At 61.6% G+C, this 53,835-nt stretch carries 48 protein-coding genes and 1 pseudogene; 24 read left to right on the plus strand and 25 right to left on the minus strand.

Features of this window, described 5'->3' with window-relative positions; all coding sequences use genetic code 11:
• Positions 1-308 precede the first annotated feature (308 nt).
• Both C7G61_RS35825 and C7G61_RS35830 read right to left on the minus strand, forming a co-directional pair.
• On the minus strand, positions 309-953 hold the full coding sequence (locus C7G61_RS35825) for a PEPxxWA-CTERM sorting domain-containing protein (RefSeq protein WP_145963747.1): 645 nt from the start codon (positions 951-953) through the stop codon (positions 309-311).
• Between the two features lie 391 nt (positions 954-1,344).
• Positions 1,345-2,541 (minus strand): acetylornithine transaminase, encoded by a 1,197-nt coding sequence (locus C7G61_RS35830; RefSeq protein ID WP_108522415.1) that lies wholly within the window; start codon positions 2,539-2,541, stop codon positions 1,345-1,347.
• 482 nt (positions 2,542-3,023) lie between these two features.
• Here C7G61_RS35830 and C7G61_RS44175 point away from each other — a divergent pair, with 482 nt between their 5' ends.
• Complete coding sequence (locus C7G61_RS44175) at positions 3,024-3,665, plus strand: hypothetical protein (RefSeq protein ID WP_145963748.1); 642 nt, start codon at positions 3,024-3,026, stop codon at positions 3,663-3,665.
• A gap of 66 nt (positions 3,666-3,731) precedes the next feature.
• On the opposite strand, the gene rimO is transcribed toward C7G61_RS44175, so the two are convergent.
• Complete coding sequence (gene rimO / locus C7G61_RS35835) at positions 3,732-5,057, minus strand: 30S ribosomal protein S12 methylthiotransferase RimO (protein WP_108522416.1); 1,326 nt, start codon at positions 5,055-5,057, stop codon at positions 3,732-3,734.
• 112 nt (positions 5,058-5,169) lie between these two features.
• On the opposite strand from rimO, the gene C7G61_RS35840 reads away from it, so the two are divergent.
• From C7G61_RS35840 to C7G61_RS35865, 6 genes are all read left to right on the plus strand, one after another.
• Positions 5,170-5,760: an ANTAR domain-containing response regulator gene (locus tag C7G61_RS35840; RefSeq protein WP_057852587.1), complete on the plus strand. Its 591-nt coding sequence runs from the start codon at positions 5,170-5,172 to the stop codon at positions 5,758-5,760.
• The gene (locus tag C7G61_RS35845) at positions 5,757-6,923 is read left to right on the plus strand and encodes a CmpA/NrtA family ABC transporter substrate-binding protein (protein ID WP_108522417.1); all 1,167 of its coding nucleotides are present in this window, start codon (positions 5,757-5,759) and stop codon (positions 6,921-6,923) included. The genes C7G61_RS35840 and C7G61_RS35845 overlap by 4 nt, the downstream gene beginning before the upstream one ends.
• Before the next feature lie 355 nt (positions 6,924-7,278).
• On the plus strand, positions 7,279-9,081 hold the full coding sequence (locus C7G61_RS35850; RefSeq protein ID WP_108522418.1) for a NirA family protein: 1,803 nt from the start codon (positions 7,279-7,281) through the stop codon (positions 9,079-9,081).
• Positions 9,078-10,676 carry a sulfite reductase subunit alpha gene (locus C7G61_RS35855; protein ID WP_108522419.1) on the plus strand — a complete coding sequence of 533 codons (1,599 nt, stop codon included), beginning with the start codon at positions 9,078-9,080 and terminating at the stop codon, positions 10,674-10,676. The genes C7G61_RS35850 and C7G61_RS35855 overlap by 4 nt, the downstream gene beginning before the upstream one ends.
• A gap of 366 nt (positions 10,677-11,042) precedes the next feature.
• Positions 11,043-12,083 carry a serine hydrolase gene (locus C7G61_RS35860; RefSeq protein WP_244608620.1) on the plus strand — a complete coding sequence of 347 codons (1,041 nt, stop codon included), beginning with the start codon at positions 11,043-11,045 and terminating at the stop codon, positions 12,081-12,083.
• Between the two features lie 179 nt (positions 12,084-12,262).
• Complete coding sequence (locus C7G61_RS35865; protein ID WP_190242127.1) at positions 12,263-12,412, plus strand: hypothetical protein; 150 nt, start codon at positions 12,263-12,265, stop codon at positions 12,410-12,412.
• A 3-nt stretch (positions 12,413-12,415) separates the two neighbouring features.
• Here the strand turns inward: C7G61_RS35865 and C7G61_RS35870 are convergent, their stop codons facing one another.
• Genes C7G61_RS35870 through pxpB form a run of 3 tightly spaced genes read right to left on the minus strand, consistent with a single transcriptional unit; the run spans position 12,416 to position 15,005 of the window.
• Positions 12,416-13,186, minus strand: coding sequence for a LamB/YcsF family protein (locus C7G61_RS35870; protein ID WP_108522421.1), 771 nt, complete (start codon positions 13,184-13,186; stop codon positions 12,416-12,418).
• 35 nt (positions 13,187-13,221) lie between these two features.
• A complete protein-coding gene (locus C7G61_RS35875) occupies positions 13,222-14,277 on the minus strand; it encodes a 5-oxoprolinase subunit C family protein (protein WP_108522422.1) in 1,056 nt (351 codons plus the stop codon).
• Entirely contained in the window at positions 14,274-15,005 is a 732-nt protein-coding gene (gene pxpB, locus C7G61_RS35880; protein ID WP_108522423.1) for a 5-oxoprolinase subunit PxpB, read from the minus strand. The genes C7G61_RS35875 and pxpB overlap by 4 nt, the downstream gene beginning before the upstream one ends.
• Before the next feature lie 227 nt (positions 15,006-15,232).
• On the opposite strand from pxpB, the gene C7G61_RS35885 reads away from it, so the two are divergent.
• The 5 genes from C7G61_RS35885 (at position 15,233) to C7G61_RS35905 (ending at position 22,275) form a co-directional block, all read left to right on the plus strand.
• Positions 15,233-15,931: a ribonuclease activity regulator RraA gene (locus C7G61_RS35885; protein WP_108522424.1), complete on the plus strand. Its 699-nt coding sequence runs from the start codon at positions 15,233-15,235 to the stop codon at positions 15,929-15,931.
• Between the two features lie 25 nt (positions 15,932-15,956).
• Positions 15,957-16,361 carry a (R)-mandelonitrile lyase gene (locus C7G61_RS35890; RefSeq protein WP_108522425.1) on the plus strand — a complete coding sequence of 135 codons (405 nt, stop codon included), beginning with the start codon at positions 15,957-15,959 and terminating at the stop codon, positions 16,359-16,361.
• Positions 16,362-16,977: 616 nt separating this feature from the next.
• Positions 16,978-18,696: an adenylate/guanylate cyclase domain-containing protein gene (locus tag C7G61_RS35895; RefSeq protein WP_202975814.1), complete on the plus strand. Its 1,719-nt coding sequence runs from the start codon at positions 16,978-16,980 to the stop codon at positions 18,694-18,696.
• Positions 18,697-18,765: 69 nt separating this feature from the next.
• Entirely contained in the window at positions 18,766-20,052 is a 1,287-nt protein-coding gene (locus tag C7G61_RS35900; protein WP_108522427.1) for a phosphatase PAP2 family protein, read from the plus strand.
• Between the two features lie 39 nt (positions 20,053-20,091).
• Positions 20,092-22,275, plus strand: coding sequence for a S8/S53 family peptidase (locus tag C7G61_RS35905; protein WP_145963749.1), 2,184 nt, complete (start codon positions 20,092-20,094; stop codon positions 22,273-22,275).
• Here the strand turns inward: C7G61_RS35905 and C7G61_RS35910 are convergent, their stop codons facing one another.
• The 3 genes from C7G61_RS35910 to C7G61_RS35920 all read right to left on the minus strand — a co-directional run bounded on the left by C7G61_RS35910 (position 22,276) and on the right by C7G61_RS35920 (position 24,593).
• Positions 22,276-22,629: a hypothetical protein gene (locus C7G61_RS35910; RefSeq protein WP_108522457.1), complete on the minus strand. Its 354-nt coding sequence runs from the start codon at positions 22,627-22,629 to the stop codon at positions 22,276-22,278.
• A gap of 141 nt (positions 22,630-22,770) precedes the next feature.
• Positions 22,771-23,604, minus strand: coding sequence for a DUF2147 domain-containing protein (locus tag C7G61_RS35915; protein WP_108522429.1), 834 nt, complete (start codon positions 23,602-23,604; stop codon positions 22,771-22,773).
• Positions 23,605-23,816: 212 nt separating this feature from the next.
• Entirely contained in the window at positions 23,817-24,593 is a 777-nt protein-coding gene (locus C7G61_RS35920; protein WP_108522430.1) for a transporter substrate-binding domain-containing protein, read from the minus strand.
• Between the two features lie 95 nt (positions 24,594-24,688).
• Between C7G61_RS35920 and C7G61_RS35925 the strand changes: the two genes are divergently transcribed.
• On the plus strand, positions 24,689-25,201 hold the full coding sequence (locus tag C7G61_RS35925; RefSeq protein WP_244608621.1) for a DUF1993 domain-containing protein: 513 nt from the start codon (positions 24,689-24,691) through the stop codon (positions 25,199-25,201).
• A gap of 20 nt (positions 25,202-25,221) precedes the next feature.
• Here the strand turns inward: C7G61_RS35925 and C7G61_RS35930 are convergent, their stop codons facing one another.
• From C7G61_RS35930 to C7G61_RS35960, 7 genes are all read right to left on the minus strand, one after another.
• Positions 25,222-25,647, minus strand: coding sequence for a hypothetical protein (locus tag C7G61_RS35930; RefSeq protein WP_108522432.1), 426 nt, complete (start codon positions 25,645-25,647; stop codon positions 25,222-25,224).
• A gap of 121 nt (positions 25,648-25,768) precedes the next feature.
• Positions 25,769-27,193, minus strand: coding sequence for an amidase (locus C7G61_RS35935; protein ID WP_108522433.1), 1,425 nt, complete (start codon positions 27,191-27,193; stop codon positions 25,769-25,771).
• Between the two features lie 67 nt (positions 27,194-27,260).
• A complete protein-coding gene (locus C7G61_RS35940) occupies positions 27,261-28,250 on the minus strand; it encodes a hydroxyacid dehydrogenase (RefSeq protein WP_108522434.1) in 990 nt (329 codons plus the stop codon).
• Between the two features lie 30 nt (positions 28,251-28,280).
• Complete coding sequence (locus C7G61_RS35945; RefSeq protein WP_108522435.1) at positions 28,281-29,381, minus strand: ABC transporter ATP-binding protein; 1,101 nt, start codon at positions 29,379-29,381, stop codon at positions 28,281-28,283.
• 4 nt (positions 29,382-29,385) lie between these two features.
• The gene (locus tag C7G61_RS35950) at positions 29,386-30,297 is read right to left on the minus strand and encodes a carbohydrate ABC transporter permease (RefSeq protein WP_108522436.1); all 912 of its coding nucleotides are present in this window, start codon (positions 30,295-30,297) and stop codon (positions 29,386-29,388) included.
• Entirely contained in the window at positions 30,297-31,232 is a 936-nt protein-coding gene (locus C7G61_RS35955; RefSeq protein ID WP_108522437.1) for a carbohydrate ABC transporter permease, read from the minus strand. Before C7G61_RS35955 ends, C7G61_RS35950 begins: the two co-directional genes overlap by 1 nt.
• Positions 31,233-31,332: 100 nt before the next feature.
• Positions 31,333-32,673, minus strand: coding sequence for an ABC transporter substrate-binding protein (locus tag C7G61_RS35960; protein WP_108522438.1), 1,341 nt, complete (start codon positions 32,671-32,673; stop codon positions 31,333-31,335).
• Positions 32,674-33,161: 488 nt separating this feature from the next.
• Here C7G61_RS35960 and C7G61_RS35965 point away from each other — a divergent pair, with 488 nt between their 5' ends.
• Positions 33,162-33,959, plus strand: a complete 798-nt coding sequence (locus tag C7G61_RS35965; protein WP_108522458.1) for a Spy/CpxP family protein refolding chaperone — start codon at positions 33,162-33,164, stop codon at positions 33,957-33,959.
• A 321-nt stretch (positions 33,960-34,280) separates the two neighbouring features.
• Here C7G61_RS35965 and C7G61_RS35970 read toward each other — a convergent pair whose 3' ends face one another.
• Complete coding sequence (locus C7G61_RS35970) at positions 34,281-34,682, minus strand: VOC family protein (RefSeq protein ID WP_108522439.1); 402 nt, start codon at positions 34,680-34,682, stop codon at positions 34,281-34,283.
• Positions 34,683-34,691: 9 nt separating this feature from the next.
• Positions 34,692-35,888: an acyl-CoA dehydrogenase family protein gene (locus tag C7G61_RS35975; protein ID WP_190242128.1), complete on the minus strand. Its 1,197-nt coding sequence runs from the start codon at positions 35,886-35,888 to the stop codon at positions 34,692-34,694.
• 261 nt (positions 35,889-36,149) lie between these two features.
• On the opposite strand from C7G61_RS35975, the gene C7G61_RS35980 reads away from it, so the two are divergent.
• A complete protein-coding gene (locus tag C7G61_RS35980) occupies positions 36,150-36,428 on the plus strand; it encodes a PilZ domain-containing protein (protein ID WP_108522441.1) in 279 nt (92 codons plus the stop codon).
• A gap of 17 nt (positions 36,429-36,445) precedes the next feature.
• On the opposite strand, the gene C7G61_RS35985 is transcribed toward C7G61_RS35980, so the two are convergent.
• Both C7G61_RS35985 and C7G61_RS35990 read right to left on the minus strand, forming a co-directional pair.
• Positions 36,446-37,414: a Bug family tripartite tricarboxylate transporter substrate binding protein gene (locus tag C7G61_RS35985; protein ID WP_108522442.1), complete on the minus strand. Its 969-nt coding sequence runs from the start codon at positions 37,412-37,414 to the stop codon at positions 36,446-36,448.
• A gap of 84 nt (positions 37,415-37,498) precedes the next feature.
• The gene (locus C7G61_RS35990) at positions 37,499-38,134 is read right to left on the minus strand and encodes a DsbA family protein (protein WP_108522443.1); all 636 of its coding nucleotides are present in this window, start codon (positions 38,132-38,134) and stop codon (positions 37,499-37,501) included.
• A gap of 181 nt (positions 38,135-38,315) precedes the next feature.
• On the opposite strand from C7G61_RS35990, the pseudogene C7G61_RS35995 reads away from it, so the two are divergent.
• Positions 38,316-39,579: pseudogene (locus tag C7G61_RS35995) on the plus strand (aminotransferase class III-fold pyridoxal phosphate-dependent enzyme).
• A gap of 260 nt (positions 39,580-39,839) precedes the next feature.
• Here the strand turns inward: C7G61_RS35995 and C7G61_RS36000 are convergent.
• The 5 genes from C7G61_RS36000 to fixL all read right to left on the minus strand — a co-directional run bounded on the left by C7G61_RS36000 (position 39,840) and on the right by fixL (position 43,612).
• The gene (locus C7G61_RS36000) at positions 39,840-40,097 is read right to left on the minus strand and encodes a hypothetical protein (RefSeq protein WP_108522444.1); all 258 of its coding nucleotides are present in this window, start codon (positions 40,095-40,097) and stop codon (positions 39,840-39,842) included.
• A gap of 64 nt (positions 40,098-40,161) precedes the next feature.
• Positions 40,162-40,866 (minus strand): helix-turn-helix domain-containing protein, encoded by a 705-nt coding sequence (locus C7G61_RS36005; RefSeq protein WP_108522445.1) that lies wholly within the window; start codon positions 40,864-40,866, stop codon positions 40,162-40,164.
• A 122-nt stretch (positions 40,867-40,988) separates the two neighbouring features.
• Positions 40,989-41,426 carry a response regulator gene (locus C7G61_RS36010; protein WP_244608622.1) on the minus strand — a complete coding sequence of 146 codons (438 nt, stop codon included), beginning with the start codon at positions 41,424-41,426 and terminating at the stop codon, positions 40,989-40,991.
• A gap of 43 nt (positions 41,427-41,469) precedes the next feature.
• Positions 41,470-42,087: a response regulator FixJ gene (fixJ, locus tag C7G61_RS36015; RefSeq protein WP_108522446.1), complete on the minus strand. Its 618-nt coding sequence runs from the start codon at positions 42,085-42,087 to the stop codon at positions 41,470-41,472.
• Positions 42,071-43,612, minus strand: coding sequence for a sensor protein FixL (gene fixL / locus C7G61_RS36020; protein ID WP_108522447.1), 1,542 nt, complete (start codon positions 43,610-43,612; stop codon positions 42,071-42,073). The genes fixJ and fixL overlap by 17 nt, the downstream gene beginning before the upstream one ends.
• Before the next feature lie 421 nt (positions 43,613-44,033).
• Between fixL and C7G61_RS36025 the strand changes: the two genes are divergently transcribed.
• The 8 genes from C7G61_RS36025 (at position 44,034) to C7G61_RS36060 (ending at position 53,533) form a co-directional block, all read left to right on the plus strand.
• Positions 44,034-44,459 carry a CBS domain-containing protein gene (locus C7G61_RS36025; protein ID WP_108522448.1) on the plus strand — a complete coding sequence of 142 codons (426 nt, stop codon included), beginning with the start codon at positions 44,034-44,036 and terminating at the stop codon, positions 44,457-44,459.
• 204 nt (positions 44,460-44,663) lie between these two features.
• Positions 44,664-45,647, plus strand: coding sequence for a zinc-dependent alcohol dehydrogenase family protein (locus C7G61_RS36030; protein ID WP_108522449.1), 984 nt, complete (start codon positions 44,664-44,666; stop codon positions 45,645-45,647).
• Complete coding sequence (locus tag C7G61_RS36035) at positions 45,644-47,212, plus strand: bifunctional aminoglycoside phosphotransferase/ATP-binding protein (protein WP_108522450.1); 1,569 nt, start codon at positions 45,644-45,646, stop codon at positions 47,210-47,212. The genes C7G61_RS36030 and C7G61_RS36035 overlap by 4 nt, the downstream gene beginning before the upstream one ends.
• Before the next feature lie 2 nt (positions 47,213-47,214).
• Positions 47,215-48,117, plus strand: coding sequence for a CHAD domain-containing protein (locus C7G61_RS36040; protein WP_108522451.1), 903 nt, complete (start codon positions 47,215-47,217; stop codon positions 48,115-48,117).
• 140 nt (positions 48,118-48,257) lie between these two features.
• Positions 48,258-49,091 (plus strand): universal stress protein, encoded by an 834-nt coding sequence (locus tag C7G61_RS36045; RefSeq protein ID WP_108522452.1) that lies wholly within the window; start codon positions 48,258-48,260, stop codon positions 49,089-49,091.
• A gap of 149 nt (positions 49,092-49,240) precedes the next feature.
• On the plus strand, positions 49,241-49,609 hold the full coding sequence (locus tag C7G61_RS36050; RefSeq protein ID WP_108522453.1) for a hypothetical protein: 369 nt from the start codon (positions 49,241-49,243) through the stop codon (positions 49,607-49,609).
• Between the two features lie 127 nt (positions 49,610-49,736).
• On the plus strand, positions 49,737-52,424 hold the full coding sequence (locus C7G61_RS36055) for a bifunctional acetate--CoA ligase family protein/GNAT family N-acetyltransferase (RefSeq protein ID WP_108522454.1): 2,688 nt from the start codon (positions 49,737-49,739) through the stop codon (positions 52,422-52,424).
• Between the two features lie 581 nt (positions 52,425-53,005).
• A complete protein-coding gene (locus C7G61_RS36060; protein WP_108522455.1) occupies positions 53,006-53,533 on the plus strand; it encodes an ATP-binding protein in 528 nt (175 codons plus the stop codon).
• The last annotated feature ends 302 nt before the right edge of the window (positions 53,534-53,835 follow it).

Raw genomic sequence — 53,835 nt, forward strand, 5'->3', positions numbered from 1 at the left:
CGTGCGCGCTGATATCCATGATGGCCCGGAGCACCACACGCTCCAATCAGAGGCCGGATACATTGATGCAAGACCGCATCTGCCAGGTTGACGAAACCTCTTGCAACGCGCGGCCGGACCATACATTCGGGTCATTTTCGAAGTCCGCGCAAGTTAGGCCAAGGTCCGTTCTGACGCCGTGAACGGACATCGTTGCCCCAGCACCGGAGGTCCGAAAAGTGCCAAACTCGGACATGGCTTGCTGCAGCCTGACAAAGAAAAAAGCCGCCCGAGGGCGGCTCTCTGTGATGCGTCGTGAATTGGTTCAATCAGGCCGCGAGCGCGAGAGCTTGATCCCTACGCGATCGGCGATACGTCATGAAACCGACGCCTGCGAATCCGAGGATCATCATGGCCCATGTGGAAGGTTCGGGCACGGCGGCTACTCCTAAAACGAGATCGTCCATGAGCCAATTATGATCATTACCAGTAGAAGTTATCACGAAGCTGTCGACCGTCGTTCCGCCGAAGCTCAGGCTCGTCCAACTCCCAGGCGTCAGCACCGTGCTCCATGTGCCAACAAAGTTACCGTCCAGGAACCCGTCAACTATCACTGCGCGCGCAGTAAAGTATACGACTGAATCGAAATAGTCCCATCCGCGAAATTGCGCACTATTCAAAACGATGTCGGTCGCGGACGTGACCGATACGGTCAGTGCGCCGCCTGCATTGTGCGCGGCAATGTAGCCAGACGGAAAATTGGATGTGTTGTGATAGATCGTTGAAAAGTTTTCGCTGGTCGCAAGATACCAGTCAGCACTCCAATTCAATCCTCCGTAGTTTGTTGGCATGGCAACATGCGTAGCACCGTCGGATTGGCCGGTGCCCTCAAAAGTCAGAGTTACTGCAGAAGCTGATGTGGTGAATGCAAAGACAGCCAAAGCCGCCATTAGTGCTAATCGACGTAATTTCACTTAATGCCCCTGTTCGATTCAATCATCAGGCCAACCGACATGACAGAATCGCCACGGGTCAGCACCCCAAACATTGCATGCCGCCAGTTGGCTTGCGCCACCGACGCCACATCGACGTCGCGTGTCACCATCTGAGCCCGCAGCCGTCGTCGCAGCGTTAGTTTGGCGTTAAAGGGGCGTTACAAATGAGAAGAGTTCTGCCAAATTTGTGAGGTAACTGCTCTGGATCAAAGTGCGCGGAGCGGCGATCCTGCGGCTGTAAGGCCTCGCGGCCGTCATTGCCTGTGACAAGAGCGAAGCGTTTGCGCAAGGGAGCGAAGCGACGAAGCAATCCATCTATCCCCGCGTTGAGATATGGATTGCTTCGCTTCGCTCGCAATGACGGTTGAGACTACGCCACCCGCCTTGCCGCGCCCGCCTTCACCAAAATCGCATCAAGGCAATCGATCATCAGCGAGATCTCCTCGCGGGTGACGTTGAGCGCCGGCATGAAGCGCAGCGCATCGGGCTGCGGCGAGTTGATGAGCACGCCGTCCGCAAGCGCCTCGGCCACGATCGCTGCGCCGATCGGCAGTTTGAGATCGAGCGCGAGCAACAGACCCCGGCCGCGCACCTCGCCGAGACCATGCCGCGCCGACAGTTTCTGCAACTCGCTTTCCAGGAACAGGCCGGCGTCGGCCACCGCTTTCAGAAATTCCGGCTTTGAAACCTCGTCGAGCACGGCAAGCCCTGCGGCGCACATCAACGGATTGCCGTTGAACGTGCCGCCCTGGTCGCCGTGCTCGAAGCACGACGCATGCGCGGTCGCGAGCAGGGCGGCCAGCGGAACGCCGCCGCCGATGCCCTTGCCGAGCGTCATGATGTCGGGCTCGATGCCGGCATGCTCGTAGTGAAACAGCTTGCCGGTGCGGCCCATGCCGGTCTGGATCTCGTCGACGATCAGCAGCAGGCCGTGCTTTTTCGTCAGCGCGCGCAGCTCCTTCATGAACGGATCGGTCGCCGGCCAGACGCCGGCTTCGCCCTGGATCGGCTCCAGCATCACGGCGACCGTGTTGTCCGAGATCAGCGCCTTCACGGAATCGAGGTCGTTGAGTTTGGCTTTGCGGAAGCCCGATACTTTGGGCTCGAACAGCGGCTCGAACGCCTTCTTGCCCGATGCCGACATGGTGGCGAGCGTGCGGCCGTGAAATCCGCCTTCGAAGGTGATGATCTCGAACGCGCCGTTCTTGTATTTCGCGCCGTACTTCCGCGCGAGCTTGATGGCGCCCTCATTGGCCTCCGCGCCTGAATTGGCGAAGAAGACCTGATCGAAGCAACTGTTCTCGACCAGCGCTTTCGCAAGCTTCAGGCTGGGACCGTTGTAGAAGGCGGGGCTTGGCGTCAGCAGCAGTTTGGACTGCGCGGCGAGCGCTTCCGCAACGGCAGGCGGCGAATGGCCGAGCGCGTTGACGGCCCAGCCTTGCACGAAGTCGAGATAGCGCTTGCGGGAGTCGTCCCAGAGATAGGAGCCCGCACCGCGGACGAATACCACCGGCGGGCGAGCGGTAATCTCCATCAGCGCGTCGAACGGATGGGTAGCGTCAGTCATGTCGATCTCCTCTGGGGTTTTGGGGGAAAGGGCAGGCCGAAACGCAAGAAGGCCGCACTTTTGAGGGTGCGGCCTTCTCGAAAACGTTGCTGAACTAGTTGATCAGCGTAGTCGTCGGACACGGCGCAACCCATCGTCGCTGGAGCGACGACGCAGGCAGGCGCGACGGGTGGTCCGGTTCAGTTTCATGGCGAAGGGCCATACAGTGGGAGGGCAGGCCGTGTCAAGCGGGAAGTCTTCCAGCTATTCAAGGGTGGCGATGTCGACAAGTATTGCTACTTTGACGACGACAACGAAATTCGATCCCCACCGTTGTGGCGCGTGACGATGCCACGTCCGCTTTGCCGCTGTTGCGGCTGACGGCGCGCGGCGGCGCAATATGTCGCGAAGGGCCACGAGGAGACGTTGCCAACTGAGCCGCACGTGTGGTTTCTTGAGTGCCTAAGAGGTCCAATTGGACCCTTTGCGATTGAAGCAAAAACATGCCAGGACCATCAACAAGAAACTTGCTGCAGTTGCCTGGCGCCATCCCACTAAAGCGGCTGCTTCAATCTGTTGCGATGCTTGATGCAGTTATCTGCCCTGAGTGGGAGGACCGTTACTACTCTTTCAACGCAAATTGGGCCGCGGGAGAAATGATGGGCTCAATGCGAAATGGTCAAGGTGATGACTTTTTCGCATTGTTCAATTGTCATGGAGTCTTCATCAAAGGTTTTGACCATGAGTCGATGGTAGCATCGCTAAGGTTGCCAAGTGAGCATTTCTATCGCGATCTGCCTCACCAATTCTCAGCTTGTTGCACTGAACCGGCGTTTTCTCCGGAACTCGTCACATTTTGCATGTGGTGCCTTTCTGAGGAATCCGGATGGTCCCGCGCAAAAATTACGCTGCCTCCATCGGAAGATAGTGATGGCTCGGCACATCTGCTTGCAATACTTGATTGCTCGCCTGAAACCTATCTGCGTTGGGCGACGGAATACTATGAGAGCGAAGTGTCTGCGCAGGCCGTAATCGCCGTGTACGAGCATCGTGCGCTGACTGAAGAGATAGTTGCTGCTCTCAATCCAATGTGCAGTCTTACCTCACTCCGTGAGGATATTGCCGAGATCGGTTATCCAACTTGAGAAAAAAATTGGTGTGGCATCAGGCTTCTCTAGATGCGATCGTAGACAGGATGCTTGAGGACCACACTAAAACCCCGCGACGCTACCGTGCAGGTCATATTGATCCGCGCGTTCGATCTTCGCGGTGACGATCTCGCCGACCTTCAGCGGGCGGCGGCTGGAGAGATAGACCGCGCCGTCGATCTGCGGCGCGTCGGCCTTTGAACGGCCTTTTGCAACCGTCGGCCCGACTTCGTCGATGATGATCTGCTGCCGGGTGCCGACCTTGCGCTTGAGGCGACGGGCGGAGATTTTCTGCTGCCGCGCCATCAGCGCATTCCAGCGCTCCTGCTTGATTTCGTCGGGCACGGCGTTGCCGATGGCGTTGGAGGCGGCGCCCGCGACCGGCTCGTATTTGAAAGCGCCGAGACGGTCGATCTCGGCCTCTTCGAGCCAGTCGAGCAAATACGCAAAATCGGAATCGGTTTCGCCGGGGAAGCCGACGATGAAGGTCGAGCGCAGCGTCAAATCAGGACATTCCTCGCGCCACTTCTGGATCCGCGCCAGTGTCTTTTCCTGCGCGGCGGGACGCTTCATGGCCCGCAGCACGTCCGGGCTTGCGTGCTGAAAGGGTATGTCGAGATAGGGCAGAATCTTGCCCTCGGTCATCAGCCCGATGACTTCGTCGACATGCGGGTAGGGGTAGACATATTGCAGCCGCACCCAGGCGCCGAGGTCGCCGAGTTCCCTGGCGAGGTCGAAGAATTTGGCGCGGACCTGGCGGTCCTTCCAGGGGCTGTCGGCATATTTGATATCGACGCCGTAGGCCGAGGTGTCCTGCGAGATGACGAGCAGTTCCTTGACGCCGGCACTGACCAGCCTCTCCGCCTCGCGCAGCACGTCATTGGCCGGGCGCGACACCAGGTCGCCGCGCAGCTTTGGAATGATGCAGAAGCTGCAGCGGTTGTTGCAGCCCTCGGAAATCTTCAGATACGCGTAGTGCCGCGGCGTCAGCTTGACGCCTTGCGGCGGCACCAGATCGAGATGCGGGTTATGAACCGGCGGCAGGGCCCGGTGCACCGCCTCCAGCACGCTCTCATATTGCTGCGGACCCGTGATCGACAGCACGCCGGGATAGGCCGCCTCGATCTGCTCGGGTTCCGCGCCCATGCAGCCGGTGACGATGACCTTGCCGTTCTCGGCCATCGCCTCGCCGATGGCGCCAAGCGATTCCTGCTTGGCGCTGTCGAGGAAGCCGCAGGTGTTGACGATGACGATGTCGGCGCCGTCATGCTTGCGGGCCAGTTCATAGCCTTCGGCGCGCAGCCGGGTGATAATGCGCTCGGAATCCACCAGCGCCTTGGGGCACCCAAGCGAAACAAAGCTGACTTTGGGCGCGGCGGCCTGTTGCATTTTTAATCTGCCTGATTGATACGCACGAGCTAGTCCCAATTGCCCATAAATACAAGGCTTTGCGCGCGCTCGTTACGTGCTATGGATGCCCGGCCGGGTTAAGAGTTGACCGATGAGCGCTGAGTCGTCGCCGAAAATCGTCATTGTCGACGAAAGCCCTATCCGGGCCGCGATCCTGGAGGAGGGATTGCGGGAGGCGGGCTTTACCGGCGTCGTGCATATCAGCGAAATGCAGAGCCTGCTGGCGCGGATTTATGCGCTCGACCCCGACGTCATCCTGATCGACCTGGAAAACCCCAGCCGCGACGTCCTGGAACAGATGTTCCAGGTCAGCCGTGCGGTCCGGCGGCCTATCGCCATGTTCGTCGACCAGAGCGATGCGGCCTCGATTCAGGCCTCCGTCGATGCCGGCGTTTCCGCCTATATCGTCGATGGCCTGAAGAAGGAGCGGATCAAACCGATCCTCGACCTCTGCATCTCCCGCTTCAACGCCTTCTCGAAGCTGCAGGACGAGCTCGACCGCACCAAGTCCGCGCTTGAGGAACGCAAGGTGATCGACCGTGCCAAGGGAATCCTGATGAAGGTGAAGGGCCTCACTGAAGACGAGGCCTACGTACTCATGCGCTCCACGGCGATGCGCGAGAAAAAGAAAATCGGCGAGATCGCGCAGTCGATCCTGACCGCCTCGGAGCTGTTGAAATGACGACACCGCTGCATATCGGTTTCATTCCGCTGGTCGACGCCGCCGCGCTGATCATCGCCGTTGACAAGGGCTTTGCAGCCGCCGAAGGGCTCGACATCACGCTGGTGCGCGAAGTGTCGTGGTCGAATGTCCGCGACAAGCTCAATATCGGCCTGTTCGACGCGGCGCATTTGCTGGCGCCGGTAGCGATCGCGTCGAGTCTCGGGCTTGGACACGTCAAGGTGCCGATCGTGGCGCCATTCAATCTGGGCCTCAACGGCAATGCGATCACGGTATCGCCGGCGCTGCATGCGGCGATCATGGGCGAACTCGAGGGCGATGCCGTCGATCCCATGGCCACCGCGCTGGCGCTCGCGCGCGTCGTGGCCATCAGGCGCAAGAGCGGCGCGGAACCGCTGACCTTTGGCATGACGTTCCCGTTCTCCACCCACAATTACCAGCTTCGGTTCTGGATGGCGGCAGGTGGGGTCGATCCCGACGAGGATGTCCGCCTGGTGGTGCTGCCGCCGCCCTACATGGTGGACAGCCTCGCCAATGGCCATGTCGATGCGTTCTGCGTCGGCGCGCCCTGGAACTCGGTTGCGGTCGATCTCGGCGTCGGCCACATCTTGCATTTCGCCTCGGACATCCTGGTGAGCGCGGCAGAAAAGGTTCTCGCGGTCAGGCAAAGCTGGTCGGAAAAAAATGCGGACGTGCTGGCTGCCCTGGTCCGGGCGGCTTCCCACGCAGCCGAATATATCGAGGATCCCGGAAACCGCGCCGAGACCGCGCATGTCCTGTCGCGGCCCGATCGGCTCGGCGTCGGCGCCGAGGTGATCCAGCGCACCCTTGACGGCCGGCTGAAGATTTCACCCGACGGCCAGCGGCGCGAGAGCAGCCGCTATCTCCTGGTCGGGCGGGAAGGGGCGGCCCGGCCCGATCCCGCCCAGGCCGCCTGGCTCTACGCGCAGATGGTGCGCTGGGGGCAGACGGCGATGCGGCCGGAGGCGCTGCGAACCGCCATGGGCGTCTTCAGGCCGGACCTCTACGACGCCGCCAAGGGGCATCGGGGCAAGCCCCCTGGCGCTTCTGACGCGATCGGCGCCTTTGCCGGTCCGGCGTTCGACCCCGGCGACATCGCCGGCCATCTAGCCGCTTTCAAAATTGGGCATTGGAAACCTTGAGCCGGGCCTACTGAAGCAATATTAGGCAAAAGTCGTACCCGCTTAATTGTTGGGCAATTTGCACGCGACACGGCAATGAAGAAGACTTCATAGTTTCGAGGTCGTCCTCGGAACAGTTTGAAATACCAACATATTCTTTTTGAACCCGACTGGCACGCAACTTGTATGTTGCAGTGCGGTCGGCTCGTCGCTGAAGCCTGCTGACCTACGTCCAAGATGGATTTCCGCAGCAACGAAGCTGGTCGAACCGCATAGCAAAATCACAGCCCGGCGACGCGCCGGGCCGATTTTCCTGGCGGTCTATCCCCATTCGTTGATGCCACCCCTCGTGGCCGCAGGAGCTTCGTCGCGCACCATGAAGATCGAAACCCTCACAGTCGATTTTACCGACGAGCAGAAACGCTACCTGGAAGGTTTTACCACCGGGCTGCAGATCAGCCGGGTGGGGCGCGGCCTCGGCGGCGGCAACGCCGGCAAGGCGAATACTGAGCCGACCGGACCGGATGCCGCGCATATCAAGGCGCAGGACAAGGTCACAGCCGCCGGCAAGAAGCTCGCCGACCAGGAAAAATTCAAGCGCGAGGAGCATCCGTTCGATGCCTATCCGCGGCTGAAGCAGCAGGCGCTCGACAATGCGCCGCCGAACCCTGCGGATAATTTCCGCTGGCGCTATTACGGCCTGTTTTATGTGGCGCCGGCGCAGGATTCCTACATGTGCCGCTTACGGATCCCGAACGGCATCCTGAAGCACTGGCAGTTTTCGGGTCTTGCCGATCTCGCCGAAAAACTGTGCGGACCGTTTTGCCACGTCACCACGCGGGCCAATCTGCAGGTGCGCGAGATTCCGCCGAAGCACGCGGTGGCGTTGATCGAGGGCATTCAGGACCTCGGCCTGTGCTCGCGCGGCACCGGCGCCGACAACATCCGCAACGTCACGGGCACGCCGACGGCCGGGATCGATCCGCAGGAGCTATTGGATACCCGCGAATATGCCCGCGAGTGGCACTATCACATTCTCAACGATCGCTCGCTGTACGGGCTGCCACGCAAGTTCAACGTCGCCTTCGACGGCGCCGGCAAGATCGCGGTGCTGGAAGATACCAACGACATCGCGTTTTCCGCGGTCGAGGTGAAGGACGGTTTCGGTGTCGATCCCGGCGTCTGGTTTCGCCTGGGGCTTGGCGGCATCACCGGCCACAGGGATTTTGCCAAATATGGCGACATCATCGTCAAGCCGGCCGATGCGACCAAGGTATCGGATGCCATTGTGCGAATCTTCATCGATCTCGGCGACCGTACCAACCGCAACAAGGCCCGGTTGAAATATGTGCTCGACGACATGGGGCACGACAAGTTTCTCGCACTGGTCGAGGAGCGGCTCGGCAAACCCTTCACCCGCGTGCCGCCGGAGGCGCTCGCCCCGCGGCCGGCTTTCGACCGCATGGCGCATATCGGGGTGCACAGGCAGAAGCAGGAGGCATTGAACTGGATTGGCGTGTCGCTGCCGCTCGGCAAAGTCACCTGCGATCAGATGCGCGGGCTGGCCAAGATCGCGCAGGACCTCGGTGACGGCGATATCCGGCTGACGGTCTGGCAGAACCTGCTGATCCCGGGGGTGCGCGACGAGAACGTCGAGCTGGCGGTGGCCGCGATCAGGAAGATCGGGCTGGCGGTCGAAGCCTCGCAAATCCGCGCCGGCCTGATCGCCTGCACCGGCAATGCCGGATGCCGGTTTGCGGCATCGAATACCAAGCGCCATGCCGCCGAGATCGGTGACTGGTGCGAGCCGCGCGTCAACATCGACACGCCGCTCAACATCCACGTCACCGGCTGCCATCACTCCTGCGCGCAGCACTACATCAGCGATATCGGACTGATCGCCGCCAAGGTGGATGTCGGCGAGGATGTCGATCCGGTCGAGGGCTATCATTTGTTCACCGGCGGCGGCTTTGGTCCGGATGCCGATGTCGGGCAGGAGGTCTATCACGACCTCAAGGCCGAGGATGCGCCGAAGACGGTCGAGAGATTGCTGAAGGCCTATCTCGCACATCGTGTTTCGCCCGAAGAAACTTTCCTGACATTTGCACGCCGCCACGACGGCGAGACGCTGCGCAAGCTTGCTGACGCCCAAGTCACTGACGCTCAGGTGTCCTCATGAACCAGATCACGCCTCCACCGAAGATTGAGATCATCCCGTCCAGTGCGCCGTTCTCCGAAGCGCAGCGCTCGTGGCTGAACGGCTTCTTCGCCGGACTTCTGTCAGATGCGACGCCGTTGTCGGCCGAACAGGGCGCGGCCGTCATGGAAGGAGCCGCCGGCGACGGCGATGACGGCGAAGCGCCCTGGCACGACCAGACCATGCCGATGGCCGACCGCATGAAGCTTGCGGAAGGCCGCCCGCTGCGGCGGCGCATGATGGCGGCGATGGCGCAGCAGGATTGCGGGCAGTGCGGCTACGATTGTCATAACTATTCGGAAGCGATCGCGAGCAAGAGCGAGGCGCGCCTCAACCTTTGCGTCCCCGGCGGCAAGGAAACCGCGCGGATGCTGAAATCGCTCTATGAGGATATCGACAAGGTGCCGGCCGGGCCATCATCAGCGCCTGCCGCGGCACCGGCTGCGCCCGCGGTCGTGGCCGAGCCCGGACGCTCGCGTGACAATCCGATCGCGGCGACCTTCCTTTCGCGTCGCCTCCTCAACAAGAAGGGTTCGGAGAAGGAGACCTGGCACATCGAGTTCGATCTCTCCGGTTGCGGGCTCGATTATGTGGTCGGCGATTCCTTCGGCATTTTCGCGCGCAACGATGTCGGGCTGGTCGACCAGATCATCGCGCTGCTCGGCGCCTCCCACACCACCAAGGTCAATGGCAAGACGCTGCGGGAAGTCCTGATCGACGATGTCTCGCTGTCGCCGGCGCCGGACCAGCTGTTCGAGCTGATCTCCTTCATCACGGGTGGGACCACCCGCGAGAAGGCGAGGGCGCTGGCGCAGGGCGAGGATCCCGATGGTGACGCGGCGACGCTCGACGTGATGGCGGTGCTGCAGAAATTCTCTGGCGTGCGCCCGCACCCCGAGGCCTTTGTCGAGGCCCTCGATCCGCTGCAGCCGCGGCTCTATTCGATCTCATCGTCGCATAACGCGACGCCCGGAAAATTGTCGCTGACGGTCGACTGCGTGCGCTACGTGGTCAACAAGCGCAAACGGTTGGGGTTGGCTTCGACCTTCCTCGCCGAACGCATCAATCCCGGCGATGCGCTGAAGGTCTATGTGCAGAAGGCCCATGGTTTTGCGCTGCCGCAGGATCCCAAAACGCCGATCATCATGATCGGGCCCGGCACCGGCGTGGCGCCGTTCCGCGCCTTCCTGCTCGACCGCCGCGCCACCGGCGCGCCGGGCAAGAACTGGCTGTTCTTCGGCCATCAGCGCAGCGACTGCGATTTCTTCTATGCCGACGAACTCAACGCCTTGAAGACGTCGGGCGTGTTGACGCGGTTGTCGCTGGCGTGGTCGCGCGATGGCGACAAGAAATTCTATGTCCAGGATCGCATGCGCGAGGTCGGCCGCGAATTGTGGACCTGGCTTGCCGAGGGCGCCAACATCTATGTCTGCGGCGACGCCAAGCGGATGGCCAAGGACGTCGAGCGGGCCCTGGTCGATATCGTTGCGCAGTTCGGTGCCCGAACCACCGACGAGGCCGTCAGCTTTGTCGGGGAACTCAAGAAGCAGGGCCGGTTCCAGCAGGACGTTTACTAGGGCGTGCGGAGCAGAGCGTGGTTGACGCAAGCTGAACGAATGTGAGGCGTCAGCGCCTGGTTCCCAGAGTATCCGGATTGTGATTTCGGTTACCTCGCCAACGCTTATATTTGGTCTTGGCCGAGACCAAGCGGCGATGACTGCGATGTCGAAGGAACCTCACGATCAACGTGCTGTTGTTTGATGGCGCTTGTGTCAATCGCTGGCTCGCTCGACCGACCGCCGGCTATCTCGTGATCCCTGTCGGATTGCAATATGAGATCATGGTGTTCCTCGTTCACCGCGGGCTTGGCCCTTCTGTTCGTCCTCCTGCCCAGTCCGGCGCGCGTGGCCATGACAGACTTGGACTCACGGGTTCAGGACATTATGGCGGAAAATTTCGCCCCTGCGGTGACGGCCAATGATGCCGGCGGGCTCGCATCCGCCGTGTACGTCGCGGGCCACGTCCAGTTCTTCAACTACGGTCTCGCCGATCAAGCCGGCAAGCGGCCGATCACACCGGACACGCTGTTCAACATAGCGTCCGTGCGCAAGGTGTTTGAGGCTGCACTGGTTGCGCTCGGAACGCTGCGCGGCGAAATAAGCCTGGACGATCCGGTCAACAAGTACGTCACCGAATTGAACGGCGACTATATTCGTCGGGTCACGATTGGTGAGCTTGTGACCCATACTTCCGGCCTCTTGCTGGCGACGGATCACCCGCCATGGCCCAACGGGTCATACTCGTTGGGCCAATTTCTCGACATCCTCAACGCCTGGACGCCGCAGGCAGGCGAACAGCCGGGCAAACAACGCATCTACACGCATGCCGGTTACGTGCTGCTGCAGCTGGCGCTCGAGCGTCGGTATGGGGTTCCAATTGGTCAGCTCATCGAAAGTCGGATCCTGAGGCCGCTAGGGATGAGTTCGACGCTGCTTCCCGAACGTGGACCGGACAACCGTGCCGTCATGCGTCCTGAATTCATGCAGCGCGTCGTCCAGGGCTATTCCGATGACGGCATGCCAATCGGTCCGCCGGGCGACCAGCACAGCTATTATGATTTCCCTGGGAGCGGGCAGATGTTCTCGTCGGCGCGGGATCTCGCCATTTTTCTCGCCGCCTGCCTCGGCGGTGGAGCTGTGGATCCGCAGTTGCGCGAAGCGCTGCAGATGAGTCAGCGTGAAATGTTCCGTTTCAACGAGAAATTCGGACAAGCGATGGCGTGGGAGAATGTCGACGTGGACGGAGTAGGCGTCGTTGACAAACCGGGCGGGCTCAACAACGCGTCGGCCTATGTCGGACTTGTACCGGATCACAAGGTCGGCGTGATTCTGCTCGCGAACCGTGGCGACTTTGGGCATGAAATCGCCCGCCACCGTGTGCTTCCGGCACTGTCGCGATGGGAGCCGAACCTGCCAGCTCACTGATTTGGGTTCCGGCTAGCTCAAATCGGCCCGAATAAAATTCTCGCTCTGGTCGGGGAGAGGGGAATTTTCCCCTCGAAATGGAGCGCGCCGAAGCGCCCGCATCGCTATTTCTGCGGATATCTTGAATCCGGACGCAAACGATATTCCATATGCAGTCCATGCCGCGTTGGAGATCGATCATGCGCGAACTATCGGCGGAAGCCCGCCTGCACCTTTACGCACGCTCGGTGTCCCGCCGTTCCGGCGCCGGCTATACCGCCGCGCTCTACAGCGCGTTCGCGCTCATTGCCGCCATCGTGTTCGGCACGCTCTCGGTTCATCCGTTCTAGGAATTAAATTATCGTCTTGAACGGCGCGACCGCGATCCCTGCATCCTTCAACGCCTGACGCACCGCGCGCGCGATGTCGACCGCGCCGGCCGTATCGCCGTGAATGCACACGGTGTCGGTGCGCATCTTGATCACCTTGCCGGTGACTGACACCACCGCGCCGTCCTGCACCATCCGCACCACGCGGTCGGCGATCGCTTTCGCATCGTGCAATACCGCGCCGGGCTTCTTGCGCGACACCAGCGAGCCATTGTCTTCATAGGCGCGGTCGGCAAAGACCTCGTGCACCATCGGCAGGTTGGCGGCTTCGCCCGCCTGCACCAGTTTTGAATTGGCGAGCACCACGAAAATCAGATTGGGATCGACCGCCTTGATGCCGTTGGCGATGGCCTTGGCGGTCATGTCGTCCTCACAGGCGACGTTGGAGAGCGCGCCATGCGCTTTCACGTGGGTCACCTTGTGGCCGGCTGCGGTCGCAATCGCCTGCAACGCGCCGATCTGGTAGGCGATGAGGTTCTCGATCTCCGACGACTTCAGGCCGGGGATCGGCCGCCGGCCGAAGCCGTGCAGGTCGCGATATCCGGGGTGCGCGCCGACGCTCACGCCGCGCGCTTTCGCCAGTTCAACCGTGCGACGCATGATGTCGGCGTCGCCGGCATGAAAGCCGCAGGCGACGTTCACCGACGTCGCCAGCTCGATCATGGCGGCGTCGTTGCCCATTTCCCATGCGCCAAAACCTTCGCCGAGATCGCAATTGAGGTCGATGGTTGTCATGGTGTTGATCCGCTTCTCGTGAGTGGATTGGGTGATCAGTCCGGGCCGGATATCTCGGCCAGAGAGACGGCGTGCCAGGTTCCGGCATCGACGGCGCTGACGGCGTGGCCCGCGACATTGGCATCGTGCAGCGCATCGATGTTGAGATCAACGCTTTCGATCGCCCGCAGCCGCTCGGGCAGGGTGCGCAACAACTCGGCAAATTTTCGCGCTTCCGCCTGGGCTTCCGCCATGCTGACGGCCCGGAAGCGAAAGGCGCGCCCGGCTGGGATCTGCGCAAACCGTCCGAAGTCGGCCGAAATCACCGCCGCGATCTTGGGATAGCCGCCGCTGGTGCCGCGATCGCGCATCAGCACGATCGGCTGGCCGTTGCCGGGCACCTGCAGGCTGCCGTTGACGGTACCGTCGGAAACGATGTTGTGGCCGTGGAGATGCCTGAGTGCGGGGCCTTCGAGCCGGTAGCCCATGCGGTCGCTGGTCGCGGATATCTTCCATTCGCTGTCGAGAAACAGGTTTTTGGTCTCGTCGGCGAATTCGTCATCCTGTGGACCCCACACCACGCGGATCGGCGCGTCGGTTGCCGCGGGCAGCTCGATCCGCCGCTCTGGTGCACCGCTGGCCACCTTTGTCTGCAGTTCGTCGCCGGCTTGCAGGGGGCGCGGATAGGGGCTGCCGAGGCCCGCGCGCGCGTTGACGGCGAGGCTGCCGAACATCGGCTCGCCGGCAATGCCGCCTTCGATCGCGAGGTAGCTGAACGAACCGCCGCGGGCAAAGCCGAGCGTCAGCGTTTCGCCGTCGGCAAGGGTTGCGGAAGTCTCCGACGCCACGGCACGGCCGGCAATATCGGCATTGCGCGGGGCTCCCGCCAGGGCGATCCGCACCGCGCCGCCGCGTGCGGTGAATTTTGCCCCGAACGGACCGACCTCGACCGCCGCTGTGAACGGTTCATTGCCGGCCAGCGTGTTCGCGGCCGCCAGTGCCAGCCGATCCATCGCGCCGCTTGGCACCAGGCCGTAACGCTGGGCGCCGGGACGTCCGCCGTCCTGTACCGAACTTGCCGGGCCGATCGATGCAATGACGAGCTTGCTCATGAGGCGATCTGCTCGGCAATGAATTCTCCGGCTTCGGCGGCGCGATCCTGCTCCGCAAAAGTCTTGGCATCGACCGCCGTAAAGGTGACGTTGTCGCCCGGCTCCAGCAGGAAGATCGGATCGCGATGCAGTTGATAGGTGCGGACGGCCGTTTGTCCCAGCAGGTGCCAGCCGCTCGGGCCGGCGAGGCACTGCACGCCGGTCTGCACCCCGCCGATCGAGATGGTGCCGGCCGGCGTCAGCAAGCGCGGGTTCTGCCGCCGCGGCATGTGCAGGGAGTCCGTGAGCCCGCTGAGATAGGACCAGCCCGGCGTAAAGCCGATCATGGCGACCCGGTAGTCGCCGGCGACATGCCGCGCCACGATCTCGTCGGGCGTGGTGTTGAGGGTTTTTGCGACATCCTCGAGGTCGATGCCGTGCTCGCCACCATAGACCACCGGAATGCGCCAGCGCCGGCTTGCGGTCGCCGTCGGGACAGGACGTTGCGCCAGTGCGAGAATCTTCTCGCCGAGTTTTTCGAAATCGATCAACACTGGATCGTAATGGACCAGCAGCGAGCGATAGGTCGGCACGGTCTCGGTGACGCCCACGACCGGCTCGGCGGCCATGGCGCGGTCGAGCGCCAGCACCCGCCGGTTGGCGGCATCGTCGATGTTGCGGCTGAATTCCACCGTGATGGCGCTGTCGCCACTCGGCAAAAGGCGGGGCGGGGGAAGCGTCGCGGCCATGGCCTCTAAACTGTCTCGCAGCTTCTGTGCTGCGTCTCCACCTCTAGCGTGTTTTGGACGCGAGTGGAATTCGCTTCGTGCGAAATCAGCCAGTAAGTTCAATAAATTAATCTGCATGCCGACGATAAGATGTTATGATCGCGCTTCTTTCCGCGAGCCCTTGACGTGACATCCGCGCTTCGCAAGATGCGCTACCTTTCACCCATCCTCCGGAGCCTGCATTCCAGATGTCCCTGTCCCCCGAAGCCCTCGCAACCCTGTCCGGCGTATCCACCGCCACCATCACCACCGTGCTGCTCAAGAAGGGCCTGCGAAACGTCTGGATGCGCGGCACCAAGCCGCTGCGGCCCGGGCAGCCGCGGCTGGTCGGACCGGCCTTTACGCTGCGCTTCGTGCCCGCGCGCGAAGATCTGGCAACGCCCGAGTCGTGGTCGTCGCCGATTTCGACCCGCACTGCAATTGAAGCGATGCCGAAAGGCTGCATCACCGTGGTCGACGCCATGGGCGTCACCGACGCCGGCATCTTCGGCGACATTCTCTGTGCGCGCATGGTCAAGCGCGGCGTTGCCGCGCTGATCACCGATGGCGTGGTGCGCGACGTCGAAGGCGTGCTCGGTACCAATTTGCCCGTGTGGTGCGACGGCTTTGCGGCGCCGCCTTCGGTGGCCGGGTTGACCTTCGTCGGCTGGGGTGAGCCGATCGGCTGTGGCGGGGTCGCGGTATTCCCCAACGACATCGTCGTCGCCGACCAGGACGGCGCGGTCCTGATCCCGCAGGCGCTGCTCGATCATGTGCTGGCCGAAGGGCCGGAGCAGGAACGGATGGAAGCCTGGATCGTCAACGAGGTGAACAACGGCGCGGCATTGCCCGGCCTCTATCCGATGAACGCCGAGACCAAGGCGCGCTACGCGGCCAGCAAGAAATAACCTCAAGAAAAAGGGAGACAACTCCATGGATATCCATCTCGCGGGCTCCCGGCCGACGCGCCGGGCGCCGCCGGAATATTTCACCGGCACGGTGCTGCAGGATCCGATCATCCAGACCGAGGCGCCGGCACGGCTGGCCTCGACGCGCGTCTCCTTTGAGCCGGGCGCGCGCACGGCCTGGCACACGCATCCGCTGGGCCAGACGCTTTATGTCATCTCAGGGGTCGGACGGGTGCAGGCCAAAGGCGGACCGATCAGGGAAATTCGCCCCGGCGACGTCGTGTGGATTCCGCCCGGTGAAAAGCACTGGCATGGCGCTTCGCCGACCAACGCCATGACGCACATTGCGATGCAAGAAGCGGCCGACGGCAGCTACGTCACCTGGATGGAGCATGTGACCGACGCGGAGTATTCGGCGAAGCTCGGCTAAAGGTCGAGGAGAAGAAACCAGGGTATTATTCGGATGGCGCTGGGCTGTGCCGCGGCGACCCGCCATCAAAAAAATCATCCCTTCCGAAATGTGATCTCATTCACACTCGGCCTGGCAAATGCGATCTAACATCCAACTCAACTTGGGTAGAACTGAGCAAGGAATGTCAAATTGTCGGTCCGTAGGGTATGTCCGTTCTGCAGAAGGGGTTGTTAGTTCGGACTGACGAACGCCTCGCCGTGCATCAGTCGACGGATATAGGCGATATTCATTGTGAGGTTTCGATCCCGCTAGACACTTGCAGTCGATGTGGCGCGCGGTCCTGGAATGAAATGGCCGATGCCCTTATTGAGCAGGCAGTTCGGCAACGATACCAAAAGTTGTAGTGACCTATACAAGTGCTCCAGTGAGTCATCGAACGTAACTCAACGACGAGAATGCCGCTTGGTGATTCAACCTGGAGGCATATCATGCGTTCAAGATCCGCGATTTGTGCAGCACTTTATGTTGGGGCTTTCCTGTCATGAAATCGGAACCTGCGCCCCAATTGCCGATGTCGTCTGTCGTTGACCCGTCGCTCCGGCATGTTCAGCGGCGTCCGCGCGCGATTCTATTCGTGGACATGGTCGATTCGGTGCGTTTGATAGGGCAGGACGAAGAAGGCGTCGTCCGTCGCTGGCTGAACCTTGTCGATCGGGTGATGACGCAGGTGCTTCCTGGCTCTGGTGGCCGCCTCGTCAAGAGCGTCGGCGACGGGATGCTGCTCGAATTCGGCGACATCCGGTCCGCCGCCTCAGCGGCGACCGCAATCCAGCATGAAAGTGCGCAGGCAAGCCCCGGGTTGCCTGCGGATAAACAGATATTTCTGAGAATGGGGATCGAGTTCGGCGATGTGATTGTTGGTCATCACGATGTATATGGGTGTGGTGTCAATTTGGCAGCTCGATTGGCGACCCTCGCCGGACCAAACGAGATAGTCATCTCGGCCCAGGTTCGGGACCTGTTGACCCCAACGCTGGACGCGGAAATCGAAGACCTTGGCGAATGTCATGTCAAGCATATCCGACAACCCGTTCGAGCTTACCGGATCGGTCCAGCCGGCCCGAGGCCAGTAATCAAATGCGCACCGTTACTGGGCGTGTTACGGCCGTCGATTGCGATTATTCCCTTCGTACCTCGCCCTCAAACAATCAGCGAGGATCTTCTTGGCGAGGTGCTGGTCGAGGAAATCATCAGGGCGTTTTCGCGATCCCCGGACATTGCCGTGCTCTCGCGCCTCTCGACCACAGCATTTCGATGGCGTCAGTTTAGCCTGGAAGATATCCGTCAGCATCTCGGTGCGAACTATGCGCTATCGGGAACGTACCGTGCCGACGAAGATAGTCTGACACTAAATTTAGAATTGGCGGAGGTCAGGTCTCAACGAGTGGTATGGGCTGGCCAAGTGGCCGGCAACGTTCCAGATCTTCTGGGTGGGCAACAGGAGCTGATTAGCCAGATCTTCTCCAAGGTGACGAACGCAATTCAATCGTGCGAATTGCAGCGAGCGCGCGCCAACCCGCTCCCAACCTTGGAGAGTTACACGCTTCTGATGAGCGGCATTGCATTAATGCATCGAATGTCGGTTGCCGACTTTCTGGAAGCCCAACGCCTGCTGCAGGCAGTTATCGACCGCGCCCCGCGTCATCCAGTTCCCCAGTCCTGGATGGCTAACTGGTATGTCTTGCGGGTCCAGCAAGGATGGACCGAAGATTCGACCAAGGACCGGCGTTGTGCCCTCGATTGCACAAGGCGCGCGCTCGACGCGGATCCGGATAGCTCTCTTGCTCTCACAATTAATGGGTTGGTCCATACTCACATGACGAGGGAGCTTGACATCGCTGCCGAACGCTACGCGCTGGCGGTGCGCGCAAATTCAAATAACTCTCTTGCCTGGTTACTCAAGGGGACTCTGCATGCTTTCAGGGATCAAGGGGCTGATGCCGTCGCTGATACACAGCGGGCGATCAGCTTATCCCCTCTCGATCCCCATCGGTACTATTACGACACTCTGGCGGCTACCGCTTATCTGGCAGATCGCAAATATGAGCTTGCGATCAAATCTGCCCGCCGCTCACTCAAAGCCAATCGACGCCACACCTCGACACTGAGAGCTATGGCAATTGCACAGTGGCAGCTTGGACACGAACGGGACGCACGTGGCACCGTGGCCGAATTGATGAGATTGGAGCCCGGATTGACGATCACAGGATATCTCAGGCGGACCCCTAGCGCTGGGTACAGGACTGGTCAGGAATGGTCCAAGGCATTACGGCAGGCTGGTGTTCCACAATAACTCCTGTGGCAGGGGACAGCGCGTGACGGCATGCAGTGTGATCCTCCACCCTAAGCATAGGAGGCAAGTATGGCTAGTTTCAGTGGCGCGAGCGGAGCGAGTGGAGCAAGTGGCGCGAGCGGAGCAAGTGGCGCCAGCGGGGCGAGTGGCGCCAGCGGAGCGAGCGGCGCCAGCGGGGCGAGTGGCGCCAGCGGAGCCGCTGCGGGCGGCGCCATCGGCGGATTTGTATTCAGTGGTTCGGGATATAACCCGCCTTACATCGATGCGCTGATAACAAACCGCGATGGAATTGTGGGGAGATCGCAGCCTCCAGCGGAAGAGGAGGTGCCTGAGCCACTCCCACCCGAAAGCGAAGATGGCAACGACGAAGTAAAACTCGGACGACACGAAGTAAATCTCGGACGACTGGGGCCCGGCGAGCGGGCAAGCATTTTTGATTTCGAACTCATCTCCCGCATCTCATTTCGGGCGGATGGAGAGGGCAAGGCCATCCTGAACTGCGCCATCGACCCTCGAGGTGACGCTAAGTCCTCGCGTCCTTACACCCCCCTTGCAAGCTTCAGCCGTCCCACGCCGGCGATCTTTCTGGATCAATTGGCCCTCGTCGAATCCTACGCTGATCTGCGCCCCGATCGTGCCGCAGAGATTGTGTCACAAATGGGCGTGCCTCACGCTTTCTTCGGATCTATCACGTATTTGCACCCGGAGCGGACACGATGGACGATGGAGCTGATCTACGCTGCTCTGCGGTTCGCTTACACAGTGGAAATGCGCATCAAGCATGCGCTGGCCTGCCGCCGGCCACATGAATACTCGCCGCAAATACAGCCCATTATTGCATGTCCACTGCACGGTGCGTTGCCCAGCGGCCACGCAACGGAAGCCTTCATGTTTGCGCATCTCTTGGCGGTTCTCTCCACCGACAAAGGAAGTTTGCACGGCCAGGACGGAAAATTGCGAAGTGTTTGGGTGAATCAACTTATGCGGCAGGCAGCCCGCATCGCAATTAACCGCACGGTGGCCGGCGTGCACTTTCCGGTCGATAGCGTCGCCGGCACCCTCTTGGGCCTGACGCTGGCCGAATACCTGATCGACCTTTGCAGACCGGAAAAGGAACGAGAAGGCTGCCACTCTTGTGATTTTACTGGAGCTGCCTATCCGTCGCGCGAGCGCGGCATTAAGGACGGCATCAATACTGATTTCGATTGGCAGAACTTCTATAGCGTCAAGCACCGAAGGCTTGATTTGAAGAACGTTGATTATGCCACGGTTGAGGAGAAACGTCTCTCCGGAGCCTCGAAACCACTAGAATGGCTCTGGAAAAAAGCAAAGAGCGAGTGGTCCCCAGCCAGGTAGCAGCGAACAAACTTACATGGTCTGCCTCGGGAGGGAATGATGGTAGAGGAGACGGTATATAAGTGGCGAGAGGGGTCGTCGAAATTCGTCGACGCGTACATTGATTGGGTACGAGATACTGCCAAGCGGGTGCTGTATCCAAACGATGAACTACGGTCTGTTCCCATTCTCGTCAGTCTGCAGCCGGGCAAGACAAAAAGAGAATTTTTCGAGCGCTTGCAGCGAGCGTCCGGCAAGCTTGATGATATGGGCATCGGCTCTGATCTCAAGTACGAGCAATTTACGCTAAATATGCCTGACGAAGCTTTTGAGCGTCTTCAAGGCGATTCCTCAATTGACCAACTTATTCATCGGATCACAATTGCGCACAAGTTGCCTCGTCACGCCATGCGCGAAGACCGGCCTCTTCCCAAGCCACAACACAGCGTCGGGAAATATGAGCCGCGCAAAGGGAGTCCCGTCGTGATGGGGATTATTGACGAAGGCATTGCATTTGCGAATCAGCGCTTTCGGAGAGGTCCGGGCAGTTCTCGAGTGGAATACGCCTGGATTCAAGATGGTCGAGTCGAAGGCGACGTTCCCTATGGTCTGGAGCTGACGAAAGCCAAAATCGACAAATCACTTGGCGAGTGTTTGAACGCAGGGCAGGTGGACGAAGACCTGTTCTACAGTGCAACCGGCGTTGTCGATTTTGGCCAATCTGCGCATAAGGCCGCAGCAAGGCGTGCCGGGCATGGCACGCATGTGATGGATTTGGCGTGCGGTTATGATGAGGGTTCCTCGCCGACTGGTGAGGAAGGTAAGGACCAGCGCCCGATTGTTTGCGTGAAGTTGCCGACAGTTACGGTCGCGGACACATCGGGCCTCGGCCTGGAATACTATGTTCTTGATGGCATCGACTACATCCTGGGTAGAGCTCACGATATCGCACGAGAACGCGAGTGCGGTGAGCTGCCGGTGGTAATCAATTTCAGCTCCGGTATTTTGGCTGGCCCCCGCGATGGCACCCAGCCGATCGAGCTTGCAATCGACGCTCGGATCGAAGGCCGGGCGGCGCCAACCGATGTAGTGCTACCGTCAGGCAACAGTCGTCTTTCCCGCTTGCACGCGAAGATTTTACTTTCTCCAAGTGGCCAAAAAGACGACGAGCGAAAATTGCAGTTCTGTGTGTTGCCGGATGACAGAACTTGCAGCTATCTGGAAATCTGGTTGCCGGCTCGGGATGAGACCTGGCCTAAATACTGGATGGAGCTCTCGCTGACGCCCCCCGGCGGGCAGGAAAGTGAGCTGTCTCTAGTAGCTGGAACAGATAAGCGTGCGATGGAATGGGGCTCGAATGGCAATGTTCTTTGTAAGGTGTACTATGAATTTATCGGCCCCCCCACGAACAGGGGAAGGTACGTGATTGCCTTGCTGCCCACGGCGTTGCCCGATGCTGAGCAACAACTTGCGCCCTTCGGCACTTGGACGATTGGATTCAGGAATCGGCTGGATCAACAGATCAACGTGGAAGCTTCGATCCAATGGGATGATCGGCCGCTTGGCTATCCGCAGAACGGTAGGCAATCGTATTTCGTCGATGATCGCTACCAGCGATTTGAGGAGATTTCTGGCAGAGAAGTGGAAGTAGACAATGACAGCATGATCAAGCGCGATGGATCAATAAATGCCATTGCGACTGGTTCTCATACGATCGTTGCTGGTGGTTATTTGCGCAAGGAAAACAAAGTCGTAAAATATTCCTCCGGTGGCCCAATATCACCCGCCAGCTACGCCGCGCAGGTAGCTAATCGCCAGGGGCCAGTTGCCTTGGCACCGAAGGAGCCAGATGACTTGGAACGGACGGGGCCAGATGCCATGGCATGGAGCGACGAGTCGTACGTTCATCGAGGCATCCTCGCGGCGGGGACACGCAGCGGGTCGCGCGTCGTCATGAACGGCACCAGTGTTGCGGCGCCGCAGATCGCGCGTGTGATTGCGGAAAGACGAGCAATGGGGGACCTGCGTTCTGGGCGTAAAATTGTCCTGCGACCGCCTAAACTCGGTTCTCGAGCAATGACGGAACAGCCAAATCAAATTGGCGGCTCAGCGCAGACATCACGGGAACGCATTGGTTCGGGCCTCGTCGTCACGCCAGGGATTGAGCGCCAGGATCGGCTTGATGGACTAGACGAGAGAGCATTATCAAGTCCAGAGCAGGCTCTCGCTTGGAAAACGCCATAGCTACATCCGTTGCGCGGTCCAGGTACCGGAGCACAGGGCTGCGCGCCATGTGCCCGATCCCGACGTGGCCGTGAGAACGCCGGAGCCGACCGCGCGCTTCATGCCGCTCGCCAGGGTCACATGGATGGCGCCCGCTTCGGCCACGCGGCCGGACGCCGTTACAGTCGCGCTGTTGGAGGCGACCTGGCCGTTGTTGATTCCGATCGAGACCGACGCGCCGCTGTTGCAGGCGGCGTTCGACGAGGTGATCTGCACATTCCAGGCGCCGTCGAACGTCGCGGCCGCGGATGGTGTCGCAAAGCCCAGTGCAGCAATCAGCGAAGCGGCTACCAGAGATTTCCGAGACGTTACCATGACGTGCCCCTTTGGTTTGGACACGAGCATGGTCTCACAGCGGCTCCATGACGACTGTGACTGTCATCACGGGCTAGTTCTTAGTGAAAAGCCCCGCGTTGCGGCGGGGCTTCCAGTTGAATGCGCAGCGTTGGCTGCCGGTCAGTTGACGCGGGTCCAGGTCTGACCGCCACAGAACATGCCGCCAAAGGCGCAGCCCTGAACGCGGAGACTGTCGGTGCTCTTGAGGGCGATCGTCGAATCGTAGGTGCTGCCTGAATTCGGATCGAAAATCCGGCCGCTCCACTTATCCTTGCCGGGCTTCATGTTGATCAGGACCTGCTCGCCGTTCTGGTTCGACTTCTTGTCGACGGAATAGCCGCAGAGATTGGGGCCGCACTGTTCGATCCGCACTTTGCCTTCCTTCTCCTCCGTCAGCCACACGCCGAGCGGTGAGTTCGCAGACGAAGGCGCGGATGCTGCCGGGACGGCGGCCTGTTGTTGTTGCGGCGGCGGTGGCGCTGGCGCGGCAACGGGAGCCGGCGGCGCGGCCGGAGCGGCATTCTGTTGCACTGGAGGCGCGGGCGCTGCTGGCGCAGGCGCAGCCCTATCCGCCGGCGCTACGGCCGCCGTCGACGGCTCGCTCCTCGAAGTGGTGGCTGGAGCGGGCGGAGCAGGGGCGGCAGGCGCAGCCGCCGGAGCGGCGGCCTGTTCAGCCGGTGCAGGTGCAGCCGGGGTTGCTGCCTCGGGTGCGGCCTGCGGGACGGACTTCGCCTGCTGTGGCGCCTTCTTGCCCGGACGATCAAGGTCACCTTCCTCGCCACGCGACCGCTTGGCCTTCTTGCCGGTATTATCGTAGACGCCGGGAATCTGAACCGTGCCGCGATCAGGATCAATGGTGATGGTGCGGCCGCCATACTCAAACGAGTACTGGGCCTGCGCGGTGGTGAGGCTGCTCGCCAGCAAGAGCACGGCGATAGCGAGACACTTCTTCATTGTTGCGACCTCCTGAGCAGGGAACCCCATTCCCCCAAAGCTATTACGCAGCAATAGCTTCACCCAACGTGATCCAGATCACTTTCAAAGTATAAGTCGTGTACTAGCGGCTTTGGTTCAAATTCGACTTCGGTAGTCTAACCTGGAGCAGTCTAAATAGCGCCCCAAGGGACGGTCAATTTCCTGCGAAAACAGGCTTATCCGACCAGGAATCAATCGAACCAGGCCGCATAAATTTTCCTGAAGCTGCCGTCCTCAGTGGCGATGTGCAGCCACTGATCGACAAAGGCCTTCAGGGCTATGTCGCGCTGCAGCCAGTAGGCCTTCTCGGCGAAGTCGAACGGTTTTTCCGGATGCACCGCGCAGAGCACGCCCGGGTGCTGTTTCTGCTGGTAGCGGGTCTCGGAAGAGTCCGTCATCATCAGGTCGGCATTGCCCTTGGCGATTTCGTCGAAAATCGTGACGTTGTCATTCCACATCTTGATCTCGGCGTTCTTGATGTTCGCCTTGGCGAAGCGTTCATTGGTGCCGCCGGGATTGACGATGATGCGCGTGCCGGCCTTGTCGATATCGGCAATGGTCTCATACTTGTCCTTGTCGGCGCAGCGGGCGATCGGCGTCTTGCCCTCGCGCATGATCGGCGTCGAGAACATTCCCTTCTTCTGCCGGTCGAGCGTGATCGAGACGCCGCCCATCGCGATATCGAAATTGTCGGCTTCGAAATCCTTCATCAGCTGCGGCCACGCCGTCTGAACGAACTCGACCTTGACGCCGAGCGCCTTGCCAAGCGCTTCCGCCATGTCGACGTCGAAGCCGGTAAATTTCGAAGTCGTCTTGTCGAGATAGGTGAAGGGCCGATAGTCGCCGGTCATGCCGACCCGCAGCGTGCCGCGCTTGATGATGTCGTCGAGGCGGGAATTCGCCGGCTGAGCGTTGGCGACAACAGTCCACAGGACAGCCATTGCAAGACTAACGAACACTCGAAACATCAGGTCTTCTCCGCCGACAAATTCGATGACACTCTGGAGCGATGCGCCGATTTAAACCAGATATCGCGGTAGTGCTATCAGGAGAAATTGAAATCGTGACCATCTCGCTCTACGAAGCTTCCGTCGGCGTGTTCGTGCCGTATCTCGGCAATCTGTCGGTTCTTCTCGACCACGCCTCGGCCCATGCGAGAGCCCGAAACATTGATCCGGCCGTGCTCCTGAACATGCGGCTCTCGCCCACCATGTACAGCCTGAAGCAGCAGGTGGCAGAAGCCAACCGGCATGCGGTCGTTGCCGGCGCGCTGCTGGCCGGCCGTGACCCACACACATTTTCAGACAGCGAGCCCGACATCGCCGAGCTCAAGTCGGGGATTTCAGCGGCGATCGATTTCGTGAAGGGCTTGCCGCGCGCCGAGATCGACGCCGCAGCCGACAAGGAAGTCGCTTTCACGTTCAAGAACGGCACCCAGCGAAAATTCACCGGAAAATCGTTGCTGCTGACGTTCAGCGTTCCGCAGTTCTTCTTTCATGTCACGACGGCCTACGACATCCTGCGCCATGCGGGTGTCGATCTTGCCAAGAAGGATTTTCTGGGACCGCCGAGATAGCCGTCAGACAGCGCCGAAGGCTATGCCTCGCTGCTGTCCTTGCTGACCAGATTGGCGGCGGCGCCGCGTTCGGTCATCTCGCTCTTCAATTGCTCGAAGCGCCGGCGTGCGTCGCTTTCGCGATCGTCCACCATCTGGATCGCGGCTTCCCTCGACATCGGGCCGGAGACGATCGGAGCGGAATTCTCCCCGATGGTCTCGTCGACATAGTAGTCGCCATTCTCAAGGCGGACCGTCCACTTGAAACGGATCGAGGCCATCGGCCCCGGACCGTGCCTGGAGTAACCGTGAGCCTCGATCGGCGAAGGGGTCACTGGGATTGGTGGAGGGGCCACCGGCCCATGCTCCGCGACCACGGGTTTATCGGGCTCGCGGTGGCTCTCCGGTCGGTCGAGAATGCTGGCGATGGCCGCCAGCGCGTTGTCGGTCGGGTCGCTCTGAGTCACGATTCAGCCTCCGGATCGGGGCGTCGTAAGCAGAATCAATGTCCCCGTTGCCGCCCCGTGTCTTCCCTCGTTACCGAATAAGGCTGCGCCTTGTCCATCCGTGGCGCTTTTGGGGCGGAGTTTAAGCACACACCGGCGGTATTCTGTTCTTCCAGGGCCGCTCCTGTTCGAGCTGCCCCGCCAGCCGGAACAGGGTCGCCTCATCGCCGAACCGGGCCGAGAACATCATGCCGAGCGGCAATCCTGCCTTGTTCCACGCCAGCGGCACCGACATCGCCGGCTGTCCGGACATATTGAACATGGCGGTCCCCGGCATATAGCGGCGCAGGATCGGAGCAATATGCGACAGATCCTCCGACATGGTGTTGAGTTCGCCGATGCGCAGCGGCGGCGAGCACAATGTCGGGCTCAGGAAGACGTCGCAGCTCTCGAAGAAGGCGGCAAGCGAGCGCGAAATCTGGAAGGCTGCGAGCTGGGCGGCGACGTAATCGGTCGCGGCGGTCTTTTGCGCGTTGTGAGCGAACGCCAGCGTCAATATCTCGAAATCGTTTTCCGTTGCGGTGCGCCCGAGCCTCTGCTCGATCAGCCGTACCGTCAACGCGGTGTTGCCGCCGACGATGGTGGTCATGGCGGCGGCCGGATCAGCGGCAAGCACTGGCGCCCGTTCCTCGACGTGATGGCCGAGGCCCGCCAGAAGGCCCGCAATCCCGCGTACGGCCGCCGCGATTTCCGGATCGATAGCGTCGCCATACGGCGATTTGTCGGTGAAGGCGATGCGGAGCTTACCCGGATCGCGGCCGACTTCCTGCGAAAACGGCCGTTCCGGCGGCGGCGCCATGTAGGGGCTCGAAGGCTCGGGACCGTGGATCGCGTCCATCATGACAGCGCTGTCGCGTACGCTGATGCTCACGACGTGGCCGCAGGAGAAGCCACCCCAGCCTTCGCCGCGATCGGGGCCGAGTGGATTACGCGCCCGGGTCGGCTTCAAGCCGAACACGCCGGACGCGGAGGCGGGGATCCGGATCGAGCCGCCGCCATCGCTGGCATGCGCGACAGGGAGGATGCGGGCGGCAACGGCCGCTGCCGCGCCACCCGACGACCCACCGGAAGAATGCTCGAGATTCCAGGGATTGCGGGTCGGCCCGTGCAGGCGCGACTCCGTCGTCGGCATCAGGCCGAATTCGGGACTGGAGCTCTTGCCGAAGATCGAGACGCCAGTATCGAGAAAGCGCTGCGCCAGCGTGCCGCTGTGGTCGGCCACAAAGTCCTTCAGGACCGTGGCGCCGGAGGTCGTGCGCGTGCCCTCCAGGAGGTCGAGGTCCTTCAGGAAGAACGGTACGCCGGTAAAGGGGCCGTCGGGCAGCCCGCGCTCGATCTGGCGTTCGGCATAGTCGTAATGCTTTACCACGACCGCGTTGATCTGCGGATCGACCTTCGCGGTACGGGCGATGGCCTCGTCGAGCAATTCCCTGGCCGCGACTTCTTTCTTCCGAACCAGTTCGGCAAGGCCGACCGCGTCGTAATTGCCGTATTCCTTGAAGGCCATGCTGATACCTCGCTTGCCGACTGGTCGGTGGACCGGCCGCGCCCGGGGTCATTGACTTGCGGGCGATTTAGCCGAGCACATCCTGATTGATCACGTTCTGGCGCACGGGTTCGCCATCCAGCACGCTCAGAATGTTGCGGGCGGTCTGCTCGCTCATCCGGTCGACGGCTTCCACCGTGACGCCTGCGACATGCGGCGCCATGATGACGTTCGGCAGGGCGAGCAATGCCTGACCGGCCGGCGGGGGCTCCTGCGCGAAGACGTCGAGGCCCGCGCCGGCAAGCTTGCCGGAGACCAACGCGGCGTGCAGGGCGGCCTCGTCGACGATTCCGCCGCGCGCCGTGTTGATCAGATAGGCTGATGGCTTCAGCCGCTTCAACCTGTCAGCATTGAACATGCCGACCGTCTCCGGATTCTTCGGGCAATGGATGCTGACGAAGTCGGCACGCGGCAGCGCGGCGTTGAGGTCGGCGATCGGATCGCAACCGGCGGCCTTGATGTCGGCGGCAGGCTTGTAGGGGTCGAAAACCAGGACGCTCATTTCCATCGCAAGGCAGCGCTTGGCGGTGCGGGTGCCGATGCGGCCAAAGCCTATGATCAGAACCGTCTTGCCGAAGAGGTCATAGGGCAGCATTCCCAACCGGTCGGCCCACTTGTCGTCCCTGACAAGCGAATGCATTTCCGTCGCGCGCTTGGCGAGCGTCAGCATCATGAACAGGGCATGTTCGGCGACGGACGGCGAATTGGCGGTGCCCGCCACCATCAGCGGGACCTTGCGGCGGCTGAGCGCGGGAACGTCGACGGCGTCGAACCCGACGCCGATCCGGGTCACCACCAGCATGTCTTTCGAGGCTTCGAGCTCGGGCTCGCCGAAGCGGGTGCCGCCGAGGGCGACGCCATGAACCGGCGCATGCTCCTTCAGCTTGGCTTCGAAATCCTTCTGCGAAATCATGTTGGGGAATTCGACAAGTTCGATGTCGTCCCGCGCGTGAAGTAGCGCTCTTCCCGGTTGCGACATCGATTCCGTGATGAAGATTTTCTTCTTGTTGGTAGCCATTCCCTGCCCTTAGGTCTCGCTGCTGCGCCGTCAAAGGACGACGCCGGTCACCTCGTTTAGCAGGTGCATGTTGTTGAGGTCCACAGCCAATCGGAGCGGGGCGCCGTCGTGCGCATCGGCGTTGGGATTGACCCGCCCGCAGACCTGCGAGCCTTCCATCGTAAAGTAAATCAGCGTTTCCATTCCCATCGGCTCGGTGACATCGAGCACCGTGTCGAATGTCTCGACGCCCGGCTGGGGATGCGGCTTTGCCTCGGTGACATGCTCTGGCCGCAGCCCGAGCAGCAATTTTTCGGCGCGCGGAATGCTCTGGTAACGGACGGCGCGCGCCAGCGGTAGCGGGAAGGCGAGGCGATCGGTCAGCCGGACGTGCAACTTGCCCGCGATATCCTCCAGCCGGCAGGGAATGAAATTCATTGCTGGCGAGCCGATGAAGCTGGCGACGAATTTCGTCGCCGGCTTGTGATAAAGCTCGTTCGGCGTGCCGATCTGCTCGATCCGGCCATGGTTCATCACCACCACGCGGTCGGCCAGCGTCATCGCCTCTACCTGGTCGTGGGTCACGTAGACCGTCGTAGTGCGGACCTTCTGGTGCACTTTCTTGATCTCGATCCGCATCTGCACGCGCAGCTTGGCGTCGAGGTTGGACAGCGGCTCGTCGAACAGAAACACTTTTGGGTTACGCACGATGGCGCGGCCCATGGCGACGCGCTGGCGCTGACCGCCGGACAATTGCTTCGGCTTGCGGTCGACCAGCTCGACGATGTCGAGCATGCGCGCGGCCTCGTCGACGCGGCTCTTGATCTCGGCTTTGGGATAGCGCTTCAGCCGCAGCCCGAACGACATGTTCTCCGCCACCGTCATGTGCGGGTAGAGCGCGTAGTTCTGGAACACCATCGCGATATCGCGATCCTTTGGCGGCACGTCGTTGACGACGTCGCCGCCGATCATGATGTCGCCGTCGGAGATATCTTCCAGGCCGGCAATCATCCGCAGCGTGGTCGACTTGCCGCAGCCCGACGGCCCCACCAGCACGACAAACTCATGGTCGGCGATGTCGAGATCGATGCCGCGCACCGCCTCGACTTCGTCATAACGCTTCACTACCTTGCGCAACGTCACGTCAGCCATGAGATCAACCCTTTGTCGCACCGGCGGTCAGGCCGGCAATGTAATAGTCCATCAGGAAAGCGTAGATGATGAGCGGAGGCGCTGCGCCGAGCAGGGCGCCGGTCATGATCTGTCCCCAGTTGAAAACGTCGCCCTTGATCAACGTGGTGATGATGCCGACCGGCATCACGAGCTGGTCGGTCGAAGTCGTGAACACGAGGGGATAGAGGAACTGCGCCCATGACACCGTGAAGGCGAAGATCGTCGCGGCAATAATGCCGGGAAAGGCAACCGGAATGAAGATGCGAGTCAGGGTCTGAATCCATGACGCGCCATCGATGATGGCGGCCTCATCGAGTTCTTTCGGGATCGAAGCGAAGTAGCCGATCATGATCCAGGTGCAGAACGGCACCGTCAGGGTCGGATAGAGAATAAGCAGCACGTACCATTTGTTGATGAGCTGGATGCCGGTCCAATCGCCGATCACCGCGAACATCTTGAAGAGCGGGATGAAGAGCAGTGTCTCGGGAATGAGATAGGTCAGGAAGACGCCGGTGGCGAGAACCGTAGAACCCCAGAACCGCATCCGCGCCAGCGCGAATGCAGCCGGCACCGAGATCAGCATGGTGATCGTAACGACGAAGATCGAGACGATCGCTGAGTTCCAGAAGAAGCGCAGAAACTGGTTCGAGGTCAGCAGACCGACATAGTTATCGAGCGTTGGGTGGAACACCCACCACGGATTGGTCGCGGCCGAAATCTCCGCGCTGCTCTTCAATGACGTGATGAGCATGTAGATCGGCGGCGTCAGCGAGAAGATCGCGAAGATCACCAGGAAGAAATACGACCAGCGCAGTGCCCAGGTCCGGTCGCGGCTCATGCTGCCGTATTTGACCTTGCGGGTCGGCGCGGCCTTGTCGATTGTTACAGTTGTCATCAGGCTTCATTCCCGCGTTTGTTGACGTCGCGCAGGATGAAGATCGCCGCGACCGCCAGGATCGGCACCATGAAGAGGGATACGCTGGCGCCCAGCGGTATATCGCTGCCCTCGATTCCGATGCGGAACGCCCACGTCGCGAAGATATGGGTGTGGTCGAGCGGGCCGCCCGCGGTCAGGATGCGCACGATGTCAAAATTGGCGAACGTCACGATCAGTGAGAACAGCGTGGTAATCGCGATGATGTTTCGCATCATCGGCAGCGTGACGTACCAGATGCGCTGCCACCAATTGGCGCCGTCGATGGCGGCGGCCTCGTAGAGCTGTTCCGGTACGGATTTCAGCGCCGCCAGATACATGATCATGAAGAACGGTGCGCCGACCCAGATGTTGACGAGAATGACCGAGAAGCGCGCCCACATGGCATCGCCGGTCCAGGGGATCGGTCCGATGCCGAAGAATGAGAGCGTGTAGTTGAACGCGCTGTAGGAGGGGTCGAACAGCCACAGCCAGGCGAGCGTGCTCATCGCCGGGGGGATTACCCACGGTACCAGCAGCATGCCGCGCCATTTGCGCTGGCCCTTGGCCGGTATGTTGTGAACGAAATGCGCAATGATAAAGCCCAGCAGCGCCTTGAAGATGACGGCTGTGATCGCGAAGATGCAGGATTGCTTCACGACGAGCCAGAACGTCTCGCGCTTGAACAGGAATTCGAAGTTGCTGAGCCCGACGAATCGCTGCATCGACTTGTTCAACGTCGCCAGATGCAGCGCGTAGAATGCCGGATAGATCACAAGGGTCGCGATCAGGAGGATCAGCGGCAGCGTCATCAGGAACGCCACAGTCGATTTGCGCTTGAGCATACGGTGCAGGCTGCCGCGTTTGCGCGCGGCCTGCGCGGCGGCCCGGTTCGACTGCAATACGACGTCAGCCATGCTGTGTTTTCATCCCTGTAACGTTTCGCCGGGTCCGCGATTGAAGAAGGATACGGAATGGCGGCCTGCGATCAGGCAGGCCGCCATGGTATCTCGTCCGTCAGCTCCGCATGAAGCCTTCGCACTCGCCTTCAGCCCAGGCGAGCACCTTTTCCATCGCTTCGCCCTGGTGATAACGCAGGCACATCTTGGTCAGGGTCGCCTGCGTATAGATCTGCTGTGCGATCTTCGGCGGGGCGGGCGCCGCGGCGATCGAAAGCGTCTGGTGGTTGTGCGGGTTCGGATAGTGGTAGAGCGTGCCCTTGGGCGGCACTTCCTCCTGCCAGACCTTGAGCGTGGTCAGTTTCTCGTAGCAGGGCAGGTCGTAGCCGCCGCTCGCCACCACCATCTTCTCGATCGCGTCGGGCTGCGAAAGCGCCCTGAGCAAGCTCTTGGCCGCTTCCTTGTTCTTGGAGAACGACCAGGTGCCCCAGAAATAGGGCAGATAAGGTGCGAAGCGGCCCTTGGGCCCCGCCGGGAAGCCGTGGGTCCAGCACTGCTCGGCCACCTGCGGCGCGTCGCGCTTGGCGACCGCCCAGGCGCTTGGCGGGTTCATGATCAAGGCACCCCTGCCGGAGACCAACCATTTGTTGTTGGAGGCATCGTCCCAAGCGCCGACATCAGGCGGCAGGAAGGAGATCAGCTTCTTGTAGAACTCCAGTGACTGGCGCACCGCGTCAGTCTTCACCGTGACGTTGCCCTTCTCATCGACGAGGGCTGCGCCGAACGACTGGAAGATCGCGCCTGCCGTATCGACATTGTCGGTGGTCTCGCCGAGACCGATGCCGAAGGGAACGCCGCCCTTCTGGCAGGCTTCCGCAGCCTTCAGGAAGGTATCCAGGGTCCAGCTATCGGCCTTCGGCGGAGCGCCTGCCGGATACAGTGCCTGCACGTCGATGCCGGCATGCTGCTTCATCAGGTCGATGCGCGAGCAGGGACCCTTGATCTGGCTGCCAACGCTCGAAGGCACCGCGAGCCATTTGCCTTTGGACTGGCCGAGATATTTCACGGTACCGTTGGGTTCGCCGTTCTGCTTGATGAGACCTTCCACGACGTCATTCATGGGTTCCAGCAGCTCGGCCTGCGCATGCGGCCACCAGGTCTGCATGGCCATAATGTCGTGACCGGACCTGGCCTGCGCTTCGGCGGCGATGGTGAGTATGAGCTTGTTACCCTGGCTCGGGATGTAGTCGATCTGAACCTCGACCTTCTCCTTCTCGGCCCAGGCATAGACGATATCGGTGGACGCCTTGTTGGCGCCGGGAACCCAGTGGTCCCAGAAGCCGATCGAGAGCTTGCCGGCGGCATTGGCGCCGCGCACATAAGGTGCGGTTATGAGTGCAGCGGATGATAGCGCGGTCGCAGCAACGAATTGTCGGCGAGAAAGCTTCTTGCGTAGCATGACGTCTCCCCTTTGCTGAGCCAGATTTTGCTTCTTGTTTTTCGTCTCCGTCTGGAGTGGAGCCGCAAGCAGACGGCGGCCAGCGGAGATTTTTGTAATTCGATCAGACCAGAATTGTTCGCGCCTGTCGAGAATACACAGCTTCTGCAGTCATTGAACTAACGTTGCGTGGAAATTCCGGGCGGCGGGAGCGACGATGTCGTATCGTCGGGATCGTCAATAATTGACGCGGCAATATTGAATTGACGCGGCAATATTGCGGCGCACACTTTGCTGCCGGTCCTGGTGCAGGGTGTACGATTGCGCCGCGGTCCAAACGATGGCGCGTGCAACTGCTTCACCCCGAAGATGTTTCCTGCCGTGGAACCATGCAGCGCAACGGTGGACGAGTTCGGGGCGGAAACGATAGTTTAGGCGGCGAAGGATTCTGGCGCGCCCTGTGAATGGCGCGCGCGGCACGTTTCTCGATCGACTATGGAGACCAGACAATGACCCGTCCTCAGCAGATTGCGCCGACAACGTCGCGATTGCTTTTTGCGCTTGGCGTCATCCTCATGCTGGCCCTTGGCGCATCTGCGACAGCGAACGCGCAGGGGTTGGTGCAGGGCGTGCAGCAGGGCGCGCGCGAGGGCAACAAGGCTGCCGGTCCGGTCGGCGGCGTGTTGGGCGGCGCGATCGGCGGTGTCGTCGGCGTGGTCAGCGGCGTTACCGGCGTCCTGACCGGGGGCAATAACAAAGGCGGACAGGCGCCGGCGGCAAAGGATGCCAAGCAGGGCGAGACTTCCAAGCAGGGTGAGGCCTCCAAACAAGGCGAGCCGTCCAAGCAGGGTGACACGTCGAAGCCGGCGAAGGGGACCAAGGCTGCGAAGGCCGCCAAGCAGCAACAGCAGCAGCAGGCCGCCGTCCTCACCCAGGCCGGCGCGCCGCAACTGACGGCCGAACAGATCGTCGCCAACAGCGACGCCAATATCGAGCGGATCAAGAAGGAGCTAAACCTCACGCCCGAACAGGAAAAGCATTGGGCCGGGTTCAACAGTGCGATGCACTATCTCGGTCACAACGGCGCCGATCGCCTCAATCTGCGTGTGGCGCGCGCCAAGCGCGATCCCCCCGATGACATTATCGAGCAGATGCGCAATGAGGCTCAGTTTCTCAACGACCGCGCCGTCGATCAGCGCAACGTGGCCGATGCGGCCGAGCCTTTATTCACCAGTCTGAACGACAAGCAAAAGGCGGTCTTCATTCAGGAAATGGTCAATCTTAGCCACGAGCGCGGGCTCGACTAGCAGCGGGCTCCGCCGGGACGAATAGCCGGGTACGCATGCCCTGGGGTAGGTTAAAAGGCGCGGCACCCGGCTACTCTGCCGCAGCGGCGCGGCTCCTCCAATCTCATTCCAATGATGATGAAACCCTGACGGACTCGCGCCTTAGTAATGGCTGACTTGCGGCGTTGTCGGGAACCTCACTCTTTGACGGGCAGTGTGGCATATCGACATCAACATCAACATCAACATCAACATCAACATCAGGTGGGCTTTGGCCACGGCACTCAACCCGGCCGGGACGGACCGGCCGAATTGACTTAGACCCGCGATGAGAACGGGGTCTCAGTTTTTCGGAAAGTTCAGTTCGACGCCGACGCCATCGGGATCGTAGAGGAAGAACTGCGTATCGCTGGTGCGCGGCACGATGCTCTCGCGGAATTTGACACCCTTCGATTGCAGACGCTTGCGCATGCCCTCGACATCGGTCGCCGCAAAGGCGATGTGGTCAAGCCGGCCCGTATCTTCGTACTTTTTCTCGGTGCCGCGCACCACGATGCCCTCGCGGGGCTTGCGCGTGCCCATCAGGTGCACAGTGGCTGCCCCGCCGGAATAGAGCCAGTAGCCGGGAAAATCGAGCGGCGGGCGGTCGCCGTTTTCCAGGCCCAGCACGTCGCAGTAGAAATCCTTGGTCCGCTCAAGGTCAGATGGTTCGATGGTGTAGTGCTGCAAGCCGCCAAGTCCCATGGTCGTCTCCTAAACAAAGCTGAGGTCGGCATCGACGCCCATCATCCAGGCGCCGACGGTTTCAAAATGCCTGAGCTGGCCTTGCAGCTGCTGGGTCACGGTATGGATGTCGCGGAAGCGGCGCTCCAGCGGATGGTTCTCGAAGATCGCGGTGGCGCCTGCGGCATTGTAGGCGAAGTCGACCGCCTCGCGCGCCTTGTGAATGGCGTTTGTGGAGGCCATGCGGATGTTCATGCGCTGCGCCATGGTGATGGTCGCGCCCGCGGTGATATCTTTCCAGGTATCGGCCATTGACTGCAGCACGTAGCCGCGCGCGGCCCGGAGATTGACCTCCGCCTGGGCGAGGTTGCTCTGGACCACGGCATTGTCCCGCAACGACTGCCTCGCACCACGCGGTACCTTGTTGCGCATCGTCTCGACGAAATTGTCGAGGGCGGTGCGGGCGATCCCGCAGGCGACGCCGGCAAACCCCAACTGGTAACAGGTGTGGTTACTCATGCGGTAGAGCGGGCCGCTCTCGCGGCATTCCCGGTCGAACTCGCGGGTAATCGAATGGTCGGCGCGCACGAAGAAATCGTTGAGCGCGAACTGGTCGCTGGCGGTGCCGCGCAGGCCAACGGTGTTCCAGATGTCGGTCCACTCGACGTCTTCGGAGCGTACCAGCATGGTCCGCTCGAGCGGCATGCCGTTAGCGTCGTGTTTGGGCGAACCGTCAGCGGCATAGATTGGGCAGTGCGCGCCGAGCCAGGTCGCATGCCGGCCGCCGGATGCAAAGGACCACACGCCGGTCACCCTGTAGCCGCCTTCGCATTCGACTGCGCGAACCCTGGGGCCGGGTCCCCACGCCAGCACCGCGCGCGGATCGCCGAAGATCGCCTGCGCCACCGGCAGGTCGAGATAGGCTGCCGACATCGCGCACCCGCCGGCCTGGCTGAGGCACCAGGCGGTGGAAGCATCAGCTTTGGCGATGGTTTCGATGACGTGGAAAAAAGTTACGGGATCGGTTTCGATCCCGTTGGTCGAGCGGGGCAACAACAGGCGGAACAATTGCGCGTCGTGCAGCTTGTCGAGCAGCGCGGGCGGCAGTCGGCGCGCGGTCTCGATGTCGTCGGAAGCTGTCGCGACATCAGGGCGGATGGCCTCGGCCCGGGCGATCATCGCCTGGTCGCCGGCGAGATCTGCAGAGTTTGCAATCGGTGTATTCAAGACCATGCCTGCCGGGTCATCGCATATGTGTGCCAGTCATTGGTGGAAAGGCTATCGTGCCATCGCCGCGATCGGCAAGTCCATGGTGACGCGGAGCACATCTGCGAATAAGCGATTGGGATTTCGTGCCGCTCTGCACAATGGGGCCTGAAGACAATCGCATTGGCCGCAGCCCGCGCCTGTTTCGGTTTTCCCGGGCGCATGCGCCGACTTGTTTAAGGTTTTTGCGCTAGCCTAGCGGTTTGGCCGGGATCGATCGGAATGGAAGAGAAGCGAAAGTATCCGCGAACGGAAATCGACGAGCCTGCCTATGTTTCGTCGGGCGGTTCCGTCATGCCCTGCGTGGTGCGGAATATCTCGCGCGAGGGAGCGGCGATCGACGTCGACAACCCGACCTTCGTCCCGCAGCACTTTCGCCTGGTGATGGCAAAGGACCCATCGATCGTGCACGAGTGCCGGGTCACCTGGATCCAGAAGAATCGTATCGGCCTGACCTTCATGAAGATCGCGGATGCGGTCGCGGAACCGCCGCCATCGTAGCGGGGGCGCTGAGCGCTCTACTCGATCCGTAACTTTGCATCGCGCACCACCTTGCCCCACTTGTCCATCTCCAGCCTGATACGCGCGCCGAACTGATCCGGCGTATTGGCGACCGGCTTGAAGCCGAGCACCGTGAGGCGTTCCTTGACGTCCGGCTGGGCCACGATTTTGGCGATCTCGCGATGGAGCAGATCGACGATCTCTTTCGGCGTCCCCGCAGGCGCGACGATGCCCGTGAGCGTGTCGGCGTCCTGATCCTTCACGCCCTGTTCGGCGAAGGTCGGCACGTCGGGCATCCCGGCGGCACGTTCGGTTGACGCCACGCCCAGCGCGCGCAGTTGTCCGCTCTGCACCGCCGACAGGGCAGGTGGCAGCGCGGTGAAGGCGATCGGCGTGTGCCCGCCGACCGTTGCCTGGATCGCCGGCCCGGCACCTGTGAAAGGCACGTGCACCAGGTCGAGTTTGAAGGCCAGCCGGAAGAGCTCGCCGCCCAGATGTGGCGTCGAACCGATACCGGGACCGGCAAAGCCGTACTTGCCGGGGTTGTCCCGAACGAGTTGCACCAACTCCGGGAGTGTCTTGGCGGGCACTTGGGGGTTGACCACCACGACGTTCGGCGAGACCGCGACCAGCGTTACCGGCACGAAATCCTTGACTGGATCATACGGCACCTTGGCGTAGAGGCTGGGATTCACCACGAAGCCGGTGCTGATGACCATGATGGTGTAGCCGTCCGGCGTCACGCGCGCGACCTGGCCGGCTGCAATGTTGCCGCCCGCACCGCCGACGTTCTCGACGAAGAATTGATGGCCGAGATTGTCAGTAAGCTTCTGGGCCACGATGCGGGCAATGGCATCGGTCGGTCCGCCGGCGGGAAAGCCGACCACGACGCGCACCGGTTTGCTCGGATAGCCTTGCGCCGATGATGCCACGACGCCGGACAGCAGCCACGTCGCCGCCAACACTACGCGCAAAGCCGCGACCATGGCGCTCTCCCCAATATGTTTGTTGGGGCCATCATCGGCGAGCCGGCCTCGCCAGGCAAGGGGGACTGCGACGGCGGGCGGGCGCTATTTCCTGAGCAGCGGCTTGATGCGCTCTTCCAGCTCCTCGAACGACATCGAGCCCTGCAGCCGCACACCGTTGAGAAAGAAAGTCGGCGTCGACGTGACCTTCACTTCCCGATGCGCGTATTGCTGATCGGCGTTCAGCTTGTCGAACTGCGCCTGGTCTTCCTCGCAGGTCTTGACGTCCTGCTCGCTCATGCCGTGCTGCCCCCCGACATAGATCAGCGTCTCCTTGGTCTGGGCCATCAGGCGGTCCTGCAGCTTGAATAACATCTCGACTGCTTTGAGGTATTTTTCGGAATCGCCGTGGCCGATGCAGCGCGCCAGTATCGAAGCTGCGGCGGCCTTGATGTCGAGCGGAAATTCCCGGAACACGAAACGTACCTTGCCGGTATCGATATATTTCGACCGCAACATCGGGAACACATTCTGGCCGAAGGCTGCGCAATGCGGGCAGCTCATCGAGGAATATTCGGTGATGGTGATTGGTGCTTTCTCAGATCCGATTGCAATGTCCGGCAGCGACACCGGCTTGGCGACTGCTGCGGCAATCGCGCTTTGTGCGAGGGTGACACCCGGGGCGGCCGTCGATGCAAAAGCGAGGAGGGCGGCGAAGGCAATGCGACAGCGAACGTTCAACGGTTACTCCGAAACGGATTGGTAAAAGGCCAGCGTGCAAGGCTGCGGCCTATCGACCATTCTACCGGTTTCGCGCGCCAAAGGCCATCTGGCTGCGATCGCAGTTGACCCTGAAGTGATCGCAATCCAATCATAGGCGACAGAAAGAAGGCGGCCCCTGCAAACCAAACAAGAGAACGTGATGACCCAACACACGGCGCTGTTGAACGAAACGCCGACAGCGGATGCCATGTTGCGCGCAAGGGCGCGGTTGGTGGTTCCAGGCGGCATGTGGGGCCATCTCAACGCTGCACGGCTCCCGGAAGGCTATCCGCAGTTCTTTGCCTCCGCGGAGGGCTGCCGCGTGCGCGACGTCAATGGCCGCGAATATATCGACTTCATGTGCAGTTGGGGGCCGATCGTGCTCGGCCATCGGCATCCCGAGGTTCAGGCGGCGACTGAAGCGCAGGCTGCCAAGGGAGACTGCTTCAACGGTCCGGGCGAGGTCATGGTGGAACTCGCCGAAGACCTCGTCGCCATGCTGCCGCATGCAGATTGGGCGATGTTTCAGAAGAACGGCGGCGATGCGACCACCAGCTGCGTGACGATCGCCCGCGCCGGCACCGGACGCCGCAAGGTGCTGGTCGCGCGTGGCAGCTATCACGGCGCGCTGCCATGGTGTTCGCCAAGTGTTGCCGGGGTAACGGCCGAGGATCGCGCGCATCTCCTGCCCTTCGAGTACAACGATGTGCAGAGCCTGCGGGCGGCCGTCGAAGAGGCGGGCAAGGATCTCGCTGCGATACTGGTGACGGCTTTCCGCCACGACATGGGACGCGATCTCGAATTGCCGACCAGGGAATTCGCGGCAGCCGCGCGTATGGCATGCGACGCGGCCGACGCCGCTTTGATTGTCGATGAAGTGCGGGCCGGCCTGCGCCTCGATGTCAGGGGGAGCTGGGAAGCGCTCGGCGTGCGTCCGGATCTGTGCGCCTGGAGCAAAGCGATCGCCAACGGCTACGCGCTGGCTGCCGTTACCGGCAACGACCGCTTTCGTGAAGCCGCCACCAAGGTCTTCGTCACCGGGTCGTTCTGGTGCGGCACGGTGGCGATGGCGGCTGCGCGGGCGACGTTGCGGATCGCGCGCGAAACTGATTTGGCCGGGGCATATCCACGCGATGGGCTTGCGGTTGCGCGAGGGACTGGCGTCGCTGGCGAACGAACATGGCATCGCGATCCGCCAGAGCGGCCCGCCGCAGATGCCGCTGATGCTGTTCGAGGCTGACCCGGATTTGCGCAAGGGCAGGGCGTTCTGCTCGGCTGCGCTACGCCACGGCGCGTTCTTTCATCCCCAGCACAATATGTTCCTGTCCTTGGCGCATCGCCCAGCCGATATCGACGAGGCGCTGCAAGCGGCCTCGCACGGTTTCAAGGCCGTCTGTGAACTGGAAGCGAGATCCAATCGATAAATGGTCGGTGTCGACCGGAGCTGATTTGGGATTTGCGGACAGCAATAAAAATGCCCCGCAAGGCGGTCTGTACGACCAACGATGGCGGGGCAGTCTTGGGAGAAAACGGCGAGATCGCCGAATGATGCGGACATCATCGTCGGGCATCATGTAGATCGACATTCCGCTCCTTTGGCTGCGTTCGCATTGAGCTGGATCAAACAGCCGGCCGCCCAGGCGCGCCAGCCCCCGGGGCTTCGGTTCGCGCCGCGCTCAGTTCATTACGCGATGCGGTTCCATGCGTGCTTACCAGGAGCCGGCGTATAGCACACCGGATGTTCGAACTCATGATGGCCCGCCAGGTGCGTGACCTCGACGCAATCGGCATTCAGGCGTTCGTTGTCGACCAACCGCTCCGCCAACACCAGCGCCTGGGAGGGGCCGACCGATTGGACCTCGATCTGGCGTTGCAGGCACTTGAAGCTGTGGCCATCGGAATTGCAGAGATCCTTGTAGAAGGAGACGCGATAATTGTTCATCTTGCACTCCCTTCCTTCCGGCACCTTGTCTTCCTTCCGGCACCTTGTCGGCCAGCTTATACTCTCATGCGTCCATGTCTGCCAGCCGCTGGTGGTTGCGCAGCACGATTTGACGGGCGCTCGAAAATACCAGAACGCCCTGGTCGCTGAGCTGTGAAAGCGCGCGCGAAACGGTTTCCAGCGTCAGGCCGAGGTAGTCGCCGATGTCGCGGCGGCACATCGGCAGGGCCATCATGCCGGCCTTGGCGAGCCGACGGTCCATCTCGAGCAGGAAGGTGGCTACCTTTTCCATCGCGGTCTTGCGGCCCAGAAGCAGCATGTGGTCTTCGGCGTGGCGGAGGACGCTTGCGGTCATGGTCCAGAGGTTATGGGCGACCTGGACATTCGATCCCGCGGCGGCTTCCAGGCTGCGGCGCTTCACCAGGCGGACGGTAGTATCGGCGATCGCTTCGGCCGTCAGGCGATGGGTCGAACCGGCATCGAGGCCGAACACGTCGCCGGGCAGATGGAAGGCGCCGATCTGGCGCCGTCCGTCGTTGAGGAGCTTGTAGGTGCGAACGGCGCCGCGGACCACCTGATAGACGTGCTCGGAAGGCTCACCCTCGCCGTAAATCTCCTCGTCCTTCCGGTAGGAAAACTCGGTGGCAATCAGGCCCGCGCAGGTCGCGATCACGCCGAATTGGTCGACTGCCGGAACACTCTGGGCGCACGGGGCAGGGAAAACCTTGGCGGCCGGGACTGCCGGGGCAGTGATCGTCTGGGTGAGCATTTGCCATCTCCTCGATGCGGGATGGCTTTGGTGTATCTGGCATTTTTGCCGCCCGATATTTGGGGCGATATCCTAAGGGCAGGCCCTTACGGGGTTTTACGGAGGCGAGCCTGTCGGCATTTTCAAGGCTGGCCTGCCGCGCCGGGCGGATCGATCGCGTTCCGAACGCATTCGACGAGGTTGCCCTCAAGGTTGGGCTTCAAAAGCACCTGGTGCACTCCGGCCGAGTTTGCCTTGGCCGAGATGTTTTCGTCCGGATAGCCCGTGATCAGAATGATCGGGGTCGCGACCTGGAGCCTCCTCAGACGGTGGGCCAGTTCCAGTCCGTCGAGTTCCGCCATCTTGTAGTCAACGACCAGACAATCCGCGCGGTTTCGGGTGGAAGATGCCAATAGCGCGATGGCGCTGCGGAACGTGCGGACGTCGAATCCTTCGGTTTCCAGTAGAAATCGCAACGACGTCCGGACATCGTAATCGTCATCGACGACGTAAATCATCGACTTCCCGGGCGGAAGGCTGACGCCGGATTCACCGCTGGCGCTGGTTCGGGTGTCGGTCATCCCGGCAAAATAGAGGTTTTGCCAGTTCCCGAATTGACATGGCTCAATCTTCGACGATGCCGGCCCTGATCGCAAACCGCACCAGCTCGGAAAGGTTGCCGGCCTGCATCTTGGTCATGACATTCGCCCGATAGACCTCCACCGTGCGCGGGCTGATATCGTATTCCCGGGCGATGGCCTTGTTCGATTGCCCGGTCACCAGCCCCTGCATCACCTGGCGTTCGCGCTGGGTAAGGCTGGCGACGCGGGCGGCCATATCGGCCGACATCGCCTCGCTTTTCGAACCGCTTTGGCACTCCGCCAGCGCGGTCTCGATCATGCCGATCAGCCGGTCATCCTCGAACGGCTTTTCGAGAAAATCGAGCGCCCCAAGCTTCATCGCTTCGACGGCGAGGGGCACGTCACCATGGCCGGTCATGACGATCACGGGGAGCTTTCGCGGGCCCGAATTGAGCCGACGCAGCAGCTCCATGCCGTCGATGCCCGGCATGCGCACGTCCGTGACCACACAGCCGGCATCCAGGCTCGCAAGCTCGTTGAGGAAAGCTAGCGCGGAATCGAAAAGGCGCACGTTGAAACCGGCGGAGCCCAGCAGGAAATCCAGTGAATCGCGCATCGCCGGATCGTCGTCGATGACATAGACTTTAGTGCTCTGCGGCATCGGTCATATCCTTGGCGTGCGCCGCGGGCAGCGTGAAACGGAACGTCGCGCCACCGGACCTGTTGGTTTCGGCCCACATCCGGCCACCGTGGGTTTCGATGATGGTGCGGCTGATGGAAAGGCCGACGCCCATGCCGGCCTCCTTTGTCGTGAAAAATGGCTGGAACAGGTGCGCAAGTGCATCGCCTGCAAAGCCGGGCCCGGTGTCGGAAACGGCAATTTCGATCATGTCATCTGCGGCTCTGGTGTTTGAGGCAATCAGCTCACGGTGCGTCGAGGCAGCCATCGCTTCCAGCGCATTGCGGAACAGGTTGACCAGGACCTGCTGAATCTGGACCCTGTCGGCAAGCACCAGGTCCCACGTCGGGTCCAGGTTGAAGCGCAGAAAAACGCCCTGTTCGCGGGCGCCGGTGAGCCCGAGCGCGCCGGCCTCTTCGATCATTTTTGAAAGACTCTCGACGCGCTTCTCGGACGCCTCGCGGGCGACGAAGTTGCGCAACCGCCTGATGATGTCGCCGGCGCGGATTGCCTGCTCAGCGGCGCGATCGAGCGCTGCTTCGATCTTCGGCACGTTGGCGTCGGTACTGCCCGCCAGCAGGCGGCGCGATCCCTTCATGTAATTGCTGATGGCCGACAGCGGCTGGTTGAGTTCGTGGGCGAGCGCGGAAGCCATCTCGCCCATCGCGCTTAGACGCGAGACGTGGACCAGTTCGGATTGCAGTTCCTGCAGCCGCGCCTGGGTCTGTTGCTGCTCGGTCAGATCGCGGACGAAGCCTGTAAAGAAGGGCTTTCCACCCGAATGCATCTCGCCGATGGTCAGATGCATCGGAAACGTGGTGCCGTCCTTGCGCATGCCGGTGACGATGCGGCCGATGCCGATGATGCGCCGTTCGCCGGTCTTGAGATAGCGGGAGATGTAGCCGTCATGACGGGTGCGATCCGGCTCCGGCATCAGCGCGCTGATATTCCTCCCGATCGCCTCGGCTTCGCTGTAGCCGAACTGGCGCGCGGCGGCGCTGGAGAAGAACTGCATGATGCCATGCTCGTCGATCACGATCATCGCATCGGGGATCGTATCCAGAATCGAGCGAAAGTGCCGCTCGCGTGTCCTGACCGTGTCCTCAAGGAGTTTCTCGCGGTTGATGTCGATCATGATGCCGCTGAGCCGGGCAGGGGCGCCATCGGGGCCATTGATGGTCGTGCCAACCGCACGCACCCAGTGCCCCTCATCCGACTGCCGGTGCACCCGGTATTGAACGTCGAAATTGCAGCCGGTATCGATCGACTGTTGCACGGCCTTTGTCGTGCGATCGCGATCCTGCGCATCGAGCAGGGAAAGAAAAAGGTCGTAGTCGACAGGCGCATCCGGTTCGACGCCGAAGAGCTTCCGGGTGGCGGTGGACCAGTTCAACTTCCGGGTCGACAACTCGAGATCCCAGGCGCCGACGCCCGATCCCTCGGCACCGCCGCGTGCGTTCTGGTCGAGTGGATCTTGATCTCGGAAGAGTCGGTCGGGGTCGATCATGCTTCGCTTTGCAGGCTGCTCTTGCGTATCAGATACTGCATTAAATCGAGCGTGTGAAATAGCAGCGAAGCGAAATTAAAAAAGGCGCGCACCCGATTGATATGAAATGAGATTTTGCTGAATCGCCAATACGGATTCCTGCCGGGTGCTCGATTGCAGATGCCTGGAAGAGCGAAGGTGGATCCTTGATCCAGGTCAGCTTCGAAGCGGAGCGGAGCTCTAGGATGCTGCGGTGTGTGGTCAGGGCTCAGACGGCATTTCATCGCGGCCAATGTCGGGGCGGGCGCCGTGATTGCCGGCGCCTGCGGCCACTCGCGATTGCGCCAATGGGTACCCAGCGGCGTTACGCGCCACTTTGCAACTGAATCGCGCCGCTGCGCGTTCCTGTCCCGTTAACGATCTACAATGGCGAGGAACCCCCGTGCATAGATTTCTCGAAGCGACCGCCGGGCAATACATGACGCGCGAGGTGAAAACGGTTACGCGCGACACCACCATGCGCGAGTTGCACAAGATGTTCGAGGCCGATGACTTCAACTGCTATCCGGTGCGCGAAGGCGATGACATCGTCGGCGTCGTGAGCAATTTCGATTTCCTGAAATGCTTTGCGTTCAACCCCGGCCGCATGGTTCCTGCCTATGACGATCTGTTGTCGCGGATGGTGGCGGATGTGATGACGCCGGAATTCATCTATGTCGATCCCGCAACGAAACTCACCCGCGTCCTGCAACTGATGGTGGACCACCGGATGAAGAGCCTTCCGGTGCTGGACGCCGAACAGCTTCTGGTCGGGATCATCGCGCGCGAGGACATCATGCGCGCTTTGACCGAGCACGCGCGCGGATAGACCGCGTCCGCAGCAGGCGGGCGGCACGCATGTGACGTTCTCGCGTTCCATGTATCAAGAAATGGCATAACGCCGCGGGCTGGTACGGCGCTACCGACGTCGCCATGTTAGAGAGGGTTCGCTCGGTCTCGATTGACGAGGATCAAACGCGGCTTGGTCGCGCCTGACTAGGCTGCAGATGCTTGCGTGAGGATATCGGACAAGATGCACGCCATGGTCCTGACAGCGCCCGGCGCGCCGCTGCGGTTTGAGCCGCGAGAGGATCCGGTCCCCGGGCCCGGAGATGTGCGCGTCAAGGTCGGTGCCTGCGGCGTGTGCCGGACCGATCTGCATGTCGTCGATGGAGAATTGCCTGATATCGCCTATCCGATCGTTCCCGGCCATGAGGTGGTCGGCCGGGTGGACGCGCTTGGGCCCGGTGTGGCCTCTCTTCGCGTTGGCGAGCGGGTCGGCGTTCCCTGGTTAGGCTATACCTGCGGCGAATGTTCCTATTGCAGGAGCGGCCGCGAAAACCTCTGTGACCGCCCGCGCTTTACCGGTTACACGCGGGACGGCGGCTTTGCCACGCATCTGGTCGCGGACGCCCGTTATTGCTTTCCGCTTGGCGAGGCCGGTGACGATGTCGCCATCGCGCCGCTGCTTTGCGCGGGCCTGATCGGCTGGCGCTCTCTGGTGATGGCGGGCGATGGAGAGCATCTCGGCATCTTCGGCTTCGGTGCGGCCGGGCATATCATCGCGCAGGTAGCCCGCTGGCAGGGGCGTTCGGTCTATGCGTTCACCCGTGCGGGCGATGTCGAGGCGCAGGGTCTTGCAACATCGCTTGGCGCCGAGTGGGCCGGCTCATCGGAGGATCAGCCGCCGGTGTCGCTCGATGCCGCGATTATTTTCGCGCCGGTGGGGAATCTCGTGCCCCTGGCGCTGCGCGCCGTGCGCAAAGGCGGGCGCGTGGTGTGCGCCGGCATTCACATGTCAGATATTCCCACGTTCCCCTACCATATCCTGTGGGAGGAGCGGCAGCTGCTTTCGGTCGCCAACCTCACGCGCGGCGACGGTATCGCGTTTTTCAAGATCGCAGCGCAAGCGGGCATCAGGACGCACACCAGCGTGTTTCCGTTGCGGGAAGCAAATGAAGTCCTCTCGAAGCTGCGCGCCGGGCAGATCACCGGCGCCGCCGTGCTGCAGCCATGACGGTTCGACCGCCAGCCGACACAGCCGCGGCCGAGGCTGAGCAGAAGCAGGCGCTCGACTTCCTCGATGGTTCCAGCTTCGGCCCGGCCGGCGGCGGCAAGCGGATCGACACCCATGCGTCCATGGTTTTTCTTGGCGCCGATCGGGCATTGAAGATCAAGCGGGCAGTGCGCTTGCCGTTCCTCGACTATTCGACACCGGAGAAGCGCAGGCGTGCCTGCGAGGAAGAGCTGAAGGTCAACGCCGTCAACGCCCCCGAGATCTACCGGCGCGTTGTCGCCATCACGCGCAATTCCGATGGCACCTTCGAAATCGACGGCACCGGTACTCCCGTCGAATGGGCGGTCGAAATGACGCGGTTCGACGACAATCAGTCGCTCGACCGTGTCGCCGCATCGAAGACGATCGATCCATCGCTTGCGAGGGCTGTAGCAGATGCGATTCTACGATCCCACGACAAGGCGCCGCGTGCGGACGGTGAAAGCTGGCTTACGTCCATTCCACCTATCATCGAACGCAATACCGCAAAGTTTCGCAACATGCGCGGACTTGATGCCGTTGCCGTGGATCGACTCGATGCTGCCAGCCGCGATGCTGCGTCGACACTGCAGCCACTGCTCCGACAGCGTGCCAAGCAAGGGTTCGTGCGCCGATGTCACGGCGATCTGCATCTCGCCAATATTGCCTTGGTCGACGGCCGACCGCTGCTGTTCGATGCCATCGAATTCGATCCCGTCATTGCGACGACGGATGTGCTCTACGATCTCGGCTTTACCTTGATGGATCTGGTCCACTTCAATCAGGCCGCGGCGGCAAACGAGGTATTCAATCGCTACCTTGCAGGGGCAGGGGATGAAGGTCTCGACGGCCTCCGGCTGCTGCCGCTATTTCTGTCGGTGCGGGCGGCGATCCGGGCGCACGTGCTGTTCATGAAGAGCGAACAGGCCGGAGGGAACGACGTGGTCTGGCAGGAGGCCAAGCGGTATTTCGATCTGGCGGGGCGACTGATCACGCCCAGGCCGCCGCTGCTGGTTGCGATCGGCGGATTGTCGGGGACGGGAAAGTCGGTGCTCGCACGCGGTCTCGCGGGTCTGATCGAGCCTCCGCCCGGCGCGGTGATTATCCGCTCGGACGTCGTTCGCAAGCACCTGTTCGGCGCCGGTGAAACCACGGCCCTGCCGGAATCCGCCTACCGGCCCGATGTCACGGAGCGCGTCTACGGCATGCTTTCGAGCGCCGCGCAGCGTGTCCTCGCCCAGGGCTGTTCGGTGGTACTCGATGCCGCTTATCTGCAGGAAGCGGAACGGACGGAAATCGCAGATCTCGCAGCCACTTGCGGCATACGCTTCGCCGGCCTGTTCCTCACGGCGGATCTTGCGACGCGGCTGGCGCGGATCGAACAACGCAGGGGCGATGCGTCTGATGCAACACGGAATGTTGCCTTGCAGCAGGAGACTTTCGCGATCGGCGCGGTAGACTGGCATATAATCGATGCCTCGGGGACGCCGGACCAGTCGCTCCGCAGCGCCCGTACTTCCTTGTTTGCGGTACCGGACGAGCGTTGACGATGAGAGCCCGCCCAATCGAAACGTCCAGCCGGCGCGAGGGCGCTGAAGCCGTGGATCTCGATTGTGCAGCCGCATTCCAGAAGATGACGCTCGATTGCGTCGCGGCTATCAAGGCCCATCACAGCAGCGCGTGCGCCGGCGATGCCGAGGCCGTGCATCAGATCCGCGTCGCGATCACGCGGTTGCGTGCCGCCGTGGCGTTCTTCGCGCCGATTGTGGCCGATGCGGAATGGCTGCGCCTGAAGAAGGAAATCGCCTGGCTGAATGGCCCGCTGGGCGCCGCACGTGACAGTGATGTTGTCATGGAATATGCGCGCCGCAAGCGATACCGCGCGTGGTCGCAGCATATGATCGGCGAGCAACCAGATCAGCGCCAGGTGCGGAACCACCGCCGCCTGGTTCGCTGCCTGCGCTCCGCGCGGACGCAACGCCTGGTCGCGGCAATGGCACGCTGGATCAGACAGGGAGCGTGGCTGGAGCGCTACAGGCGGCGCCAGGATGCGGAGGCTCTGCAATCCTATTGCGCGGGCGAACTCAACCGCTGGCGCGCACGGCTGGTCCGCAAGGGCCGGCACCTGAAGACTTTGGGTGCGTCACGCCGTCACCGGCTACGGATCAAGGCCAAACACTTCCGCTACATACTCGAAGCCTTGACTGAAATCGTCGCGCCGCGGGGCCGGGGCGAATTCCATGGCCTGCACCGGCCGGCAAAGCGGCTGCAGCGTGCATTGGGCGACATGCGCGATCTCGAGCGCTTCGCCGGCCTTGCCAGCGGATCGCCGCAGGTCGAAAATGGCAAACGAGGCAGGAAGTATCCGCCGGGCTATCGCAATCGAAGGGAAAAGATGTTCGACGCCGCCATCGCGGCTTATCGTGACCTCAAGCACGCCGGAGCCTGCTGACGTCGCCGTTTACATGCGTCGCCGCCCGGCATTGGCCGCGCTTGATGTGCATCAAACCTCGCCAGCCATCCGTCGGTTACGTTCGCCGGGAGCAACTCGAACGGGGCCGCAGGTCCCCGCAAATGTGTGGGAGAATGGCGATGTTCAGAAACATTCTGGTTCATATTCCCTCCGAGCGGCCGGTCAGGCCGGTGATTGAGGTCGCAGTCGCGCTGACCATTGCGCGCCGGTCGCATCTCGATGCCGTAGCCATCGGCTATGAATCGATGAGCGCCGCCGGGATGCTTGTGGAGGGTGCCGGCGCCGGCGTTGCCGCCGTCATGGGCGCTGAACTGGAGCGCGCCCAGGAGCGGGCGAACACCGCGATCGCCGCGTTCGAGATCGAGGCCAAGCTCGCAAAAATCGCCTATGGCGTCAGGAGCTTTGCGGCGATCCCCGTCGAGGCCGGGCAGACCATCGGGGCGCTTGCCCGGCTCTACGACATGACGATCGTGCTGCAGCCGGAATCCTCGAAGGCCAGCTACGACAACGAGATTCCGCAGCAGATCCTGTTCAATTCCGGCGGGCCGATGCTGATGGTTCCCTATATCCACAAGGGACCGCTCGACGCCCACCAGGTCGGCATCGCCTGGGACGGCAGCCGCCTGGCGGCCCGCGCAGTGCGCGATGCGATGCCGTTTCTGATGGGCGCAAAGGCCGTGACCGTGATTGCGATCAATGAGGAGGCGGGTGAGGCTTCCTCCGACCAGCTCGTTGCGCATCTGGGGCGGCGCGGCATTACGGCCCGGGTGCAGCGGCTGACGATGGATCGCGGCAATGTTCAGGGCGCGATTCTGTCGGTCGCGGCCGAAAGCAATATCGGCCTGCTGGTGATGGGCGGATACGGCCATTCGCGATTGCAGGAGCGAATTCTGGGCGGTGTCACGCGCAGCATGTTCGACTGCATGACCGTGCCGGTACTGATGTCGCACTGACAGGTTCGGGCGAGCGGGAATGCGATCTTCAGTCCCGGTCAGCTCCGACAGGGGCTGACGGTCGCAATCCCGCCAGTTTGATGCATTTCAATGTTGACTTGATGCCAATCAGATAACGCTTCGGTAAAATCCGCACATCGGAGATTGTCATGGCACAGCTGTCTGAGCGGGCCGCTTCCGGTTCTTGTCAGCCGGGCGAAAATGCGGAGGCGGAAGCTGCCAAGTTGAACCAGAGCGCGTTGGAGTTCATGCTCGGCGCGCAAAAGATGATGTTAGAGGAGTTGATATTTTTCGGTGACGAGATGCTGGAGAGGACGCGCATAGAAATGCAGATCTTCAACGAGTTCGTCACGAAAATGGCGGGTGCGCATTCCGTCAGGGACGTAAGGACGATGTACCAGCAATGCGGCGAGCATCAACTCGACTTCTTCCGCCGCGACTCCGAGCGGCTGTTCAAGCATAGTGAACGGATGATCGCGACCACGTCGAAACTAATCAAGGGCCTTCCATTGAACTGATCGGCCCCCGTTTCGGACAAGGGGGTGTCATCGGGCCGAGATCGTGCCGCGTTATCTTGTCGCTGGGAACACATTGCGTGGGATATCGGTTCACAGGTGTCCACGACCTGCCGGATAGCAAGGCCCGATGTCCACCTATCGCCTGAAGAATCTGCTTTCGCCGCATTCCGTCGCGCTGGTCGGGGCCAGTCCGCGCCATGGCTCGGTCGGCCGCGCCATTCTCAACAATATTCGCAAAGCCCAATTCAAGGGCGAATTCGGCCTCGTCAATCCGCGCTATCACGAGATCGATGGTGTCGCGACCGTCGGCAGCATCGCAAAACTGGCTTTTGCGCCGGAGCTCGTTGTCCTGACCGCGCCGGCTCGTGCCATCGCAGGCCTGATCGATGAGGCGGGCCGCCGCGGTACGGCAGGCGCCGTCATTGTCAGTGCCGGACTCGGTCACGGTCCGGGTTCGCTGGCGGATGCAGCGGAGCGCACCGCGCAAAAATACGGCATGCGGCTGATCGGACCGAATTGCCTGGGCATCATGATGCCTTGCGTCAGTCTCAATGCGAGTTTTTCCGCGCATATGCCAGCCGCGGGAAATCTGGCGCTGATCTCGCAGTCCGGCGCCATTGCAGCCGGCATGGTCGACTGGGCGGCACAGCGGGCCGTTGGCTTCTCCGGAATCGTGTCGATCGGCGACCAGCTCGATGTCGATATCGCCGATCTGTTGGATTACTTTGCGCTCGATGAAAGAACCCATGCCATCCTGCTTTACATCGAGGCGATCAAGGATGCCCGCAAGTTCATGTCGGCGGCGCGGGCCGCCGCGAGAATAAAGCCCGTCGTGGTCGTCAAGTCAGGCCGGCAGGGCGCGCGGGCGGCTGCAACCCATACCGGCGCGCTGGCCGGGGCAGACGCCGTCTACGACGCAGCCTTTCAGCGCGCCGGCATCCTGCGCGTATCGGACTTGCGCGAATTGTTTGACTGCGCCGAGACGCTCGGGCGGCTCAAATCGCCGCCCGGAAAGCGGCTTGCGATCCTGACCAATGGCGGCGGCATCGGCGTATTGGCGATTGACCGGCTGGTCGAACTCGGCGGCGCTCCCGCCGACATCTCGCCTGCGACCCGCGACAAGCTCGATGCGGTATTGCCCCCGACATGGTCGAGATCGAACCCGGTCGATATCGTCGGCGATTCCGACCCCGCGCGCTATGCCGCGGCGCTCGAAGTGTTGCTGGCCGACGCGAGCAACGACGCCGTGCTGGTGATGAATGTCCAGACGGCGATCGCCCGTGCCGATGACATTGGAGCGGCCGTGATCGGTGTGGTCGGGAAATATCGCGCCGAGCGCCGCATGTCGCCGAAGCCCGTGCTGGCGGTCTGGGTCGGGGCGGACCAGTCGATCAGCGACTTGCTGAGCGGAGCGGGAATTCCGAACTATCAAACCGGTGGCGACGCCGTCCTCGGCTTCATGCATCTGGTGCGCCATCGCGAGGTGGTGGAGGCGCTGGCTCAGGTTCCGCCCGCCATGCCGAGCGAATTTGCGCCCGATATCAATGCGGCGCGGCAGATCGTTGCCGCGGCGCTGGCTGACGGCCGCTCCTGGCTCGATCCGATCGAGGTCAAGCGGCTGCTCGACGCCTACGAGATCGCCGTCGTGCCGACGTTTGCCGCCGCCAATGCCGAAGAGGCGGTCGCGCATGCGAACGCAATCTTCGCAAAGGGCTCGACCGTCGTGCTCAAGATCATGTCGCGCGACATCGTGCATAAATCCGATGTCGGCGGCGTCGTGCTCAACCTCACCAGCGCCGACGCGGTGCGCAAGGCGACCGCCGAGATTCTCGCGCGCGCAAGATCGTTGCGGCCGGAGGCGCGGATTTCGGGCGTGATGGTGCAGGCGATGGTGGTGCGGGCGAAGGTGCGCGAACTGATTCTCGGCCTCGCCGACGATCCGACCTTCGGCACCGTCGTCGTGTTCGGCCGCGGCGGCACGGCGGTCGAGATCATAAACGACAAGGCGCTGGCGCTGCCGCCGCTCGACCTGCAACTGGCGCGCAGCCTGATCGAGCGCACCCGCGTCTCGCGGCTGCTCTGCGCCTATCGCGACGTGCCGGCGGTGAAGCCGGACGCCGTCGCGACGGTTCTGGTCAAGCTGGCGCAGATGGCCGCCGACATTCCCGAAATCCGCGGGCTCGATATCAACCCGCTGCTGGCCGATGAAGCCGGCGTGCTCGCCGTCGACGCCCGCGTCGTGATCGGCCGCGTGGAACGAAAGTTTCGCGGCTCGGGCCCGGCGAACTTCGCCGTGCGGCCCTATCCCTCGCAATGGCAGCGTCACATCGAGGTCAAGGACGGCTGGCGCGTGTTCGTTCGTCCGATCCGGCCCGAGGACGAGCCGCTGATCCACGAAATGTTGAAGCACGTCACGATGCAGGACTTGCGGCTACGGTTTTTCGCGCCGATGAAGGAGTTTTCCCATGAATTCATCGCCCGCCTGACCCAGCTCGATTATGCCCGGGCAATGGCCTTTGTCGCGATCGACGAGGCGACCAACAAGCTGGTCGGCGTAGTCAGGATCCATTCGGACTCGATCTATGAGAGCGGCGAATATGCGATCCTGTTGCGGTCGGACCTGAAGGGCAGGGGGCTCGGCTGGACCCTGATGCAGATGATCATCGAATATGCAAAATCCGATGGGTTGAAAGCCATCTCCGGTGACGTGCTGGCCGAGAACACGGTCATGCTCGCGATGTGCCGCAGCCTTGGCTTCGAGGTGAAGTCGGATCCGGTCGAACATGACATCTGCAACGTCAGACTGACGCTTTGAACCGATCGATCCGCAGTGGGCCTGCCGGCTAAACTGGTCGATTAGAAAGGTGCCGGCTGGCGCGCGATTGCCGATGACGAACCTGCTCATCCGAACTATTCCCGTCCAGCAGGGCCGGATGCCACCAAAACGAGAGGAGTGAGGGGCCGCCGCGTTTGCATTGCACAATGGTGAATGCTTGGCAGACTTTCACAATTCGCGCACTCTCCGTACGAGTCGGTCATGACATCGGGGATGCGCATGGACGTCGCGGAAGTCGTTGTTGTCGTTTTGCTGGCGATTTGGGGCCCGCCTCTGCTGTTCGTGGCGTTTCTGCTGCGGCCAATCAAAATAGCCGGCTCACGACCCAAACGATGAGGAACATCCAACCGGCCATCGCAAGCACGATGGCGGTCAAGTAACTCACCTTCATCCACGTGTAGCGCACCGGCGGTCCTCAAGAACAAAGCCGCCAAGCGGAATATATTCGCTGGACGGCCCTGCCGAGTGTGGGCCTCAAAAGCGGACGTTCAAATGCGCTGGACTTGCCAAGCCGCCCGGTGCACCAGAGGCCCTGAGATCGAATTGGAAGCCGAGGTGGCATGCAACTGTTGCTGATTACTGGGCCCGCCGGGGTAGGTAAATCGACGCTGAGCTGGGAAATGAGTGCCCAACTCGCCGCGGCTCAAGTCGCTCATGCAGTTATCGAGACCGATGAACTCGATAGGGTGTTCCCGCGCCCCAATACAAACGAGCTTGATAGAATTCAGCCCGGCACGATTGACGTCAGCAGCATCAACCTGGCTGCGATCTGGTCGACATACCAAGCCTTGATGCACCTGAGTTTTGACAAACGATGGATACTTTCTGCCATACCCGAAGCGCGGATTACGGTAGTCCGTATGTTGGCTGCCGAGCCTACACTGTTGGCACGACTTGCGCAGCGCGAGATCGGTTCTGGGGCAGACGAACAGGCACAGCGCTCGCTTCGGCAAGCAAGGCGCATGGCAAGCCAAGATGCCGAAGGCATTATCGTTCTACCTACGGACGGCAAAAGACCTGCGGAACTGGCAGAGATCATTCTTCGGAAAACTGGCTGGCTCAATATCGGCGGTCAGCAAAAAGATTAAGCCTACCACCGAGACGACCGATAATCTGCTTTGAGATCGTAAGCTGCCTTTGTTGCGTTGAACCAGCTTGGGGACCGGTCAAGAGATATCGGGCTATAGCGTAGAAACGGCGGTTCACCATGCTGCTTGGTGGAGTGCGGTGATCGGCGGCAATATCGGACGATAGAGGGCAATCGGTGAGCGGCCCGAGACATAGGTGACATTTCGTACCGGACACATGGGTTACACTTTTCGCTTTTTTTGCAAGCGGGAGGTGTGGATGCCGTGGAAAGCGAGTTCGGTGATGGAAGAACGGCTTCGCT

It is taken from the genome of Bradyrhizobium algeriense (assembly GCF_003062295.1).
Classification (GTDB): Bacteria; Pseudomonadota; Alphaproteobacteria; order Rhizobiales; family Xanthobacteraceae; genus Bradyrhizobium; species Bradyrhizobium algeriense.

Bases quoted from the DNA above. Each gene is read 5' to 3' on its own strand.
- C7G61_RS35830 (WP_108522415.1), bottom strand. From the start codon at position 2,541: ATGACTGACGCTACCCATCCGTTCGACGCGCTGATGGAGATTACCGCT.
- C7G61_RS44175 (WP_145963748.1), top strand. From the start codon at position 3,024: ATGCCAGGACCATCAACAAGAAACTTGCTGCAGTTGCCTGGCGCCATC.
- rimO (WP_108522416.1), bottom strand. From the start codon at position 5,057: ATGCAACAGGCCGCCGCGCCCAAAGTCAGCTTTGTTTCGCTTGGGTGC.
- C7G61_RS35840 (WP_057852587.1), top strand. From the start codon at position 5,170: ATGAGCGCTGAGTCGTCGCCGAAAATCGTCATTGTCGACGAAAGCCCT.
- C7G61_RS35845 (WP_108522417.1), top strand. From the start codon at position 5,757: ATGACGACACCGCTGCATATCGGTTTCATTCCGCTGGTCGACGCCGCC.
- C7G61_RS35850 (WP_108522418.1), top strand. From the start codon at position 7,279: ATGAAGATCGAAACCCTCACAGTCGATTTTACCGACGAGCAGAAACGC.
- C7G61_RS35855 (WP_108522419.1), top strand. From the start codon at position 9,078: ATGAACCAGATCACGCCTCCACCGAAGATTGAGATCATCCCGTCCAGT.
- C7G61_RS35860 (WP_244608620.1), top strand. From the start codon at position 11,043: ATGGCGGAAAATTTCGCCCCTGCGGTGACGGCCAATGATGCCGGCGGG.
- C7G61_RS35865 (WP_190242127.1), top strand. From the start codon at position 12,263: ATGCGCGAACTATCGGCGGAAGCCCGCCTGCACCTTTACGCACGCTCG.
- C7G61_RS35870 (WP_108522421.1), bottom strand. From the start codon at position 13,186: ATGACAACCATCGACCTCAATTGCGATCTCGGCGAAGGTTTTGGCGCA.
- C7G61_RS35875 (WP_108522422.1), bottom strand. From the start codon at position 14,277: ATGAGCAAGCTCGTCATTGCATCGATCGGCCCGGCAAGTTCGGTACAG.
- pxpB (WP_108522423.1), bottom strand. From the start codon at position 15,005: ATGGCCGCGACGCTTCCCCCGCCCCGCCTTTTGCCGAGTGGCGACAGC.
- C7G61_RS35885 (WP_108522424.1), top strand. From the start codon at position 15,233: ATGTCCCTGTCCCCCGAAGCCCTCGCAACCCTGTCCGGCGTATCCACC.
- C7G61_RS35890 (WP_108522425.1), top strand. From the start codon at position 15,957: ATGGATATCCATCTCGCGGGCTCCCGGCCGACGCGCCGGGCGCCGCCG.
- C7G61_RS35900 (WP_108522427.1), top strand. From the start codon at position 18,766: ATGGCTAGTTTCAGTGGCGCGAGCGGAGCGAGTGGAGCAAGTGGCGCG.
- C7G61_RS35905 (WP_145963749.1), top strand. From the start codon at position 20,092: ATGGTAGAGGAGACGGTATATAAGTGGCGAGAGGGGTCGTCGAAATTC.
- C7G61_RS35910 (WP_108522457.1), bottom strand. From the start codon at position 22,629: ATGGTAACGTCTCGGAAATCTCTGGTAGCCGCTTCGCTGATTGCTGCA.
- C7G61_RS35915 (WP_108522429.1), bottom strand. From the start codon at position 23,604: ATGAAGAAGTGTCTCGCTATCGCCGTGCTCTTGCTGGCGAGCAGCCTC.
- C7G61_RS35920 (WP_108522430.1), bottom strand. From the start codon at position 24,593: ATGTTTCGAGTGTTCGTTAGTCTTGCAATGGCTGTCCTGTGGACTGTT.
- C7G61_RS35935 (WP_108522433.1), bottom strand. From the start codon at position 27,193: ATGGCCTTCAAGGAATACGGCAATTACGACGCGGTCGGCCTTGCCGAA.
- C7G61_RS35940 (WP_108522434.1), bottom strand. From the start codon at position 28,250: ATGGCTACCAACAAGAAGAAAATCTTCATCACGGAATCGATGTCGCAA.
- C7G61_RS35945 (WP_108522435.1), bottom strand. From the start codon at position 29,381: ATGGCTGACGTGACGTTGCGCAAGGTAGTGAAGCGTTATGACGAAGTC.
- C7G61_RS35950 (WP_108522436.1), bottom strand. From the start codon at position 30,297: ATGACAACTGTAACAATCGACAAGGCCGCGCCGACCCGCAAGGTCAAA.
- C7G61_RS35955 (WP_108522437.1), bottom strand. From the start codon at position 31,232: ATGGCTGACGTCGTATTGCAGTCGAACCGGGCCGCCGCGCAGGCCGCG.
- C7G61_RS35960 (WP_108522438.1), bottom strand. From the start codon at position 32,673: ATGCTACGCAAGAAGCTTTCTCGCCGACAATTCGTTGCTGCGACCGCG.
- C7G61_RS35965 (WP_108522458.1), top strand. From the start codon at position 33,162: ATGACCCGTCCTCAGCAGATTGCGCCGACAACGTCGCGATTGCTTTTT.
- C7G61_RS35970 (WP_108522439.1), bottom strand. From the start codon at position 34,682: ATGGGACTTGGCGGCTTGCAGCACTACACCATCGAACCATCTGACCTT.
- C7G61_RS35980 (WP_108522441.1), top strand. From the start codon at position 36,150: ATGGAAGAGAAGCGAAAGTATCCGCGAACGGAAATCGACGAGCCTGCC.
- C7G61_RS35985 (WP_108522442.1), bottom strand. From the start codon at position 37,414: ATGGTCGCGGCTTTGCGCGTAGTGTTGGCGGCGACGTGGCTGCTGTCC.
- C7G61_RS36000 (WP_108522444.1), bottom strand. From the start codon at position 40,097: ATGAACAATTATCGCGTCTCCTTCTACAAGGATCTCTGCAATTCCGAT.
- C7G61_RS36005 (WP_108522445.1), bottom strand. From the start codon at position 40,866: ATGCTCACCCAGACGATCACTGCCCCGGCAGTCCCGGCCGCCAAGGTT.
- C7G61_RS36010 (WP_244608622.1), bottom strand. From the start codon at position 41,426: ATGACCGACACCCGAACCAGCGCCAGCGGTGAATCCGGCGTCAGCCTT.
- fixJ (WP_108522446.1), bottom strand. From the start codon at position 42,087: ATGCCGCAGAGCACTAAAGTCTATGTCATCGACGACGATCCGGCGATG.
- fixL (WP_108522447.1), bottom strand. From the start codon at position 43,612: ATGATCGACCCCGACCGACTCTTCCGAGATCAAGATCCACTCGACCAG.
- C7G61_RS36030 (WP_108522449.1), top strand. From the start codon at position 44,664: ATGCACGCCATGGTCCTGACAGCGCCCGGCGCGCCGCTGCGGTTTGAG.
- C7G61_RS36035 (WP_108522450.1), top strand. From the start codon at position 45,644: ATGACGGTTCGACCGCCAGCCGACACAGCCGCGGCCGAGGCTGAGCAG.
- C7G61_RS36040 (WP_108522451.1), top strand. From the start codon at position 47,215: ATGAGAGCCCGCCCAATCGAAACGTCCAGCCGGCGCGAGGGCGCTGAA.
- C7G61_RS36045 (WP_108522452.1), top strand. From the start codon at position 48,258: ATGTTCAGAAACATTCTGGTTCATATTCCCTCCGAGCGGCCGGTCAGG.
- C7G61_RS36050 (WP_108522453.1), top strand. From the start codon at position 49,241: ATGGCACAGCTGTCTGAGCGGGCCGCTTCCGGTTCTTGTCAGCCGGGC.
- C7G61_RS36055 (WP_108522454.1), top strand. From the start codon at position 49,737: ATGTCCACCTATCGCCTGAAGAATCTGCTTTCGCCGCATTCCGTCGCG.
- C7G61_RS36060 (WP_108522455.1), top strand. From the start codon at position 53,006: ATGCAACTGTTGCTGATTACTGGGCCCGCCGGGGTAGGTAAATCGACG.